The organism is Teichococcus vastitatis (genome assembly GCF_003604215.1).
Lineage (GTDB): Bacteria > Pseudomonadota > Alphaproteobacteria > Acetobacterales > Acetobacteraceae > Pseudoroseomonas > Pseudoroseomonas vastitatis.
In genome coordinates this window covers 1-55,992 of the sequence record NZ_QXGS01000016.1, presented here as the reverse complement: position 1 = coordinate 55,992, position 55,992 = coordinate 1, and the positions used below count along the sequence as shown (strand labels likewise).

Sequence of the window (55,992 nt, the reverse complement as noted above, 5' to 3'; positions counted from 1 at the left end):
GAAGCCGGCGATCCCGGTATGGACGCCGCAGACCAGCTGGCCGCGCGCGCGCACCGCGTCCAGCGTGGCGCCGGCCTCGGCCGGCCGCTGGGAAGCGAACAGCGATGCCAGCAGCGCCGTGGCGGCGAGGATGCCTCGTTTCATCATGGTGCTCAGCCTTCCCGGATGCAGAAGCGAGAGCGTGCGGAGCGCCGGGCGCCACGTCAACAACGGCCACGTCCCCGATGGCCGGGTCACGGGGATTTGGGCCGCGCGGCGGACAGGGTTCGGCCGGATGCCGCGGCGATGGCGCGAAACGCCGATATTTCTCCAGGGCTGGGCAACCCGGAGTGCTTCATGTACTTTCCGTAATCTCTGGCGTGTGCTGCGTGCGCCGGAGGCTCCTGCCTGCGCGGGAGACAGCCAACGGAGGTTATTGAAACCCGAGCGCAGGACGTTTCCATGTCCCTTGCCCATCCCTCCGGCCGGAGCGATTCCTTGTTCCGGCGGTTCCTGCACAGCGGCGCCTCCGGCGGCCTGGTGCTGATGGCCGCCGCGGCGCTGGCCATCGTGACCGCGAACTCCCCGGCCGCACCGGCCTATTTCGCCGTGCTGGGCCACTATCTGGGCCCGCTCAATCTCCAGCACTGGATCAACGACGCGCTGATGGCGGTCTTCTTCCTGATGGTCGGGCTGGAGATCAAGCGGGAGTTTCTCGACGGCCAGCTTTCCACCTGGAGCCGCCGCATCCTGCCCGGCGCGGCCGCGGCCGGCGGCATGGCGGTGCCGGGACTGATCTACGTCGCCTTCACCCTGGACGATCCCTCGGCGCTGCGCGGCTGGGCGATCCCGGCGGCTACCGACATCGCCTTCGCGCTCGGCGTGCTGTCGCTGCTCGGGCCGCGGGTGCCCGCCTCGCTCAAGGTGTTCCTGGCGGCCCTGGCGATCATCGACGACCTGGGCGCCGTGCTGGTTATCGCCCTGTTCTACACCGGCGACCTGTCGCTGATGGATCTGGGCGGGGCGGCGCTGGTGCTGGCGGTGCTGATGGGGCTGAACCGTGCCAGGGTGCAGCACCTGCTGCCCTACCTGTTGCTGGGCGTCGTGCTCTGGGCGCTGGTGCTGCGCTCCGGCATCCATGCCACGCTGGCGGGCGTGCTGCTGGCCTTCTTTATCCCGATCCAGGTGACGCCAGGCCGCCCCGAGGCCGACCCGGCGCATTCCCCGCTGCACCGGCTGGAGCACGCCCTGCACCTGCCGGTGGCGTTTCTGGTGGTGCCCATCTTCGGCTTCGCCAATGCCGGCGTGTCGTTCGAGGGCGTCACCCTGGCCACCTTCGCCGCGCCGCTGACGCTCGGCATCGCGGCAGGGTTGGTGCTCGGCAAGGTGGTTGGGGTGTTCGGGATCACCGTGCTGCTGGTGCGGCTGAACGCCGCCGACCTGCCGGCCGGCGCGAGCTGGGGGCAGGTGTTCGGGGTGTCGCTGCTGTGCGGCATCGGCTTCACCATGAGCCTGTTCATCAGCCTGCTGGCCTTTGACAGCATCGCCCTGCAGGATCAGGCCAAGCTCGGCATCCTGGCCGGGTCGCTGGTGGCGGGGCTCGGCGGCTATGCGGTTCTTCGCCTGAGCCGGCGGGAAGGCAAGGCGCCGGGCACCCACGGCGCCTGAGCCCGGTGCAGGAAACCGGCGCCGCTGCTCAGGCGGCGCCGAGCAGGCCGATCAGCCGCGCCGCCTCGATGGCGGCGCGGCGGGAGGGCGGAATGATCGCCGGCGCGCGCGCCGTCATCAGCACCACGCTGACCACCTCGGCGATCCATTCCACGTAGAGCTCGCGGCTGAACCAGAAGGCCTCGTCCGGCTGCCCGGCGGCGCGGGCGGAATCGGCGCGAACCGCGGCCAGCAGCGCCCGCAGCCGGGCGCCCATGCGTTCCCCGGTCATGGCCTCCCGGCATTCGGACACGGCGCGCTCGGCCCCCGCGAAGGCCAGCGCCGCGCCCGGGGCGCTGGCCTGGGCATGAAGCAGCCGTGCTTCTTCCAGCGTGTCGTCGAGCAGGATGTTCAGGAAGTCACGAATCAGCATCGCCGTTCCCCCGCATCCTCCCCAGGCTGGACCCGGCGCCCGCCGCAAGGCAAGCGCCACGTAGCGCCCCGGCCTTGCCGTGACTCAGCCTTCCAGCTGGGCGTCCAGGGTGATCTCCGCCTTCAGCAGCTTGGACACCGGGCACCCGGCCTTGGCCTTCGCCGCTAGCTCCTGGAACCTGGCGTCATCGGCACCCGGGATGCTGGCGCGCAGCGTCAGGTGGACGGCGGTGATGGCGAAGCCTTCCGCCTGCTTCTCCAGGGTCACGTCCGCGCTGGTGTTCATCTGGCTCGCCGTCAGCCCGGCCTCGCCCAGGATCAACGACAACGCCATGGTGAAGCAGCCCGCATGGGCGGCGCCGATCAGTTCCTCCGGGTTGGTGCCGGGCTTGCCCTCGAAGCGGGACGAGAAGCCGTAGGGGGCGTCCTTCAGCGCGCCGCTCTGAGTGGACATGGTGCCCTTGCCGTCCTTGATGCCGCCTTGCCAAACGGCGCTGCCCTGAGCCTTCATGGTGCTGTCCTTGTTGTGCCGCGCCGAGGTGACGCTGTGGGCACAATGCGCGAGGCGCCCCGGGGTTGGCCGTGCCGCCCTGCCCTGACAGCGCAGGGCGGATCGTCTAGGATGCCGGGTTCCGGCGGCCGTCCGGCGGCGCTTGGGCGTTTCGGGCCGGCCGCGGTGTCGCAACCCTGGGATCGAGGATCCATGGACCCGGCCATTCTCCGCGCCAGCGCGCATCAGATACTTCGCGACGCCACCATCCCGGAACTGCCCAACCATTACAGCGGCAAGGTGCGCGACAATTACGACCTGCCGGATGGGCGCCGCGTCATCATCGCCACCGACCGGCTCTCGGCCTTTGACCGCATCCTCTGCGCCGTGCCGTTCAAGGGCCAGGTGCTGACGCAGACGGCGCGCTTCTGGTTCGAGGCGACGCGCGACATCTGTCCCAACCACGTGCTGGACTATCCCGACCCGAACGTGGTGATCGGCCGGCGGCTCGACATCCTGCCGGTGGAGGTGGTGGTGCGCGGCTACCTCGCGGGCACCACCGGCACCTCCCTGCTGACGCTGTACAAGGCGGGGCAGCGCGACATGTACGGGCTGAAGCTGCCGGACGGGCTGCGCGACAACCAGCGCCTGCCCTCCCCGGTGATCACGCCGACCAGCAAGGCCTTTCATGGCGGGCATGACGAGCCGCTCTCGCCGCGGCAGATCTTGGAACAGGGCCTGCTGACCGAGCCGCAATGGGAGCAGCTCTGCGAGTATGCGCTGGCGCTGTTCGCCCGCGGTCAGGCAATGGCGGCGGCGCGCGGCCTGATCCTGGCGGACACGAAATATGAATTCGGCACCGACGCGGAGGGCCGCATCGTGCTGGCCGACGAGATCCACACCCCCGACAGCAGCCGCTACTGGCTGGCAGGCAGCTATGAGAAGCGGCTCGCCGCCGGCGACAGGCCGGAAAGCTTCGACAAGGATTTCGTGCGCAACTGGGTGGCGGCGCGCTGCGATCCCTACGAGGACGGCATCCCGGACATTCCCGAGACGCTGATCCTCGACACCGCCGCCGTGTATATCCGGGCCTTCGAAACCATCACCGGCGCCCGCTTCGAGCCCGGCCCCGCCGATCGCCCGGTGCTGGAGCGGGTGCGGGAGAACCTCCGGCCGCTGTTCGGCTGAACGCGGCACAGGCCGCGATCGCGGTGAACGGCAGTCGGGATGACAGGCGGATTCATTTCGCTATCATCCCGAGCGCACCCGCGAAGGAAAACCGCCATGGCCCAACCGGACAGCACCGGCGCCGACACCACCGGCGTTTCGGCGCAGCAGAACGAACTCGCACGGCTCGCCGAGCGTCTCGCGGCGCTGGAACGCCAGGTGGCGGCGCTGACCGAGAAGCTGGATCCGAAGTTCGGCGATGATGGCGGCGGCGGTGGCGGTGGCGAAGGGAATGGCGGCAGCGACGGCTCGGGCTGAGCCGGCCTAGTCCGGCAGCCCGGCCAGTGCCAGGCCCCGGTACAGCGCCTGCTGGCGGGCCAGAAAGCCCGGCTCATCCGAAAGCTCCGCCTGCCGCAGCCGCGCGGCGGTCAGTTCGGGCTGGCGCTGCCGCACTTCGCGCACCAGAAGCGCCGCCTCCTCGGTGTCGCCGTTCAGCGCCAGCGCGGCCGCGAGGTAGAGCCGGCGCAGGTCGGGCGACAGAAAGGCCGGCCGCTCCAGCGCGCGGCGGAAGCGGTCCGCGCCGTGATCGCCACGGCCGATCTGCAGCTCGGCGATGCCCAGATAAGTCAGCCAGGTGCCGGTGAAGGGATGGTTCGCCTCCGCCAGCGCCATGGAGCGCAGCACCGGCTCCACCGCCCCGTCCGGCTCGCCCAGCAGGATCAGCATCCAGCCGATATTGGCGCGCGACGGGTGTTGTGACTCGTCCAGTTCCACGGCGCGGCGATAGGCGGCCAGCGCGTCGGAAGGGCGGCGCTGTAGGCGGAACACCGCGGCGCGGGCGGCATGCACCACCGGCAGGTCCGGGGCCAGCGCCACCGCACGCTCGGCCAGGGCCTCCGCCGCGCGCAGCTCCGCCGCAGGATCCGGGCTGAGGCCACTATTGGCCATGTTGGTGTGGGTAAAGGCGGCTTCGGCATAGGCCGGGGCGAAATCCGGCTCGGCGGCGATCGCCTTCTCGAACAAGGCCCGCGCGGCGAGCCAGTTCTCGCCGCGATTGCCGTTCGCGCGGTAGGCGGCGGCGCGGCCCTGCTCCAGCAACAGCCGCGCCGGTGACGCGGCCGAGGGTGGCGGCGCCGGATCGGCCACGGGCAGCACCGCCGAGGGCGACGGTCCGGGCCGCCAGGCCACCGGCGTCGACGGCCGCACCAGGACCACCAGCGCCACCAGCGCCATGCCGCTCCCCAGCAACAGCGCCGCGGCGCGCCAGCGCCGGCTCCGCACCGCCGGCGGGGCCGCGGGATCCGGCGCCGGCTGCAGCAGGTAGCCGCGCTTCGGAACGGTGCGCAGAAGGCTGCCCTCCGGCCCCAGGGCACGGCGGATCTCGCCGATGCACTGGGTGATGCTGTCATCCGTGACGGCCAGGCCGGGCCAGACCGCGTCCAGGATCTGCCGGCGCCCGACCACCGCCCCGGCGTGCCGCGCCAGCAGCTGCAGCAGCATCAGGCTTTTCGGCCGCAGCGGCACCTCGGCGCCATCCGGCCCCAGCAGCAGCCGGCGCCGCGCATCCAGGGTGAAGCGGCCAATGCGCAGCACGGCCTCGGCCGGCCCCATCGGTGCAGCCTCGCCCTGCATGCACAGCCCTCCCGGGACGCGCGGTGCGCCGAGCACAATTTCGGAAAAGTTTCGGTCCGAATCCAGCCAAATCTCGGGACGGAAAGCCGGTCCCGGGCGCTCCCTCCGCGGCCTCGCAGCCCCTCCGGGAGAAGCCCGTGCATCCGATCCCCTTGTTGAGCCTGATGACCCTGCTGCCGGCGCCTCCGGAGCCATTCGCGCGCCCGCTTCCGCCGGCCGAGGGCGCCTCGGCGGACTTGGCCCGCGGTCTGCTGTTCGCCGCCCTGGCGCGGCTGCTGGCGGAGCGCGCGGCCGCGCCGCCGCCCGACGGGTCGCGTTGAGCCATGTCCGGGGCGATGCAGACCCTGGGCGACCTGCCCTGCGCGGGATCGGCCCGGCGGCGCCTGGCCCGCATGGTGCCGGTGCTGCCGCTGCTGGCCATGGCGGCCGGCCTGCTGCTGCCGGATCTGGCGGCGCTGGCCCACCGCGCGTTGCCGGCCCTGCTGGTGGCCACCACGCTGCTCGGCTTGCTGGCGCTGGCGCCTCCCCTGCTGCCGCCGGGGCCGCTGCCCTCGCTGGCCGCCGCGCTGGGGCCGCCGCTGCTGCTGGTGCTGGCACTCGGTCTGGCGGCCCCGTTGCTGGGCTGCGGCGCGGCATGGCTGCTGGGTGCCGGTGCCGAGGCGCGTCTCTGGGTCGCCCTTGCCGCGGCGGCGCCGGTTGGTACCGGCGCCATCGGCCTGGGCGTGGCGCTCGGCCTGGGCGGGGGCCGCAGTCTGGCGGTGGTGGCCGCCAGCACCGCCGCCGCGCCGCTGCTGGTGCCGGCCGTGGCGGCGGTGCTGGGAAGCCCGGGCGGGGTTGAGCCGGCGGTGCTGGCGGAACGGCTGTGGTTGCTCGGCGTGCTGCCGGCCCTGGCGGCCTTGCCGCTGCGGCGCTGGCCGCCGCTGCGCACGGAAGTGGCCCGCCGTCACTGCGCCGGCGGCGCGGTGCTGGCGCTGTCGCTGACAGCCCTGGCCAGGATGGACGGGCTGGGGCCGCTGGTGGCGGCGCAGCCGGTGGCGATGCTGCGGCTCGCCGCGCTGGCCTGCCTGCCGGGACTGGCCGGCATCCTGGCCGCCTGGCTGCTGCTGCGTCGCAGCCTGCCGGAGGCGGTGCTGATCGGGGGCTACCGCAACGTTACCCTGGTCTGGGCCGCCTGCCCGGCCCTGCTTTCGGAGCAGGGCCGGTTGTTCATGGCGCTCACCGCGCTGCCGGTCTTCGCCACGCCGGCCCTGGCGACCCTGGCGCGCCGGGCCATTTCCACCCTGGCGGGAAGACACACGAGAACGTGAAGAGCCACCCGCCACTCCATAGGCACCGGGAGCGGCCTCCAATTGATTCGTCCCGCACTTTGCTTTACCGCGTGGGTGTGATCCAGATTGGTTATTCCCGCCACAGCGATGCACGCCAAGCGGTATTGACCTGTGTCAAGCCGTTGCTGGGCCACCGTCCCGACCTGGTGCTGGCCTTTTGCGGCGGTAAGCTGGACCCCGGAACCGTGCTCGCCGCCCTGCGCGACACGCTGGGCGACGTGCCCGTGGTGGGCGGCGCCTCCGCCGGGGGCATCACCCGGCAGGGCTACGGCTATAGCGGCCTCGAACTGGTGTTGATCGGCTTCAGCGGCGCGGAGGTGACGCCGCGGCTGGTGGTGCAGGACCTGCTGCCCGACGAGATGGCGGGAGGCGCCGCGCTGGGAGCCGCCGTGCGCGGCGTGGCCGAGGATGGCGCCGTGGTGCTCCTGTTGTTCGACAGCGTGGCCAGCCACCTGCCGTTGCGGCTGCATCCAGCCAGCCACATCGTCGAGGGTTTCCACCGCGGCCTCGGCGGCCGCGAGGTGACGCTGTTCGGCGGCGGGCTGCTGACCGACATGAACCTGTCGGACAGCTGGGTGTTCGACGGCGCCGTGCTGCGCCACCACGCCGCCGTGGCCCTGGTGTTTCCGCCCGGCATCGCCGTGGAAACCAGCATCCTGCATGGCTGCCGCCCGATCTCCACCTTCATGGAGATCACCCGGATCGACGGCGCCGAGGTGTATGAGCTGGATGGCCAGCCGGCGCTCGGCGTCATCGAGCGCATGCTCGGGCTGCGGCTGGGAGAGGCGCAGGGCCAGGAATTGTCGCTGGTGGCGACGCTGGGCCAGAAGCAGGGCGACCCCTTCGCCCCCTATGATGAGAATGCCTATGTGAACCGCCTGATCCTGCGGGCCAGCCCGGCCACGGGATCGGTCACCCTGTTCGAGCCGGATTTCTTTCCCGGCGCCAAGGTCCAGATCATGGCCCGCGACAACGCGCTGATGCTGGATTCGGCGCGCAACGGCGTGGCGGCCATGAACCGCGCCATCGAGGGCGGCGACAACCTGCTGGCGCTCTACATTGACTGCGCCGGCCGGGCCAGCGCCCGCAGCGGCGCGCTGACGGAGGAAGCCGAGGTCGTCCGCACCGGCCTGGCCGAGGGGGTGCCGTTTGCCGGCTTCTATTCCGGCGTGGAGATCGCGCCGTTTCGGGGTTATTCCCGCCCGCTGGATTGGACCGGCGTGCTCGCGGTGCTGCGGCGGCGGGGCTGATGAACCATCGTTTTCCCATGTCGGCCGGGCCGGCCGATGCCGGCCAGATGGAGCGCGAGCTCGCTTATTACCGGCGCGAATGCAACACGCTGGGCGCCGGGCTGCTGCGCCTGCAGGAGGAGCAGAGCCAGGCCTTCCGGGAAGCGCGGCGCTCGCGCACCGTGGCCAAGCTGATCCGCGAGGCCTACCGGCTGATCGACCAGAGCGACCTGCCGGAGGAGCTGGGCCCGCCGATGCTGGCCACGGTGCTGGAGAACACGCTGTGCGACCGCGCCGCGCTGCTGCAGGAGCACCCGCGCGGCAGCGGCCAGTTCACCGTGATGCATGCCGTCGGGCTGCCGGCCCCGGCCCTGGTGCCAGTGCTGCTGCCGGTGGTGCCCGCCTTCTTCTTCACCACCTCGCGCTCCCGGATCGAGCCGCCGGCCTATCAGCTCACCGCCATCCTGCGGGTGCCCTACATCCTGTGGTCCTATGACGAGACCACCGGCACCGCGCTGATCCTTGGCAACCAGAGCGAAAGCAATGTCAGCCGCCCGTTCGAGGATGCCGACCAGGAGATCGTGGAAGGCGCGCTGTCGGTCTACATTGACATCACGCTGCGCAAGCGTGCCGAGGTCGAGATGCGCGAGGCGCGCATCATGGCCGAGGAAGCCAGTTCCACCCGGTCGCGTTTCCTGGCGACGCTGACGCATGAGCTGCGCACGCCGCTGAACGCCATCATCGGCTTTTCCGAGATGATGGCCACCGGCTCGCGCTACCAGCTGACGGCGGAGCAGGTCGGCGAGTTCAACACCCACGTGTTCAAGTCGGCGAGCCACCTGCTGTCGCTGATCAACGAGATCCTCGACTACTCGGCCCTGGCGCGCGGGCGCACGCCGCTGACGCTGCGCTGGACCGAGGCGGGGGAGCTGGTGTCGGCCAGCCTGGGGGCCGCCAGCGCCGCCGCGGCCGAGCGCGAGGTGCGGCTGGCCACCGAACTTCCGGCGCAAAAGCTGTGGATCCGGGTCGACCGCACCCGGTTCCGCCAGATCCTCGACAACCTGCTGAGCAACGCCATCCGCTTCACCGGCGCGGGAGGGCTGGTCGGCGTGCAGGTGGTGGTGATGCCGGATGGCGGGCTGCGGCTCGAGGTGCGCGACAGCGGCATCGGCATGCGTGCCGAGGACATCCCGCGCGCGCTGGAGCCGTTCGAGCAGATCGAGAACCCGTTCAGCCGCAGCGTTACCGGCACCGGCCTCGGCCTGCCGATCGCGCGTGGGCTGGCGCAGGCGCATGGCGGCAGCCTGGTGGTGGAGAGCGAGCCCGGCGTCGGCACCACCGTAGCGGTGCTTCTGCCGGCGGAAGCGATGCATCGTGGCGCCGCGCCGCCCGGTGGCCGCAGCGCCGAGGGTTCCGATCCGGCCTCCCCGGCAGGCCGGCCGGCGGAGGAGGCCGGAGCGAAGGACTGACGGTCCGCCGCCCCAAACCGCTTCAGGCCACCACGCCCGGCGGCGTGGCCGCCAGCGTCGCCAGATTGGCATCCACGGCGCGGATCACGCCCCAGTTCTCCGTGTAGTTGACCGGAAAGCCCGGCGATCCGGCATCCTGGTCGTGCTGCCGGGCCCGCGCATAATCGGTCCATTTGCGCGTCGCCGGGCGGCGGTGATGAAAATCGTGGCACGGCGCGTCGCCCACCATCACGAAGACGCGGGCGAACAGCGCCCCGGTCAGCATGGTTGCCCACCAGCCGGTCCAGGCCAGCATGCCGCCGAGGCTGCGCGCCGAGCGGGCGGGCGGCATGGCGCCGGGGAACACGCCGGTGGTGGAGGCGCAGACAAAGGCCTTGCCGCGCGCGCGAATGATCTCGACGTCGGGGAAGCGGTGCTCGCACAGGATGCGGAACACGGTGGCGATCTGCAGCAGCACCGTGAGCGGCAGGAACCAAGCCACCAGCACCGGCAACCAGGCGCCGGTCAACGCCGCCAGCAGCAGCGGCGCGGCCAGCCCGGCGCGCGCCATCCAGTCGTGCTGCCGGTCGCCGCTGAACAGGGATGCCTGGATGCGCCGCAGCAGGAAACGGGCATGAAAGGCGGGCGAGACCAGGTTCAGGATGATGCGCCGCCATAACACGCGCTTCGCCACGCCCGGCTCCAGGCGGCAGACGCCGAACACGAAGCCGGTGAACTCGTCTTCCTCCGTCAGCAGCTTGTTGGCCGAATGGTGCAGCATGTGGTCGTGCTGGTAGTTCTCGAAGCGGGTGAACATCAGAAAGGCCGAGACCATGCGCCCCACCTGCCGGTTCCGCTCCCGCGAGCGGAACACGGTGCCGTGCGAGCAATGGTGAAAGATCACCACCTGGTACAGGCCGAGGCCGGAACTGGTGGCGGTGAGGCCGACCAGCAACAACAGCGCCGCCAGCATCCAGGGCATGGCCAGCAGCAGGGCCGCCGCGCTCATCGCGCTTCCCAGCGCCATGCTGGCAAGGCCGCCGATCACGTAGCGGCGCGCCGGGATCTCCCGCACCGCTTCCTCCGGTCCGGGCTTGGCGGTGAGCCAGGTGAGGAAGGGCTGCACCGCGCGCGGCAGGCGAAGCGCCATCTGGACCCGCGGATCATGCCGCAGGGTCAGCAGGCTTTCATCCTGAAGCGTTTGAATTTTCGAAATTCTCATGGGAAATCTCCTGTGCCGGAAAGTCGCCGCCAGTTGTTGGACGCTGGCGCACACAACGGTTTTATCGTGTTACCGAAACTTTCTATGCGGCTACTCGCGCACGGCCGGAGATTGTTTTAAGTGCGGAATGACTTGGCCTGCGGACACCTCCGAACAGGATCTTGATTCTGCGTTGTTCTTCCATCCGGCCTCGATGGCCGGCAGCAATTCAGTGCAGCGGGGAATTGTTCTTTTCACGACCACCGGCGTGCTGCCGCGTCGGCAGGGCCGGAGGCCGGCTTTCCGGGCGGATCCGCCAGACAGGTGACCGATGCGTTGCCTGGTGCGCGGTGCCGTTTCCCGCCTCCCCACCTGCCGACCGCGCGCAAGCCTCTCGTATCCGGATCGCTGGCGCGGCGAGCGGCGCTCGGCGCCGGCACCCAAGCGGAGCAGCCGGTGTGCATCTTCGCGAAGGTCTGGGCCTCTCGGCGGTGAAACCAGCAGCGGCTCCCGTCTCAGCTCGCGGACCAAGCCGGCGGCATGAGCATCAACAGGAATGGCCGCCATTGCGGGGAACATGACCGGAGTTTGCCGGGACGCTGGCGACCCACAGCCATCGCGCAGGGATGCCGGCTGTCGCGGGGCTGGTGCTGCGGCACGCCTCAGCCGCCGGTGATCGATGATGAGGGCGCCGGATTATTGGTCAGTTGGCGTCGGAAATGATTCGCCATCGGCCTTCGAGCCAAGCGACCTCGCCATGGCCTGGGGCTTCTAGCGAGCGGCGCGACAGTTCTGCCGTGGGGTCGCGATCTCGGTGAGCATCGCCAGGCCGGACGGCCCAAATGACGGCATGTCCTGGAAGCCATGCCCCGGCCTTGGAGATGCTGAGTGATCCTGGCCGCGGATCTGCGCGGTGCCAGCCTCGGCGGGCCAAGGGCGGTGCCGGGGCGAAGGTGCCGAATAGCGGCGCAGCGCGCGGCCGGTTCCGCCGCTCCGCTGCCCCGTTCCGGCACCGGGCCGGAAACGCCCGCTAGTTCAGGTTGAACACCACCTTCACGCAGCCATCCTGCTTGTCGCGGAAGGTTTTGTAGAGCTCCGGCCCCTGCTCCAGCGAGGTGCTGCGGTGCGTGATCAGGAAGGTCGGATCGATCCGCCCTTGCTGGATCAACCCCGTCAGTTCCTCCAGGTAGCGCTTCACATGCGTCTGTCCGCTACGGATGGTCAGGCCCTTCTGCACCACCGCTCCCATGTGAACCGGAATCGGCCCGCCATACACGCCGGGAACGGAGACAATGCCGCCGCCTCGCACGGCCTGCACGGCCTGCTCCAGCGCATAGGGACGCTGGGTGGAGGTCAGGGTTTCCTGGACCTTGCTGAGCATGCCCAGCATGCCGTGCCCGGCCGTCGCCTCCATGCCCACGCAATCGATCACCGCATCGGGGCCTTCCCCGTCCGTGATCTCCTTGATGCGCTCGATCACCTCCTCCTGCTTCAGATCGATGATGTGCGTGGCGCCGGCCTGCCGCGCCAGAGCCATGCGCTCCGGCACCGTTTCGATGACGATGATGCGCTCGGCGCCCATGATCTGCGCCGACTTGATGGTGAACAGCCCAACCGGACCCGCACCCCAGATCGCCACTGTCTCGCCGCCCTTCAGGTCGCAATGCACCGCCGCCTGCCAGCCCGTCGGCAGGATATCAGTGAGAAACAGCGCCTGCTCATCGGACATGCCCTCAGGCACCTTCATCGGCGCCACGTCGGCCATCGGCACGCGCACATATTCGGCCTGTCCGCCCCAATAGCCGCCGGTCAGGTGGGAGTATCCGAACAGCCCGGCGGTCGGATAGCCGAACATTGTCGCAGCTTCCGCCCCGTTGCGGTTGGAGCGCAGGCAGCAGGCCCAGTTGCCGCGCCTGCATTGCGAGCATTCGCCGCAATTGATGTTGAAGGGCACCACGATGCGGTCGCCCTTTTTCAGGCGGTGGTTCGGCGATCCCGTTTCCACCACCTCGCCCATGAATTCATGGCCGAGCACGTCGCCCGATTTCATTGCCGGCATCTGCCCGTCCATCAGGTGCAGGTCGGAACCGCAGATGGCGCAGGATGTGACCTTGATGATGACGTCGCGCGCGTCCTCGATTCCGGGATCCGTGACGTTGTCGCAGCGGATGTCGTTCTTGCCGTGCCAAGCGAGCGCCTTCATGACGGGCTTCCTTCCGTGATGGTCGCGGAGCCGGCGACTTCCGGTTGGAAGATGCCGCCACGGCCTGGAAACACGCTGCCGCGAAGGGTGGTTGCCGCCGGTGCTGCTTTTCTGCGGTTCGCCTGGCCTGCCGGCAGTGCGGCGGGACGGTTCGCGGCTGCGGTGTCGTGGCCCGGCAGGCACAGGCCTGCCGTTCTCCTCCGCAGTCAGGTTTCCCGCATCAGCAGCATCGATCCGGCCGGCGACCGCGGAACTGTTTACGGGATCCAGGCCGCCGGTCGCTGGCCGCTGGCCGCTGGCCGCTGGAGTGACGGGATATGGTGATGATCAGGGACTTGCGCCGCCGGGATGCCGCGTCCAAGCGGCCGCGTGGCGATAGCGCCGATGCCGGCCTGCATGCCGCTGCCGGAAATAGCCAGCCCGCCAGACTTGCGCTGGCCGCGCACCTGCCAGGCACACGGCGCTGGCCGGACGCACCGAGAGGGCGCGGAGAGCGGTAGCGCGGCGCCTCGGTTGCCCGATCCCTCCTGTGGCTTGCCGCCGGTTGAAGGCGCGCGGGATGCAAGGCGCGGGCTTTCCTGAAGCGGCGCGGCGGCGATGCCGGGAAGGGTCTTTCGCGGCCCGTCGGTGGGCCGCGGAACCGGCCGCCCAACCTGCAAGGCCCGTCGAGGCATCCGCCCCGCGGCGGGTTCGATTCGCGGCGGTCGCTAGGCCACGCTGCTGCCGGCGCCGAAGGGAAGCTTGCTGCCGCGGGACGTTCGCCATAATGGCAGCATCAGTTCGCAACGCATGCGGCCGGTTTCCCAGCGCTGCGTCACCGTGCCGCCGAGTTGGCGTTGCGCCGTGGCGGTGATCATCCGGGTGCCGAAACCCTTGCGCCGCGGCGCCACGTCGCGCAGGTGCCCGCCCTGTTCGGTCCACTCCATGAACAGCATGGTGTTGCCCGGCGCATCGGCGGCGCGCAGGAGTTGCCAGCGGACATCCACCTGCCCCCCGAGTTCTTTCAATGCGCCGTGCTTGGCTGCGTTGGCGATCAGCTCGTGCAGGATCATGGCAATCGGCTGCACGGTTTCGGCCGCCAGCGTTACCGGCGGCCCCTCCACGGTGATCTGCACCGCCGAGCCGCTGCTGCCGAGGCGGTACGGCGCCAGCTCGCGCTCCACCACGGCATGCAGCTCCGCGCCGGCCCAGTTCTCATCCGCTAGCAGCGATTGCACGCGGGCCAGGGCCATGACGCGCGCTTCCACCGAACGGGCGAAGGCGTCGGCGCTTTCGCGGGGTGTCAGCCGGATCACCGACTGCACCACCGCCAGCAGGTTCTTGGCGCGGTGATCGACCTCCCTCGCGAGCAGCAGGCGCCGCTCGTCTTCCGCCTTCTTGGTGGAGATGTCGCGCATGATGCCGGTGAAGAAACGTTGTCCCTCGCCGTCCCGCCATTCGGCGATGGCGAGATCCAGTGGCACGGTCGAGCCATCGCGGCGGCGGCCCTCCACCTCCCGGCCGCTGCCGATGATCCTGCGCTCCCCGGCGGCCAGGTAGCGCGCCAGTTGGGCGTCATGCCGGGCGGCGTCGCCGCTGGACATGATCACCGATACGTTGCGGCCGATCACCTCATCGGCGGGGTAGCGGAAGATCGCTTCGGCGGCTCCGTTGAAGGAATGCATGATGCCGGCCTCGTCGATCACCACGATGGCATCCACCGCGGTGTCGACGATGGCGCGCAGCCGCGCCTCGCTCGCCGTCAGGGCGGAGTTGCGCCCGGCCAGAACTTGCGCCGCCCGCGTGATCGCATCGCGCAGCGCCTTGAACTCTGTCACCGTGGCCGGCGGCCTCCCCTCGCCAGCGTCGCCGAGCGCCTGCTGCCGGCCTTCAGCCACGGCGTCCGCCTCGTCCGTCAGCACCTGCAAGGGCCGCACGATGCGCTGCGCCAGGGCGGCGGCGAGCAGCGAGGCGATGGCCAGGGCCGCGCCCCCGCCCAGCACGATGGCCATGAGCGGAGCGTTCCAGCTGGCGGAGTACAGGCTGGCCGGGGCCGCCACCGCCACGGTCCACCCTGAGCCGCTGCTCAGGAAGCTGAAGGCCGCGACCACGTCCTGCCCATCCGCCGTCTTGCCGCTGAGCAGGCCGGGAGCGTTGCTGGCAACGCCCGCCACATACCAGGGGGCCGCAGCCCTGCCCGGCGTCACGGTTTGCGAGGACCGGGCAATGAGCCGGCCATCACCATCAACCAGCGAGGCGAAGCGTCCATCGTAGAAATCCTGCGCCTCCAGCAGGATTTGCAGCCGTTCGGGCGTCACCCTGGATGACAAGGTCGCCAAGATCTGGCCGTCTCGCCGGATCGGCACCAGCACGGCGATGACCGGCTCCTGATCGCTGGCCGCGTTGATCAGGTTGCTGATGACGGGACGGCCCGTACGCAGCACCTCGAGGTTGGCGTCCTCCGCCCCGGTGCGTGGCAGCGGCACGCCGGGCGGCAGGCTGGTGTTCAGCAATTGCTGATTGTTGCGGCCGATGATGACGATGGGCGCGCCGAGAGCGGCGGCGGCACGGCGGGCATGCGTGTGCAGGGCCGAGAGATCGGTCAGGGGCGCATCGAGCAGCGGCGATTCCGCCAGGGTGGTGAGCGCCGCAATCCGGGCCTCGAACTCGCGGTCTGCGGCGGTGGAGAGGGCGCGCGCGGTGTCGCGCAGCTGGTCGTGGAATCCTTCCAGATGCCGCGTCACCGCTTGCCAGGATGCCATCCCACCCACGGCGAGGGCCGGCAGAAAGGCCACCACCACCAGCCCCAGCAGGTGGCTGCGCATTCCAAAGGTCATGTCACCCGGCAGCCAAGCCCTTCGCTTCGCCATTCCGCTTTCCCATTCACCGCCTGAAGCGATAACGAAGCATTCTCGGTTTATTGAGAAAGCGGAGTAGAAGGATCTAATTTTGAGAACCGTCGTGAAGTGCTTTCATTGCAGGAATGAAATTCACGAACTACAGCGTCCAATCCCGTGATGCTCCTCGACTCCGGCAGCAATCAAAAATGGGCCGGTTGACCATGAATCGTCTGGGCAGGCGGGGCCGCAGTCGAACCTATTCAGGAGCATCATCCCTTCCGCCCAGTCTGCTTCCGTGAACTATTTATTCTGGTGAGCTTGGCCGTGTCCAATGCTTCCTGCTCCACGGTTGCACGACGGTGTCCTGCTTCAGCGGGATCGTGACGGCCACGCCGGAACAGCCGCGCGCCGGCCATCCGACGGCCCTGCTGCCCGGTGGCCGGAAGGGCTCGGCGGTTCAGCCGGACGCCTGTTATCGTGCCATGCCCCGTCCGGTGCCGCGAAAGCCATGACTCCGTCAGCTAGGTCAGAGGAACGATCCGGTCCAGCGGAGCCATGGGCCGGCCGCAATTTGTTTGTCCGACTTTACCATGTGGCAAGATCTGATGGCGATACTTCGACCATCATGCATTAGGGGGCTGACATGAGGTCGGCAGAATTCATCCACGGGCCATTCACCATCAAGACCTTTATCGCGGATGGCTGGTATCGCGCCCGCGCTTTCCGGGACGGCGCTTGGTTCCGCGACGTGGCGGACTGGAGCGCTGAAACCCTGGACGAAGCGGTGCTGCGGATGCGCCATTCGCTGGATGAGTGGACCTGCCTCGATGACGAGGCCCAGCTCCTCGTTGATGGCTGAACAGAACGGCGCCGCGATGCCCCGGCGCCCGCTCCTGCCCGGAATGTCCTGGCCGGAACCCTCTGCCCGAGGCCTTCCGGCCGGAACTCAGCCGGCCTGCTGCAACGCCGCGCGCACACGGCTCGCGGATGGGATCGGTGCCACCGCGCCGTACCCTTCTGTGGACAGCGCAGCGGCGCAGGCGGCGTAGCGCGCCGCCACCTCCGGCGCATCACCGGCCAGGATCCGCGCGAGGAAGCTGCCGCAGAAGGTATCGCCGGCCCCGGTTGCATCCACCGGCTTGCAGGGAAAGGGCGGAATCCGCACCCGGCCTTCCGCCGTGGCCAGGTAGGTGCCCTCGCTCCCCATCTTCAACACCACGATCTTCGGCCCCAGCCGCAGGTAGTGATCCAGAATGGCGTCAGGATCCTCGAGCCCGATCAGGGTGCGTGTGTCATCGAGCCCGGGCAGCGCGATATCGGTCTGGGCCACCGCCGCCATGATCATGGCGGCTGCCCGTGGCACCGGCCACAGGCTGGCACGGTAATTGGTGTCGAACGCCACGGTGACGCCGGCCTCCCGCGCCGTACGGATCGCCTCGAACACCGCATCCGCGGCGCTAGTGGAAATCGCCAGGCTGATGCCCGAGGCATAGAACATCCGGGCCGCGCGAAGGGCGTCGCGCGGCAGCAGGTCCGGCGTGTAGCGGCTGGCGGCGGAGCCTGCGCGGTAGAACTGGAATTCGTGCCCTTCCGGGCCGTGGGTCACCAAATAGAGGCCCGTCCTGGCGGCCTTGTCGCGATGGATGTGGGTCGCATCCACACCCTCGCGCCGCCACAGCGCCATGAACTGCTCGCCCGGCCCATCCTGCCCGAGCGCGGTGATGTAGCCGCTGCGCGCGCCCTGCCGCGCCGCGGCAATGGCGGCGTTGGAGGTGTCGCCGCCGAAGCCTTCCAGATAGAGCGGTTCGCCTTCCGCCGTCTCGTGGCGGCGGTTCAGCTCCAGCATCGGCTCGCCCATGCACAGCAGGTCGAGGCTCATGCCACGGCGCGCCCGAGCAGCCGGTGCGCCACCGCCTGGATCGCCGCCTTGTCGCCGGCATTGATCCGCTTCTCGTCCACCAGCGCCCCGCCCATGCCGACAAAGGCGGCGCCGGCATCGAGGTAGTCCTGCATGTTGGACGGGTCGACGCCGCCGGTGGGGCAGAACCTCACGCCCGGAAACACGCTGCGCAGCGCCTTGACGTGGCCGGGGCCGCCGACGGAGGAAGCCGGGAAGACCTTCACCACATCGGCTCCGGCGGCGCGGGCGGCGCGCACCTCGGTGGGCGTGATCGCGCCCAGCATCAGCGCGGCACCCGCCTCGCGGCAGGGCTCGGCCAGTTCAGGCGCCACCCAGGGCGTCACCAGGAAGCGCGCCCCGGCCTGCAGGCAGGCCTCACCCGCCGCGCGGTCGGGCACGGTGCCGGCTCCGACCAACAGTTCCGGATCGGAAGCCAGGCTGCGGATCAGGGCCGGCGCGTCCGGCACGGTCATGGTGATCTCGAAGATGGTGAGGCCGGCCTCCTTCAGCCAGCCGACCACCGTTTCGGCGGCGCGGGCGGTGCCGGTGCGGATCACCGGAATGGCGCGCGCCTCGACGCAGCGGGCCAGGGCGGCCTCGATGGTGGTGTTCGGCATGGCGGGTCGTCTCCTTCCTGGGGGCCCGAAGGCCAGCGCGGCTCCGGCTCCTCGTCCCGGAGGATAACCCGAGTTGTCCGGCTTGCCGACAGAGCAAGCCGGTCCTTCCGCGCATGGGCTGCGCCGGAACGGCAGGCGGGCCGTGCCGGCTGTCCCAGGAGAGGACGCAACCTCGCCACTCAACCACGGCCGGGCCTGGCGGGGGGGGTGGTGGGTTTGCCGGCGCCGCCATATCCAGCGCAATGCCGGATCCGGCCCACCGACACCCGCCTCCCTGCCGGGCGCTTGCGGCGGATCGAGAAGGCGGTGATCGTGGCAGCACAACGGAGCCCACCGCGTGACCGTCTCGCCCCTCGTCTCCGCGCCGCCGCTGCCCGCCAGCAAGTTCCGCGATCCCGATCGCACTGCCCGGGGAGAGCCGCGCGCCCATGTCGCGCTCTCGGCGCTGCGCACGCTGTGGATCAACACCGGCACGCTGTGCAACCTGACCTGCGCGCATTGCTACATCGAGAGCAGCCCGCGCAATGACGCCCTGGCCTACATCTCGGCAGCCGAGGTGATCGCCTATCTGGACGAGATCGCCGCCGACCGGTTGCCGGTCGAGGAGATCGGCTTCACCGGCGGCGAGCCCTTCATGAATCCGGACATGCTGGCGATGCTGGAGGCGGTGCTGGCCCGCGGCCTGCGCGCGCTGGTGCTGACCAACGCCATGCGGCCGATGCAGCGCCATGCGGCGGCGCTGTCGGCGATCAACGCGGCCCATCCCGGACAGCTCACGCTGCGCGTCAGCCTCGACCATTACGGCGCCGCGCTGCATGACCTGGAACGCGGCGCCGGCACCTTCGGCAAGAGCCTGGACGGGCTGCGCTGGCTGGCGCTCGACGGGTTCCGCATCGGCGTCGCCGGCCGGGCGGCCTTCGGGCACGAGCCCGAGGCGGCGCTGCGTGCCGGCTTCGCCCGGCTGTTCAAGGCCGAGGCCCTGCCGGTCGACGCGGCCGACCCGGCAGCGCTGGTGCTGTTCCCGGAAATGGACCCGGAGGCCGACGTGCCGGAGATCACTACCGCCTGCTGGGGCATCCTGGGCAAGTCGCCCGACAGCGTGATGTGCAGTTCGTCGCGCATGGTGGTGAAGCGCAAGGGGGCGGCAAGGCCGGCGGTGCTGGCCTGCACCCTGCTGGCCTACGACCCGCGCTTCGAGCTGGGCGCCACCCTGGCCGAGGCCAGCCGCCCCGTTGCCCTGAACCACCCGCATTGCGCGCGGTTCTGCGTGCTGGGCGGCGCCGCCTGCAGCCGCTGACGCGTCTTCCTCCAGTGAGAACCGCCATGCCGATCACCCGACGCGCCATCCTGCTGGCAGCACCGTCGCTGCTGCCGCTGCCGGGGCTGCTGAGCCGATCCCTGGCCCAGGGCGCGCCGCTGCGCTGCGCCGTAGGGCCGTTCCAGCCGACGGCCGGCGACACCCGCCGCGCCTATGAACCCTTCTTCGCGCGGCTGGCCGCCGCGGTGGGCCGGCCGCTGGACCTGACGGTGACCACCGACTGGGCGGGCATCGCGGTGGCGCTGGCCAATGGGCAGGTGGATTGCGCCTGGATGGGGCCCTGGGGCTATGTTCTGGCCCGCGACCGGGCGGGGGCGGAAGCGCTGGCGGTGGTGGAATACCAGGGCAAGCCGACCTACCACGCCATCATCATCGGCCGGCCGGAACTGCGCATCGCCCGCTTCCCCGAGGATGCGCAGGGCCTGTCGATCTCCTTCGCCGATGCCGGCTCGACCAGCGGCTGGCTGATCCCGCACCACTGGTTCAAGACCCGCGGCATCGATCCGCGCCGCCACTTCCGGTATCGCGACGGCGCGTCCCACGCGGCCAACGTCATCGCCGTGGCCAATGGGCAGGTGGACCTCGCCACCGATTACGACCGCAACCTGGCGGCCATGGTCGCGGCCGGGCGCGTTCGGCAGGAGCAGGTGAAGGTGGTGTGGACCTCCGATCCGCTGCCCAACGACGCCCTGGCGGTGCGGCGGGACCTCGACCCGGAGGTGAAGCAGGCGCTGCTGGCCGCCGCCCTCGGCATCGACGCGGACGCCGCCAAGGCCGCGATGCCCGCCAACTACACCGGCTGGCAGCGCGCCGCGCCCGACAGCTACGCCATCATCGAGGCCGCCGGCCGGGCCCTGGGGCGGCTGAACGGCGCCTGATGCGGCGGCTCGCGATCCTCGCCGCGCTGGCGGCGCTGTACGCGCTCAGCATCTGGGTGGTGGCGCCCGATCCCGGGCGGCTCTGGACCGGTCTGCCCCGCCTTGCCGGCTGGCTGGCGGGCGGCTTTCCGCCGGATTTCTCCGGCCCGGCCGACCTCGCCCGCCGCGCCGCGGAGACGGTGGGCATCGCCACGCTGGGCACCACGGCGGCGGCGCTGCTGGCGCTGCCGCTGGCGATTCTGGCGGCCCGACCGGTGGCTCCCCTGCCCTGGCTGTACCAGCCGGCACGGGCGCTGCTGGACCTGCTGCGCGGGGTGGACGGCTTCGTGTTCGCGCTGATCTTCGTGGCCGCCGTCGGGCTCGGCCCGTTCGCCGGCATGCTGGGCATCGCGCTGCATTCGGCCGGCTCGGTCGCCAAGCTGTGGTCGGAGGCGCTGGAGGCCGCCGACCTCGCCCCGGTCGAGGCGGCGTTGTCCGCCGGCGCGTCCCGTGCCCAGGCGGCAACCGTGGTGCTGCTGCCGGAAACCCTGCCGCAAACCGCCTCGGCGCTGTTGTATGTCTGGGAGTTCAACATCCGTGCCTCCACCGTGCTGGGGTTGGTGGGCGCTGGCGGGCTGGGCCAGGAGCTGAAGAACGCGGTGGACCTGCTGGACTTCGCCCGCGTGCTGGCGATCCTGCTGATCATCACGGCGCTGGTGCTGACCGCCGACCGGCTCTCGGCCGCGCTGCGCCGGGCGCTGCTGTGAACCTCGTCGCGCCTCCTGCCGCGCGCATCGGCGCCGGCGGCCTCGTTGTCGACGGGCTGGAGGTTCGGCGTGGTGGCCAGGCGGTGCTACGCGGCGTCTCCCTTGCGGTGGCGCCCGGCGAGGTGCTGGCGATCGAGGGCGAGTCCGGCGCCGGCAAGACCACGCTGCTGCGTGCCGTCGCCGGGCTGCTGCCGCATAGCGGGCAGGTTTCCGCCGCCGCCCGCCCGGCCCTGGTGTTCCAGCAGCACGCCCTGGCCAACCGGCTCTCGGCCCGCGGCAATGTTCTGGTGGGCACGCTCGGGCGGGTCGGCTTTCTGCGCGCCACGCTGCGGCTGTGGCCGGCGGCGGAACGCGCCCTGGCCGATGACTGCCTGGAGCGCGTCGGGCTGGCAGGCCTGGGCGCGCGGCGCGCCGACCGCCTGTCGGGCGGACAGCGGCAGCGCGTCGCCATCGCCCGCGCCCTGGCGCAGCGCGCCCCGGTGCTGCTGGCGGATGAGCCGGTGGCCAGCCTGGATCCCGGCAATGCGGAGGCAGTGCTGGCGTTGATCCGGGATCTGGCGCGGCACGAGGGCCTGGCCGTGCTGCTCTGCCTGCACCAGCCCGCCCTGGCACAGCGCTTCGCCGACCGCCGCCTGCGGCTGCACGAGGGAAGGCTCCACCCACCATGATCCGCGACCAGTTCGACGCCGCGCCCGTGCTGCGGGCGGATGGGCCGGTGCTCTGCTTCGGCGGGCCCTATTCCAACCTGCAGGCCACGCGGGCGGTACTGGCCGAGGCACGGCGCCTGGGCATCCCCCCTGCCCATATCTTCTGCACAGGGGACGTGGCCGCGTATTGCGCGGACGCCGCGGCGACGCTGGATCTGGTGATGGCGAGCGGCATCGCGGTGATCGCCGGCAATTGCGAGGAAAGCCTGGCCGCCGATAACACGGATTGCGGCTGAGGCTTCGAGGGCGGCACCGCCTGCGACCTGTTGTCCCGCGCCTGGTACGCGCATGCGGCGCGGCAGGTGACGCCGGAACAGCGCGCCTGGATGGCGGCCTTGCCCTCGCGACGGGTGCTGGAAATCGCCGGAAGGCGGCTGGCGGTGCTGCATGGCGGCGCGAACAGCACCAGCCGCTTCCTGTTCGCCTCCGCCGCGGAGCAGACGCTGCGGGACGAGCTGACCGCCACCGGCTGCGACGGCATCGTGGCCGGCCATTGCGGGCTGCCGTTCACCCGCCGGCTCGGTGCCGCGCTCTGGCACAACCCCGGCGCCATCGGCATGCCCGCCGATGATGGCACGCCGCGCGGCTGGTTCTCGCTGCTCCGGCCGGACCCGGATGGGCTGCGGGTGGAGCACCGGGCGCTGCGCTACGACCACATCGGCGCCATGGCCGCAATGCGGCAGGCCGGACTGCCGCCGGATTACCGGCTGGCCCTGGCCAGCGGCCTGTGGCCCTCGCGCGACGTGCTGCCGCCGGCCGAGCGGGCACTGGCTGGCCGGCCCCGCTCCGAGACCAGTCTGCTCTGGCCCGCCGCCGGCTAGGGCAAGGCGCCGAGCAGGCCGGCCAGGCGCCGGCTCCAGGGGCCGAACAGGCGCTCGGAATAGAAGGCGCCGGCGACCCGCTTGCCGGCCTCGGCGCGGGTCGGATAGGGCAGGATCATGCCGGCCACCGCCGAGAGCGGCACGCCACGGCCGATCGCCTGGGTCCAGAGCCCGATCATCTCCCCCGCATGCGGCGCCAGGATGCCGGCACCGAGCAGCTTGCCCCCCGGCGTCACCACCAGCTTCACCAGGCCTTCGGTGCGCCCCTCGGCGATCGCGCGGTCGTTCTCCGCCATGGGAAAGCGCAGCACCCGGTGCGGCCGGCCCGTTCCGGCCGCCTCGGCCTCCGTCAGGCCGACCTGCGCCAGCTCCGGGTCGGTATAGGTGACGCGCGGCAGGGCTGCGTAGTCGAGCCGCGCCGGCAGGCGGAACAAGGCGCGCCGGATGATGATGCCGGCATGGTAGCCGGCGACATGGGTCAGCCGGCGCGGGCCGATGCCGTCCGGGTCGGCGATGTCGCCGGCGGCGAAGACATGGCGCTGCGTCAGGCTGCACAGGCCGCGATCGGTGGCGATGCCCTGCGCCGTGGCGCGGATGCCGGCGGCGTCGAGCCCCAGATCCTCCAGGTTGGCGCGCCGGCCGGTGGCGACCAGCAGGTGGCTGCCGGCGATCCGCCGGCCATCCTCCAGCACCAAAACCGGGCCCGGCTCGGCGGCGGTGACGCGGGTGTTCTCCAGCAGGGCGACGCCCTCGGCCTGCAGCACGTCGCGCAGCCCGTCGGCCAGCTCGGCATCCTCCTGCGCAGCGATGCGGCCCTGCTCCACCACGGTGACGCGGCAGCCCAGCGCGGCATGCGCCTGCGCCATCTCCAGCCCGATGGCGCCACCGCCGAGGATCAGCAGGTGGTCCGGCCGCTCCGCCAAGTCGAACAGCGTGTCGTTGGTCAGGAAGGGCAGCGCGGCGAGGCCGGGGATGGGCGGCACCGCGGCGCGGCTGCCGGCGGCGACCACGATGCGGCGCGCGGTCAGGCGGCGGCCCTCCGCCATCAGCGTCCCGGGCTCGACGAAGCGCGCCTCGGCGCGTAGCACGGTGGCGCCGAGGCCGCTGTAGCGCTCGGCGGAATCCACGGGCGCGATGGTGTCGATGGCGCGGCGCACATGGGCGCGGACACCGGCCCAGTCGATCTCCGGCTCGGCCACGCGTACGCCGTAGCGCGCCGCGCCGCGGGCCGAGCGCGCCGCATGGGCCGCGCTCAGCAGGGCCTTGCTCGGCACGCAGCCGACATTCAGGCAATCACCGCCCATGCGGTCGCGCTCGATCAGCACCACCTTCCGGCCGAGCCGCGCCGCGGCATAGGTGACCGACAGACCGGCCGAGCCGGCGCCGATCACCGCGAGGTCGAACTCAGCCATGCGAAGCCTTCCAGCGGCGCCAGGCCACGGGTAACAGGGCGAGCAGCGCCAGGCCGATCAGCGGCAACAGCACGGCGGGCCGCAGAATGATCGACAGGTCGGGCTGCCGCCCCTCGTCCAGCACGCTGCCGATGCCGGCGCCGACCGAGGCGAACACCAGCGTGCCGGGAATGATGCCGATCAGCGTGGCCAGGGCGAAGGTGCCGAGCCGCATGCGCACCAGCGCCGGCGCCAGGTTGACCAGCCAGAAGGGAAACAGTGGCAGCAGCCGCAGCGCCAGAAGGTAGCTGAAGCCATCCCGCTCCAGCCCCGGGCGGATGCGGTTCATCATCGGTCCGGCGCGCGCCGCCAGCCAGTCGCCCACCGCGTGGCGGGCGGCCAGGAACAGCAGCACCGCACCCAGCGTGGCGCCCAGCACCGCGACCGCGGCCCCCGCCAGCGTGCCGAACAGCAGCCCGCCGGCCATGGTCAGCACGGTGGCGCCCGGCAGCGACAGCGCGACGGCCAAGGCGTAGAGCAGGCCATAGCCCAGCGCCGCCGCCGCCGGCCGGGCCGCCACCAGCGCCTGCAGGAACTGCCGCTGCTCGCCCAGATAGGCGAAGGACAGGGTGCGCTGCAGACCGAGGCCATAAGCCGCCGCCAGTGCCAGGATGACGAGCAGGACCGGCCACAAGCGCTGCCACCTCATGCCGGTCCGACTCCAGCGTCGCAGGCCATGTTCGCGCGGGCTCCGGGTTCGCTGCCTTTCATACGCGATATTGCTCCGGCTTGCTTCAGCTGCGGCGCATCGCCGCGGCGATTTATTGTCGCTTTCCAGCTTCCGCCGGGGATGCCTAGACTCGCCGGGAATCGACAAGGTTGGAAAGCAATGCTGGTGCAGCGCGCGGTGCTCGGCTTCGTGGCGGCGGCCATGTCTGTTCTGACCTTCCACCAGGCCATGTGGGGGTTGCTTTACCTGCTGGGGATGATGCCGGTGGCGCCCTACCCGACCGCCGCGGTTCCCCCCCTCGGCATCCCGCAGATCCTGAACCTCGCCTTCTGGGGCGGGCTGTACGGCGTGCTGTTCGGCGCGGCGATGCCGCGGCTGCGCGGCCGGCTCTGGCTGTGGGGCATCGGGCTCGGCCTGCTGGCCACGGTGGTGGGGGTGCTGGTGGTCGGGCCGTTGAAGGGCCGGCCCGTCAACCTGTCCGGCCTGTCGCTGCTGCGCCCGGTGCTGATCAACGGCTTTTGGGGGCTCGGCGTCGGGCTCATCGCCCCGCTGCTGATCCGTCGCCGGACAACGCTCACCCGCGGATGACGCTGCGGTGCCGCCGCATGAAACGCTGGTCGATCCAGTCCTTCAGCAGCAGGGCCGGGCGGCCGCGCCAATGCAGCGCGCCGTAATTCGCCAATCCGGTGCCATCGCCGAGGTTCATGATCCACAGCGCGCCGGGTCGCGGCCGGAAGGCTCGTGGCGCCCCGGTTCCCAACGCCGCCAGCAGGTTGTGCAGCAGGACCGGCGCCTGCCGCACCGCCTGCACCCCGGCGCGGGGCAGCGGGTGGCCGGCGATCGCGACGCAGTCCCCGGCGCCATGCACCCGCGGATCGCCAAGGCTGCGCAGCTGCCGGTCGACCAGCAGGGCGCCCCCGGCATCCAGGGGCAGACCGAAGCCGCGCAGAACAGCGGGAGGCACCAGGCCGCTGGCGTTCACCAGAAGGTCGAATGGCAGCTGCCGGCCTTCCGGAAGGTGCAGCAGGCCGGGCCGCACGGCCCGCACCGGCCCATCCTGCCGCAGCATGATATCCTGATCCTGCAGCGCCCGGATGACGCCGGCCGCGGCCGAAGGCCGCAGGCTCCGCAGCAATTCCCCGGGCGGGCACACCAGCGACACCGAGGCGGCGGCGCCCTGCCGGCGGACCAGGGCCGCCAGATTGGCCGCCAGTTCGCAGCCGGTGACGCCGCCACCGGCCACCACGATCCGCGCCGGTCCGGTGCCGGCACGGAAGCCGCGCTCCAGCGCCTCGCGCAGCGCCCACAGCCCGGCGATCGGCTTGGCGCCGGTGATCATCGGCAGTGCCTCGGGCGCGGTGTCGGGCAAGGGAGCCACGCTGCTGCCCAGCGCCACGGACAGGGCGTCGTAGGCCAGCGGCGCACCAGCGGCCAGCCGCACCAGCCGCGCCGCGCGGTTGAGGCCCGTGGCGCTGTCCCGGACGAAGCGGACACCGCCCTGGGCGGCCAGCGCCGCCACGTCGATCTGGTCGGCTGCCGCGTCGTGCCGGCCGCCGAGCATGCCGGTGGCGAGGCCGGAATACCAGAACGGCCCGGGCGCCACGAGGGTCACGGCGTGGCCGGCCCGGCGGAAGCGTGCGGCATGGCGCAGCAGGTGGAGATGGGCGTGCCCGGCCCCCAGCAGAACCAGGTGGCGGCCCTGCGGGCGGCATGATGCGGCGGGCTGGCTCATGATCCGGGATCTGTGGACGGATGGCAGCCATACGGCCGGCGGCACCACGCCGCCAGGAGAAAGGCCGCGCCTGAGCGTGATCATCCCGCTGGCGCAGGGGGAAACCGAAGCGCCCGGGCTGCTTGGCCAGCTCTGCGCCCTGCCAGCCGCGAGCGAGGTGCTGCTGGTGCAGGCCGGCGGCGAAACGATGGAGTTGCCCAAGGCATGGCCCGCCGCCCTGCCCCTGCGCCTTTTGTCCACGCCGGCGGGGCGGGCACGCCAGATGAACGCCGGCGCGGCGACGGCGCGTGGCGAATGGCTCTGGTTCCTGCATGCCGACACCCGGCTGGACGCGGCCGCCCTGGGCGCCCTGCAGGCCGTGATGAGCGGATCCCAACCGGTGCTGGGATGGTTCAGCCTGGCCTTTGGCCAGGATGGGCCGGCGCTGGCGCGTTGGAATGCGCGCGGCGCGAACTGGCGATCACGCCGGCTCGGGTTGCCCTTCGGCGACCAGGGCTTCGTGCTGCCGGCCCTGTGGTTCCACAGGCTGGGCGGCTTCGACGAGACCGCGCCTTATGGCGAGGACCACCTGCTGGTCTGGGCCGCCCGTGGCGCCGGGCTGCCGCTGCGGGAGATCAACGCGACCCTGACCACCAGCGCCCGCAAATACGCCAGGCATGGCTGGCTCCGCACGACCTGGCTGCATTGGCGGCTGACCGCCCGGCAGGCGCTCGGTGCCTGGTGGCGCCTGAAACGGAAAACCCCGACATGACCGCGGCGATCGCCATCTTCGTCAAGACGCCGGGTCTCTCGCCGCTGAAGACGCGGCTGGCCGCCGGAATGGGGAACGCGGCCGCCAGCCGCTTCCACGTCCTGGCGGCGGCGGCGGTCGCGGCGGCGGCCCGGGGCGCGGACGACGTGGTGCAGGGCTACTGGGCGGTGGCCGAGGAAGCCGGCTGCGACGCCGGGATCTGGCGCGGCTTCCCGGCGCTCTGGCAGGGTGAAGGCGGACTCGGCCAGCGGCTCGACCGGATCTACGCATCCTTGATGAAGCGGCATGACCGGGTCCTGCTGGTGGGCGCCGACATGCCGGCGCTGACGCCCGCCCTGATCCGGCAGGCCGTTGCGCGGCTGGATGATCCGGACTGCCCCTATACGCTGGGTCCCGCAGAGGATGGCGGCTTCTGGCTGTTCGGCGGACGCGCGCCGGTGCCGGCCGAAACCTGGGCTGCGGTGCCCTACTCCACCAGCGGCACCGCCGACGCGCTGCGATACGCCCTGCGGAATCGTGGCGGCCTGTCGCTGTTGCCGACGCGGCGGGACATCGACACGGCCGACGATCTTCCGCCTCTGCGCGATGCCCTGCGCGGCCTCGCGGAACCATCACCGGAACAACAGCGCCTGGCAGCCTGGCTGGAGGAAGTCCGGTTGCCCGGCTAGGCAGCGGAACGCGCGTGCAGCCGGCGCCGCAACAACCGCGGCGCGCCGTCGTTCCCGCATCGCATCCGGATCGCGCATGATCGCGGCATCGCACGTCGGCGTCGTGTTCCAATGCTGACTACAGAGATCGCCTCCACGCACGTTGATCGGGCGCAGCCCGGCGATGGATCGGGCCGGACCAGGCATTCCAACGCATACCGGACTGCCGTGCTTCCACTTCAACGTCGCGTTGAGACGGCCATGGCTGTTCCGCCTCATCCACACGAAACTGAAACAAACAGGCTTGACTGTATTCTTGTCGGCAGCGCACGCTTCGTTGCAACAACCGCGACGGAGCCCATGGTGCGGAGATCCCAGCACGAGCGAAGCGCGGACACCACGGCGCGGCTGCTCGATGCCACCATCGACTTGCTGCACGACCGTGGCTTCTATCGCATGTCAACGCCGGAGATCGCTGAGCACGCCGGCATGTCGCGCGGCGCGCTGACGCATCATTTCGCTTCCAAGGAGGAGATCATCGTCGCGGCGATCGCACGCCAGTTGCGAGGCTGCACTGCGGCTCTGCACCAGATGGCCGGGGAGATCCGGCGATCCGGCGGCTCGGCGGACGAGATCGTCGATCACCTGTGGCGCATGATGACCGACCGGTTGTTCTACGTCACCATGGAGTACCTGCCGGAAGCCCGCCACAATCCCGAGTTCCGTCGCAGCATCCTGGTCGTGGTCAAGGAATTCCACGCCGGGCTCAACGCGGTATGGGCCGAGCTGGCGAAGCAGGCCGGCGTCGACACCGCGCACGCGCTGGTTCTGATGAACGCCACCATGTGCCTGATGCGCGGCATGATCGCGCAGACCACAGTGAAGGACGATCCGGATTACTTCGCCGCGCTGCTCGATTTCTGGAAGCAGCAGCTGCGGCGCGAATTCCGCGCAACCGGGGCTCGTGCCGGCGATGCGGGCGTGGCATGAGAACCGCCGCGGCATCCCTGCCGGGCGCGGAACCGCCGCTGGTGGCGGAGAACATCCGGCTGTCCTTCGGAGGGCTGAAGGCGCTCGATGGCGCGGGCTTCCAGGTCCGCCCCGGCATCGTCACGGGATTGATCGGTCCCAACGGCGCCGGCAAGACAACCATGTTCAACGTGTTGTCCGGATTGCTGCGGCCGGATGCCGGCAGCGTGCGCTTCCTGGGGCGGCGCATCGATGGCGAGCGGCCGCACCGCATCGCCCGGCAAGGGCTGGTGCGCACCTTCCAGATCGCCCGCGGCTTTCCCCGGCTCTCGGTGTTCGAACACCTGATGGTCTACGGCGCGCGCCAGCCCGGCGAGGCGCTGATCGCGACGCTGTTCGGCTCCGCCGCCGCGCGCCGCAGGGAGGCGGAGTTGGCGGAGCGCGCGCTGGCCGTGGCGGCGCGGTTGCGCCTGTCGCCGCTGCTCGACCATCCAGTTACGGCCCTGTCCGGCGGCCAGAAGAAGCTGCTGGAAATCGGCCGCGCCCTGATGACGGAACCGCGCATGATCCTGTTCGACGAGCCGGCGGCGGGCGTCAACCCGACGCTGGCCGAGGAGATCGGCGACCACCTGCTGCGCCTGGCGGAGGACGGCCTCACCGTGCTGATCGTGGAGCACGACATGGCGCTGATCGAGCGCATCTGCCAGCGCGTGGTGGTGATGGCGCAGGGCCGCACGCTGATGGAAGGCGGCTTCGACGAGGCGCGCGCCGATCGTGCCGTGCAGGACGCTTATCTCGGTGGGCGCGCGTGACCGGCGCGGCGCCGCTGCTGCAGGCGGAAGGAATCGTCGGCGGCTATGCCTCGGCCGAGCAGGTGGTGAAGGGTGTCGCCCTGTCGGCCGCTGCGGGGGAGCTGGTGTCGGTGATCGGGCCGAACGGTGCCGGCAAGTCCACCGCGCTGAAGCTGGTGGCCGGGCTGCTGCGGCCTTCCGCCGGCCGGGTGCGGCTCGGCGGCGAGGATGTGGCCGGCCGCTCGCCGCAGGCCATCGCGCGGGCCGGCCTCGGCTTCGTGCCGCAGGAGCGCAACATCTTCGGCGCGCTGAGCGTCGCCGAGAACCTGGAGATGGGCTGCCTGTTCGAGCGCGGCGCCATGCGCGCCCGCGCCGCCGAGGCCTATGCGCGCTTTCCCATGCTGGTCGAGAAGCGCCGCGCCGCGGCCCGCAGCCTGTCGGGCGGGCAGCGCCAGGTGCTGGCCGTGGCCATGGCGCTGATGGCGCGGCCCCGCGCCCTGCTGCTGGACGAGCCCACCGCCGGCCTCAGCCCGCGTGCCGCCAGCGAGCTGTTCGCCCTGGTGCGCGGCATCGCCGATGCCGGCATCGCGGTGCTGATGGTGGAGCAGAACGCCCTCGAATCCCTGGCCGTGTCCGACCGCGCCTATGTGCTGGTGGATGGCCGCAACCACCTCGATGGCCCGGCCGCCGCGGTGGCCGACGACCCGGATATCCGCCGCCTGTTCCTGGGCGGCCGCACCCATCCGGCGCCCGCCGCGGCGCCGGTTCCGTTTCAGCAGCCCGGAGGCTTCCCATGACCGATGTTTCGCGCCGGCATCTCCTTGGCGGCACGGTTCTCGCCGCCGGCGTCCTGGCGCTGCCGGGCCTCGTCCGCGCCCAGCAGGACGGCCCCATCAAGCTCGGCACGCTGACACCGCTGACCGGCTCGGGGGGGTCCTACGGGCCCGGCATGGCCGAGGTGGTGAAAAAGGCGGCCGCCGAGATCAACCAGGCCGGCGGCGTGCTGGGCCGGCCGCTCAGCATCATCTCCGAGGACGACCAGACCAACCCGGAAGCGGGGCTGCGCGCCGCGCGCAAGCTGATCGATATCGACGGGGTCTCGGCCATCATCGGCACCTGGGCCTCCTCGGTCACCACCGCGGTGGCGCCGGTATGCTGGCAAGCCGGAGTGCTGCTGGCAACGGTGTCCGGCGCGGATTCCATCACGCGGCTGCCGCATAACGGCTTCATCATCCGCACCCAGCCCAACACCTCGCTGCAGGGGCGCAAATTCGGCGAATTCGCGCTGGAGGTGGGCGCCAAAACCGTGGCCTTCATGTCGCCGCAGACCCCTTTCACCGACGCCCAGTTCGCCGAGCTGACCAAGGTGGTGACGGCGGCCGGCGGCAAGACCACCTCGCTGATCTACGACGACAAGAAGACCACCTTCCGCACCGAGGTCGACCAGGTGCTGCGCGGCCGGCCCGATGCCATCGTCATGGGCGGCTACACCACCGACACGGCGGTGCTGATCCGCGACCTGTATCGCGCGAATTACCGCGGCAAGCTGCTCGGCTTCGCCTATGCCGTGAACCGCCAGCTGGTGGAAGCGCTGCCGGCCGATGTGAGCGAAGGCATCTACACCCTTTCCCCGTCCGCCGCCGAGGGATCGGGCGGCTATGGCCGGGTCGCGAAGCTGCTGGGCGTTGATGCGCCGGACACCTATGCCTGCCAGGTGTACGACCACCTGAACCTGATCGCATTGGCGATGGCGGCAGGCGGCGGCGCCACCGGGGCCATCGTCAGGGACCATCTGCGCAAGGTGGCGCAGGGCGGCGGCCAGCCGGTCAACAACGCGGCCGAGGGTCTGCGCATGCTCGCCGCCGGCGGCAAGGTGGATTACGACGGCGCTTCCGGCCCGTGCGATTTCACCGAGATCGGCGACATCACCGATGCGCGCTTCCGCTACGAGCAGGTCCAGGGCGGCAAGATCACCCTGCTGAAGATCGCCTGATGCCGGAGGACGTGCTGCAGGGATGGCTGCAGGCGCTGCTCAACGGGGTGGTGTCGGGATCGCTGCTGGCGCTGCCGGCGCTCGGCTTCAGCGCCATCTTCGCGGTGCTGCGGTTCCCGAATTTCGCCGTCGGCGCGCTGGCCACCGCCGGCGCCTATGCCGCCTGGGTGGTGAATGCACGGCTCGGCCTGCCGGTCGGCGCCGGCGTCGCCGCGGCCTTCCTGGTGGCCGCGCTGGTCGGCGTGCTGCTGGAAGCGGCAGCGCTGGAGCGCCTCGGCCGCGGCGGCGCGCTGATGAAGGCGATCGGATCGCTGGCCATGGCCATGGTGCTGGAGAACGCGCTGCGCTTCGCCTTCGGCAACGACCTGCAGGCCTTCGACCTGCCGCTGGCGCGCGACATGCTGCTGGGCCCAGTGCGCATCGGCCCGCAGCAGATCAACAATTTCCTGGTGGCCATCGCGGTGATGGCGGCGTTGTGGGCCTTCCTGGCGCTGACGCCGCTCGGCCGCTCCATGCGCGCGGTGGCGGACAACCCCGACCTGGCGCGGCTGAAGGGCGTCAACCCGCGCCGCATCGCGCTGATCACCGTGGCGGCGGGGGCCGGGCTGTGCGGCGTCGGCGGCACGCTGATCGGGCTGGACACCGCGATCGACCCGCTGCTCGGCGGCCGGGTGCTGCTGTCGGTGTTCGCCGCCGCCGTGCTGGGCGGCCTCGGCAGCATCCCCGGCGCGGTGGCCGGCGCCTTCGTGATCGGCATCGCCGAGGAGTTCACGGTGCTGGCCCTGTCCCCGTCCTACCGCATGGCGGTGGGCTTCGTGGTGATCCTGGCCGTGCTGACGGTGCGGCCGGCGGGGCTGCTCGGCAGCCGGGCGGCGTGAGCGCATGCTGACCTATCTTCTCTTTGCCCTGGTGGTGGGCTCGGTCTACGCGCTGCTGGCGCAGAGCCTGATGCTGTCCTGGGGCCTGGCCGGGCTGGTCAATCTGGGACTGGCTGGCTTCTTCGCGGTGGGCGCCTACGCCTCGGCGATGCTGGTGGCCTGGGGGCACGCGCCGGTGCTGCTGGGGCCGCTGGCGGCGATGGCCGCGGCGGGGGTCGCGGGGCTGGTGGTGTGCTTCTCCACGCTGCGGCTGCGCGACGATTACCTGGCCATCGTGACGCTGGGCTTCGCCGAGGTGGTGCGGCTGGTCGCCTCCAACGAGGTCTGGCTCACCGGCGGCACCGACGGCATCTCGGGCATCCCGGGCTTCCTGCGGCGCGAAAGCGGCATGGCCTTCCATCTGGGCACGCTGGCGCTGGCGCTGCTGGCGGTGGCGGCGGTCTACCTGCTGCAGCGGCGGCTGCTGCGCTCGCCCTGGGGCCGCGCCCTGCGCTCCGTGCGGGAGGACGAGACGGTGGCCGCGGTCGCCGGCAAGAACGTGGTGCGCTTCAAGGCCCAGGCCTTCGCCCTGGCCGCCGCCATCGCCGGCCTCGCCGGGGCGCTGTATGGCCACTACACCAGCTACGTCGCCCCGGACCAGTTCCAGCCTTTGATCACCATCTACATCTTCCTGGCCGTCACCGCGGGCGGCAATGCGCGCCCGGCCGGCGCGGTGGTCGGCGCCTACCTGCTGGTCGGCTTTCTGGAAGCCACCCGCTTCGCCGCCGAATGGCTGCCCGAGCTGTCGGCCCTGCAGCGCGCTTCCCTGCGCGAGATGCTGGTGGGCCTCGGCCTCGTGGTGGTGCTCAGCCTGCGGCCCGATGGCCTGCTTCCCGAACGTTCCCAGAAGGCACCCAGCCGATGAGCGATCCCCTGCTTCCCGCCCTGCTCTCCGTCACCGACGCCATCGCCCGCGACGCCTCGCCCGAGGCCGCCTTCCGCGCGGTGGAGCAGGCCACCGCCGCCCTGATCGGCCACCGCCTGTTCACCGTGCTGGTGCGCTGCGCCGGCGGGGAGGAGGTGGAGCGGGTGTATTCCTCCGATCCCGTGGCCTATCCGGTGCAGGGCCGCAAGCGCATGGGGCCGACGCCCTGGGACGCGCTGGTGCTGGACCGGAAGCAGACCTTCCTGGGCCGTGACGTGGCGGCGATCCGCTGGGCGTTTCCCGACCATGCGCTGATCGAGAGCCTCGGCCTCGGCGCGGTGATCAACGTCACGGCGCAGCTCGGTGGCGAGGTGCTCGGCACGCTGAACCTCCTGGACCGCGAGGGCGCCTACACCAGCGAAGCCCAGGTAGAACTGGCCCGCGCCTTCACGCCCTTCCTCATCCCCGCGCTGCTGCACAAGCGCGCCTGATCCCGTCGCGGAGCGCATCATGACCGCCATCCTGTTCCGGAACGCCAGCATCCTCGACGGCCGCGCCGAGGCGGCGCTGCCCGATCACCACCTGCTGGTCGAGAACGGCACCATCCGCGAAGTGTCGGACCGCCCGATCAGCGCCGCCGGCGCGGAGGTGGTGGATCTTGGCGGCCGCACCCTGATGCCCGGGCTGATAGACTGCCATGTGCACGTGATCGCCACCATGGCCGACCTCGGCGCCAATGCGGAGTTGCCGAACACGCTGGTGGCGCTGCGCGCGGCGAAGATCATGCGGGAGATGCTGCTGCGCGGCTTCACCACCGTGCGCGACCTCGGCGGCGCCGACCACGGGCTGGTAATGGCGATCGAGGAAGGGCTGATCGAGGCGCCGCGGCTGGTGATCTGCGGCAAGGCCCTGTCGCAGACCGGCGGGCACACCGATTACCGCGGCCGCTACCACCACCGCGACGTGGAGCATTACGGCGACAAGGCCGGCGCCATGGGCCGCGTGGTGGATGGCGTGGACAATGTGCGCCGCGTGGCGCGCGAGGAGATCAAGGGCGGCGCGCAATTCATCAAGATCATGGCGAATGGCGGCGTCTCCTCGCCTACGGACCCGATCGCCTTTCTCGGCTTCTCCGATGACGAGGTTCGCGCGGCGGTGGAAGAAGCGCGCAACGCGCAGACCTATGTCGCCGCCCATCTCTACACGGACGAGGCCATCCGCCGCGCCGTGGAATGTGGCGTGATCTCGGTCGAGCACGGCAACCTCATCACGCCGGAAACGGCGCGGCTGGTGCGCGAGAAGGGCGCCTATGTGGTGCCCACCAACGTCACCTTCGACTACCTCGCCAAGGAAGGCGCCGCTCTCGGCCTGCCGCCGGCCTCCATCGCCAAGATCGAGGATGTGCGCGAACAGGGCCTGGCGGCGCTGCGCATCCTGCACGAGGCCGGGGTGATGATGGCCTATGGCTCCGATCTGCTGGGCGAGATGCACCGCCACCAATCCGACGAGTTCATCCTGCGCGGCCAGGTCCTGCCGGCCATCGAGGTCATCCGCTCCGCCACGGTCAACGCCGCGCGCGTGCTGGGCGCGGAAGGCCGCCTCGGCGTCGTGGCCCCCGGCGCCCATGCCGACCTGATCGTGGTGCAGGGCGATCCGCTCGCCGACCTGTCGCTGCTGACCGGCCAGGGCCGCCACATGCCGGCCATCATGAAGGCTGGGCGCTTCATCAAGAACACGCTGGCGGCCTGAGCCGCAACACCTGCAGGAAGGACCCTCCGCATGCGACTGAGCGACTTCAAGGTGCTCACCTTCGATTGCTACGGCACGCTGATCGACTGGGAAAGCGGCATGGTGGCGGGGCTGCACCCCCTCACCTCCCGCGTCGGCCGGCCCTTGTCGCGCAACGAGATCCTGCAGGCGCATGCGCGTCATGAATCCGGCCAGCAGGCGCAAACGCCGGGCAAGCCGTACCGCGACCTGCTGGCCGTGGTGTACAAGCGGCTGGCCGAGGAATGGGGCGTGCCGGTGAGCCACGAGGAATGCGTCGCCTATGGCCGCTCGGTGCGCGCCTGGCCGGCCTTTCCGGATACGGTGGAGGCGCTGCGCTATCTGAAGCGCTTCTACAGGCTCGTGATCCTGTCCAATGTCGACAATGAAAGCTTCGCCTTCAGCAACGCCCGGCTCGGCGTCGATTTCGATGCCGTGATCACCGCCGAAGATGCCGGCTCCTACAAGCCGAGCCTGACGAATTTCCACTACATGCTCGACCGGCTCGGCGGCATGGGCATCGGCAAGGCCGACATCCTGCACACCGCCGAGAGCCTGTTCCACGACCACAAGCCGGCCAACGAGATGGGCCTCGCCTCCTGCTGGATCTATCGCCGCCACGCCGATCAGGGCTTCGGCGCCACCATGGATCCCGGCGGCCAGCCGCGCTACGATTTCCGCTTCACCAGCATGGGCGAGATGGCCAAGGCCCATGCGGAGCAACCCGGCGGCTGAGCTGCGCCCGCGCGTCCGGCCAGGTCGGCCGACGCGCATCACCCTGCAAGGAGGCCGCCGCGTGGCCCTGCCCTCTCCGAGCCGCCTGGTGTTCGGCGGCCTTGTCGCCACAGCCTTCACCCTGATGCTGGCGCCCGTGGTCACGGTGATGGTGATCAGCGTGTTCCGGCAGGAGATCGTGTCGTTTCCGCCGTCGGGCTTCACCCTGCGCTGGTACCTCAACGCATGGGACCGGCAGGAATTCGCCCGCGGCTTCATCTCCAGCCTGCAGGTCGCGAGCCTGGCCACGCTGATCGGCGTGCCGCTCGGCACCGCGGCGGCCCTGGCGCTGGTGCGCAGCGGGATGCGCGGCGGCGCCGCGATCAGCACGCTGCTGCTGGGGCCGCTGGCGGTGCCGGGGGTGGTGGCCGGCACGGCGCTGTACATGTTCTACCTGCGCGCGGAGTTCTGGCTGGACCGCGACATCACCTCGACGCTGCAAGGGCTGGTGGCGGCGCATGTGCTGCTGACCATTCCCTGGACGGTGCGGCTGGTCACCGCCAGCCTGCAGGGCATGGACCGCGCGGCCGAGGAAGCCGCCGCCAATCTCGGCGCGCGCCCCTTCACCGTGTTCCGCCGCGTCACCCTGCCGGCGATGCGGCCCGGCATCATCGCCGCCTGCCTGTTCTCCTTTATCCAGAGCTTCGAGAATCTGGAACTCAGCCTGCTACTGGTCGGGCCCGGGCGCACCACCCTGCCGGTGGCGATGCTGAACTACCTGGAATTCCGCGTCGATCCGACGCTGGCCGCCGTGGCCACGGTGCAGATCCTGCTGGTGGCGGTGCTGCTGCTGGTCACCGACCGCTTCGTGTCCATCGCGAGGACCGTATGATCCCGCGCCGCCGCAAAGGAGAACCTTGATGGGCAGCCTCGTGCTCGACGCCCTGGGCAAGCGCTACGGCAGCTCCGTGGCGGTGGAGCGCGTCGACCTCGATGTGCGGCAGGGCGAGATGGTGGCGCTGCTCGGGCCCTCGGGCTGCGGCAAGACCACCACCCTGCGCATGGTGGCCGGCTTCGTGGAGCCCACGGCCGGGCGCGTGCTGATCGGCGGTGGCGACGTCACCCGTGCGCCGCCGCATGCGCGCGACACCGGCATGGTGTTCCAGTCCTACGCGCTGTTTCCGCACATGAGCGTCGGCGCCAACGTCGCCTTCGGGCTGGAGATGCGCCGGATCGGGCGCGCCGAGCGCGAGCAGCGGGTGCGGGAGGTTCTGCGGCTGGTCCGCCTCGAAGGACTGGAGGACCGCCTGCCGCGCCAGCTCTCCGGCGGGCAGCAGCAGCGCGTGGCGCTGGCCCGCGCCCTGGTGGTGAACCCGGCGGTGTTTCTGCTGGACGAGCCGTTGTCCAATCTCGACGCCAAGCTGCGCGGCGAGGTGCGCATGGAGATCCGCGCACTGCAGCAGCGCCTCGGCCTGACCACCCTGATCGTCACCCATGACCAGGAGGAGGCGCTGACCATGGCCGACCGGCTGGTGGTGATGGAGCGCGGCCGCGTGCGCCAGGTCGGCAGCGCCGAGGACCTGTATGAACGCCCGGCCGATCCCTTCGTGGCCGGCTTTGTCGGCCGCTGCAACCTGCTGGACGGGCGGCTGGAAACGCCGGGCCGCTTCCGCACGGCCTCCGGCGCCCTGCTGCCCTGCGGCGCGCCGGAGGGCGCGGGCGGCGACGCCGTGCTGGCGCTGCGGCCCGAGCATGTCCGGGTGGCACCCGCGGCAGATGGGCCCGGACGGCTCGTGGCGGTGACCTATCTTGGGCCGCAGACCGAATACCATCTGGATCTGGCCGGCACGCGGCTGCTGGCCGTGCAACCGACGCCGGGGGCGGCCGACCCGATGCGGCGGCTTTCCCCTGGCGACGCCGTTTCGATTTCATGGGACGCTGCCGCCGCCCGGCTGCTGCCGGCGGCACAACCCGACAAGGAGCCTGACGCATGATCATCTCCCGACGCGCGACCCTGGCCGGCGCCGCCTTCGCGGCTGCGGCCGGACTGCCCGGCATCGCCCGCGCCCAGGCGAAGCAGGTGGTGGTAGGAACCTGGGGCGGCGACTACGGCGAATTGCTGCGGCAGAACATCGATGCCCCGCTGATGGCGCCGCAGGGCATCGAGGTGCTGCAGGACGTCGCCAACGCCGATCCGCGCAAGACCAAGATGCTGGCGGAGCGGCAGGCGCGGCGCGGCACCTTCGACGTGTCCTGCCTGTCCGACACCGACATGCACATGATGGCGCAGCAGAACACGCTGGAAACCCTCGACATGGGGCGGCTCAGCCGGGCCGGCAGCATCGTGCCGGGGCTGCGCAAGCCCTATGCCGTGCCGCACATCTATTCGGCGCTGGTGCTGCTGTACAACCCGGACAAGGTGCCGGTGCCGCCGACCTCCTTCGCCGACATGTGGGACCCGAAATACCGCGGCCGGGTCGGCTTCTCCGATATCCTGTACTCCACCAACACCTTCGCCGCGGCGATGGCGGGTGGTGGCGGCTTCGGCGACTACAAGCCGGCCGAGGCGAAGCTGATGGAGCTGCGCTCGCTCGACGCCAAGGTGTACCCGTCCAACGAGGCGCTGGCCGCCGCGCTGAAGGGCGAGGAGGTGTGGATCACCCCGATGTGGCTGGCGCGCGGCTACATGTGGCAGAAGGCCGGCATTCCGTTGCGCCACGTGGTGCCGAGCGAAGGCGCCTATGCCATCGTGTTCGAGGCGGCGATCCCGCGCAACAGCCGCAACAAGGACAATGGCTACGCCTATCTGGACGCGATGCTGAAGCCGGAAGCGCAGACCGCCTTCGCCGATCGCATGGGCTACCTGCCGACCGTCACCGACGCTTCCCTGCCGCCGGAAATCGCCCGGCAGATCAGCCTCAGCGAGGCCGAGCAGGCGCGGCTGCGGTCGCCTGACTACGACTACCTGCTGCGCGCCCATACCGATATCCTCGATTTCTGGAACAAGCAGTTCAAGGGCTGACCGGTGGCCGCGCTCGTTCTTCCCGCCAGCCTGCTGGTGCTGCTGCTGCTGGTGGCGCCGATGCTGCTGCTGTTCCGCATCTCGCTGAACGAGTTCAGCCCGACCCAGATGATGGTGGAGGCGACGAGCGCGGCGAACTACCTGCGCGCGGTGCAGGACCCGTATTACCGGCAGGTGCTGCTCACCACGCTTGCGGTGGCCACCGGCAGCACGCTTCTAGCGCTCGGCCTCGGCTTTCCCACCGCCTACTGGCTGGCCCGCATGCAGGGCCGGTGGAAGAGCCTGGCTACCATCACCGTGTTGTTTCCGCTGCTGGTGGGCAATGTGGTGCGGGCTGCGGGATGGCTGGCGCTGCTCGGCAATGGCGGCGCCATCAACGCCACGCTGCTCGGCCTCGGGCTGATCGCCGCGCCGCTGCCGCTGCTCTACAACACTGGCGCGGTGGTGGCCGGCATCGTCGCCGTGGTGCTGCCCTACATGGTGCTGACGCTGTCGGCGGTGATCGAGGGCATTCCGCGCCAGACCGAGGAAGCGGCGGCCAATCTGGGTGCGCGGCCGATGACGGTGTTCCGCCGCGTGGTGCTGCCGCAGGCGCTGCCGGGCGTGGCGGCGGGCAGTGTGCTGGTGTTCGTGCTGTGCATGAACACCTATGCCAGCGCGGTGCTGCTCGGCGGTCCGCAATTCAAGATGATGGCGCCCGCCGTGTATGACCAGTTCGTGCGCGGCAACAATTGGCCGTTCGGCGCGGCGCTCGCCTTCATCCTGCTCGGCATCACGCTGGTGCTGACCGTGGCGGGCAGTGCCGCGCTCGGCCGCCGCTACCGCTGCTGACACGAAACGGGGAAACATCATGACCGACCAGCACGAGGCGCCGGCGCCGCCCGCAATGGACATCACGGCGGACCCCGCCGTCGGCAACGAGATCACCGCCAAGAACGCCAAGCTCGGCATGCCGCCGGTGCCGGCCGCCACCGGCCGTGACCGCGGCGACGGTCCGTTCAGGCGGCTGGTGCTGCGCGGCGCCACCGTGATCGACGGCACCGGCGCCCCGCCCTGGGGCCCGGCCGACATCGTGGTCGAGGGCGACCGCATCACCGCCATCACCCCGGTCGGCACGCCGCACAAGCCGATCAACCCGTCCCGCCGCCCACCGGGTGGCGACCACGAGATCGATTGCCACGGCAAGTTCGTCACGCCCGGCCTGATCGACTGCCACACCCATATCGGCGTGCCCTATCACGCGCTGCACGGCGCGGTGGCGCCGGCCGACTATGTGTACAAGCTGTGGCTGGCGCATGGCGTCACCACCGTGCGCGAGATGGGCTGCTTCAGCGGCCTTGATTGGGTGGCGGAACAGCGGGACGCCTCGGCGGCCAATCGCATCGCGGCGCCGCGCATCCGCGCGCATCCTTATTTTCCTGCCGTCAACGATATGCTGAAGACCATCCACACGCCGGACCAGGCGCGGAACTGGCTGCGCCAGGCCAAGGATGCCGGCGCCGATGGCGTGAAGTTCTTCGGCGCCCCGCCGGCCATCATGCGCGCCGCGCTGGAGGAATGCGGCCGGCTCGGCCTGCGCTCCGGCTGCCACCATGCGCAGCAGGCGGTGACGCGCATGAACGCGCTGACCACCGCGCAATGGGGCCTGACCAGCGCCGAGCATTATTACGGCCTGCCGGAAGCGCTCTATGACGAGCGCGTCGTGCAGTCCTACCCGGCCGGCTACAACTACAATGACGAGTATTTCCGCTTCTCCGCCGCCGGCCAGACCTTTCTGCAGGCGGCCGAGCCGGGCAGCGCGAAATGGCAGGAGGTGCTGGAGCGATTCCTGGAGATCGACTTCACCTTCGTGCCGACCATGACGATCTACGACGCCAACCGCGACCTGATGCGCTTTCGCCGCACCGACTGGCACGACGCCTACACCTGGCCCAGCATGTGGCGCTACTTCCAGCCGGCGCGCGGCGGCCACGGCGCCTACTGGTACCGCTGGTCGGTCACCAACGAGATCGAGTGGAAGGGCCATTACCGCCGCTGGATGCAGTTCCTCAACGACTACAAGAACCGCGGCGGGCGGGTCTGCACCGGCAGCGATTCCGGCTTCATCTTTCAGACCTTCGGCTTCGGCTACGTGCGCGAACTGGAATTGCTTCAGGAAGCCGGCTTCAATGCGCTGGAGGTGCTGCGCTCCGCCACCATCCAGGGCGCGGAGCTGCTGGGCCTCGACGGCGAGACCGGCAGCATCGAGGTCGGCAAGCTGGCCGACCTGCTGGTGCTGGACGAGAACCCGCTGGAAGACTGGAAGCTGCTCTACGGCACCGGCGCGCTGCGCCTCAATGACGACACCGGCCAGGCCGAGTGGCGCCAGGCGCTGCGCCACACCATCCGCGCCGGGCTGGTGTTCGACGTGGCCGGGCTGCTGACCGACATCCGCTCCATGGTGGCGGCACAGAAGAATGCGGAGGCGGCAGCCTGATGGCGGCGCCCACCGAATTCATCCTGCTGGCCGGCTTCCTGGGCAGCGGCAAGACCTCCCTGCTGGTGGACTGGCTGGCCTTGCCGGAGGCCGCCGACACCGCCGTCATCGTCAACGAGGCCGGCGCCATCGACGTCGATGGCGCCATCCTGGCCGATGCCGGCGGCGTGCCGATGGCCATGCTGGCCAATGGCTGCGTCTGCTGCTCGCTGACCAGCGACCTGGTGTTCACCATCCGCGCCCTGGTGGAGGAGCGCGAGCGCAGCGGCCGCCCCCCCTTCCGCCGCATCGTGCTGGAATGCTCCGGCCTGTCGCGGCCCGGCCCGATCCTGCGCTCCCTGATGCCGCTGGCGCCGCTCGGGCTGGCGATCCGGGTGGTGGCGACCTGCGATGCCTCCCAGGCCGCCGAGCGCGCGCGGCATTTCGAGGAAGTGGCGGCGCAGCTGGCGGCGGCCGGCACCATCGTGCTCACCAAGCTCGACCTCTGCGAGGCTGGGCCGGCCGAGGCCCTGGCGGCGGGCTTCAATCCCCTGGCCGGCCGCGTCGTGGAAGCGGACCGGGCGGCGCGGGCGCGCGCCGCCTTCGCAGCGGCCCCGCCGCCGCTGCCCGAACAACCGGAACCGCCGCCCGCCATCCTGGCCCACCCGCGCATCGCGGTGCTGCGCGTGCGGTTCCGGGACGGCGCGTCGTGGGAAGACCGCCTCGACTTCCTGGAGGATCTCGCGGCGAGCTGCGGCGAGAAGCTGCTGCGGGTCAAGGGCTTCATCCGCCCACCGGGCCCCGGGGTACCCTGGCTGGTGCAGGCGGTGGGCACCCTGTTCAGCCCGCCGGTGCCGATGCCCGGGGCATTTGCGGTGCCCGAGGGGCTGGTGGTGATCACCCGCGACCTCGACGCCGCCGCGCTCGGCTCCGCCATGCCGGAAGCGCCCGTGTGGTTCGCCAGCGACCGCCCGGTGGCGCTGAACTGCCAGGCGGTGCCCGCCGCCTGAACGCCGGGCGGCGGCGCCGGCGCGCATGGGCGCCGCGGATCTGCGCGACTCCGGATGATCATGGGCTTTGCAGCGCGGCGCCGTCTGGCTAGTGCTGGGGGGCGGCTCCCGCCATCCGGGCAAGAAGGGCCGGAACAGGGTGGAGCATCGTCGTGTCCGCATTCCTGCGCCTGGGCGTCGTGCCGGCGGGCGCCACCGGCGGCATCGCCATGATGCTGGTGGGCGTGCTGCTGTTCGCCGTCAACGACACGCTCGGCAAATGGCTGGTGGGGGCCTACACCGTCGGGCAGTTGCTGCTGGTGCGCAGCATTGCCGGGCTCTGCCTGATGGCGCCGTTCATCCGGCAGGCGGGCCCGCATGCTTTCCTGCGGCCCGCGCGCCCGCGATTGCAGCTGCTGCGGGTGGTCTTCTCGACGCTGGAAACCTCGCTGTTCTTCTGGGCGCTGACCGAATTGCCGCTGGCGGAGGTGATGACCTACTACATGGCCGGTCCGATCTACGTCACCGCTCTTTCGCCGTTCCTGCTGGGCGAGCGCGTCGGCTGGCGCCGCTGGTCGGCCGTGGCAGTGGGCTTCTGCGGCGTGGTGCTGGCCCTGCACCCCTCGCCGGGATCACTGTCCTTCGGTGCGATCTGCGCCCTCACGGGCAGCTTCAGCTATGCCTGCTTCCTGATCGCGACCCGCAAGCTGGCGGGCACGCCGGGAACGGTGCTGATGACGGTGCAGCTCCTGGCGGCGCTGGCGTTCGGCGCCGCGCTGGTGCTGGCGCAGGGCTGGACGCCGCCGGGCGCGCTGGATCTGGTGCTGATGCTGATGCTGGGTGCCGGCTCGCTCGCCGGCAATCTTTGCGTGAACCAGGCGCTGCGGATCGCGCCGGCGTCGGTGGTGGTGCCCTACCAGTATACGCTGATCCTCTGGGGCATGCTGTTCGGCTATGTGTTCTTCGGTGAGGTGATCGGACCCCTCACCCTGGCCGGAGCCGCGATCATCATCGGCGCCGGCCTCTTCATCTTCCTGCGCGAGCAGCAATTGCGCGGAAGGCCGGACTGAGCCACCAGGGCGCGGCAGGGCTTTCCCCGATCCCGCCCCTGCATGACGACCGCGTCTCCCATCCGGCACCGTCCCGCCGCCCACGGCGCTGCGCCATTGCGGGCCGGAGGTGCGGGCCCATCTCCGGACCATGGAGAATGTCTGGGACTATCCGAGGCCACCCGCCGTGGAGCCGGTCTCCCAACAGCTTCGCATCGTGTTCGCGGGCCGCGTGATCGCGGCCACCGGGGCCGCCTTCCGGGTGCTGGAGACATCGCACCCGCCGACCTACTACCTGCCGCGGGATGCTTTCACCGGCTGCCGTCTGGAACCCGCCGCCGGCCGCAGCCTGTGCGAATGGAAGGGAGTGGCGGCGTACTGGACGATCCGCGCCGGCGATCGGGTCGCCGAACGCGCCGCCTAGAGCTACCCCGATCCTCCTTCGGCGTATGCGGCGATCCGCGACCATCTGGCCGTGTATGCCCAGGCGATGGAGCAGTGCTTCGTGGGCGACGAGCCCGTCATCCCGCAGCCGGGCCATTTCTATGGCGGCTGGATCACCCGGAATACGCGGGGTCCTTTCAAGGGCGGGCCGGAAAGCCTGGGCTGGTGACGGATGGGCCGCCGGGTTCACGGCCACGGCGCGTGGACCGAGATCCGGCATGGCCTGGCGGAAGCTGCCTGCCACGGTTTTCAGCCTTCCACGCCGGTTCAGAATGAAAATTGTGATGATCAAGAAAGTGTGCGTTGGGATTGACTCATTGAGTACAGACATTGGCAGGTTACTGTCTGTCCCAGAGACAAAGATCGGCGATCGGGTAGCCAAATACTTATAGTTCTCGGCAATAAATCAACCCTGATTTGAAGTTTCGACATATTCCATTGGCATTGCCAAGCCCTGGGATTATTATGCAGCCAAGCTCAAGGTCTCGATTTTGACCTTCATCAATTAATCTCGACCAACTTGTGAATTCTTGTCGCGCCGCGGCGGCGGAATTTCTATGTCCGAAACTTACTTCCGTTGCTCGGATTTCAAAGTACCCCGAGTGGTCAATCGTCTGGTTCTGCGCAGGCCTCATGCTTCCGCAAATCACGAGCATACGGAACCATATGTTGATGACAGTAAAACCTGCCTTCCCAGGGTCGCAGCGTCCCAAAGTTCTGATCTGCTTCTCGCATCTCAGGTGGAATTTCGTTCGCCAACGACCCCAGCATCTGATTGGCAGGGCTGCAACCGACTACTTGGTGTATTTCCTGGAAGAGCCGATCCAGGATGGCGGACATCTCGAAGCCAGGCTGGACATCCACGAGGAACCGGAAGGTGTCCGCATCTGCGTTCCCCTGCTGCCCCCCGGGTGCAGCGAGAAGCAGTCAGCCGAGATCCAGCGCGGCTTCCTCGACGAGATCCTGGACAATCATGCCGGCAGCGACATCGTCTTCTGGTACTACACGCCGATGGCCTTGCGCTTCTCGGCGCATCGCGAGCCCGATCTTTGTGTGTATGACTGCATGGACGAGCTGTCCGCCTTCCGCGGCGCGCCGCCTGAGCTGATCGACCTGGAGCGGCAGCTGTTCGATCTGGCCGACCTCGTCTTCACCGGTGGCCAGAGCCTCTACGAAGCGAAGCGCGCGCGCCATCCCAGCGTGCATGCCTTGCCCAGCAGCATCGACAAGGCGCATTTCGGCCAGGCCAGAAAGGTCGGCCTTCCGGAGCCGCCGGATCAGCAGGCCCTCCCCCGTCCCCGCATCGGTTTCTTCGGCGTGGTTGATGAACGGATGGACACGGGGCTGGTGGACCGCATCGCCGAGCTGCGTCCGGACTGGCAGATCGTGATGCTGGGCCCGGTGGTGAAGATCGACCCGGCCACCCTGCCGCGGAAGGCGAACCTGCACTGGCTCGGCAGCAAGTCCTATGGCGAGCTGCCGGGCTACCTGGCCGGCTGGAACGCGGGGTTCATGCCCTTCGCGCTGAACGAGGCCACGCGCTTCATCAGCCCCACCAAGACGCCGGAGTTCCTCGCCGCCGGCGTGCCGGTCGTCTCCACCGCCATCCGGGACGTCCAGAAGCCCTACGGCACCCTCGGCCTGGTGGAGATCGCCCGGACCGGGGAGGAGTTCGTGCAGGCCCTGGAGAGGGTGATGCACCGCGCCCCGCAGGAGTGGCGCAAGGCCGTGGACCGCCACCTGGCCGACATGTCCTGGGACCAGAGCTGGGCTGCCATGGCGCTGCTGATGCGAACCCGCCTCCTCGCCGGCGCGCCCGCCAGCCTGGCCACCACCACTCCCACCACTGACCGGAAAGGCGCGGCCCATGTTTGACTGGCTCATCGTCGGCGCCGGCTTCGCCGGCAGCGTCCTGGCCGAACGCCTCGCCACGCAGCGCGGCGAGCGGGTGCTGGTGATCGACAAGCGGAACCACATCGGCGGCAACGCCTATGACCGCTACGATGCCGCCGGGGTGCTGATGCACCAGTACGGGCCGCACATCTTCCACACCAACTCGCAGGCCATCGTCGATTACCTTTCTGCCTTCACGGAATGGCGCCCGTACGAGCACCGCGTGCTGGCCCAGGTGGACGGCCAGTTGCTGCCGATCCCGATCAACCGCACGACCCTCAACAAGCTGTACGGACTGTCGCTGTCGACCGACGAGGAGGCCGAGGCTTTCCTGCAGACGCTGGCCGAGCCGGTCGATGAGATCCGCACCTCCGAGGATGTGGTGGTCAGCCGCGTCGGGCGGGAACTCTACGAGAAGTTCTTCCGCGGCTATACCCGCAAGCAATGGGGCGTCGATCCGTCGGAGCTCGACAAATCGGTCACCGCGCGCGTACCGACCCGCGTCAACGAGGATGACCGCTACTTCGCCGACCAGTTCCAGTGCATGCCGGCCGGCGGCTACACCCGCATGTTCGAGAAGATGCTGGATCACCCGGGCATCAAAGTGATGCTGAACGCGCGCTTCGAGGAGATCCGTAACATCATCCCCTTTCGGCGGATGATCTTCACCGGGCCGGTGGACGAGTATTACGGCTTCCGCTTCGGACGGCTTCCCTACCGCTCGCTGCAGTTCGAGCACGTGACCCTGGACAAGCCATGGCACCAGCCGGTCGGGGTGGTGAACTATCCCCAGACGGAGGACTACACGCGCATCACGGAATACAAGCACCTGACCGGCCAGGAGCATTCCAGAACAAGCCTGACCTATGAGCGCTCCGCGGCCGAGGGCGAGCCCTACTACCCGGTGCCGCGGCCGGAGAACGCCGCACTCTACAAGCAATACGAGGCCCTGGCGGAACAGGAAAAGGATGTCTGGTTCGTGGGTCGCCTGGCGACCTACCGATACTACAACATGGACCAGGTGGTCGGGCAGGCCCTGGCGACGTTCCGCCGCATCCACACGGCCTTGAGCGAGGTGGAGTCTGCCGGCCCGGCCGCCCTTGCCGCGGCGAACTGAGCAGCGACATGAAGTATGTTGCGCGGCCGCTCGAGATCTGGGGCGGTATCGAGCCCACCATTGTTCGCATCGGCGACACGTGGCGGGATCAGGTTCAGGAAACCGGCCACGCCGATCGTCCGGAGGATCTGGACCGCATCGCGGCGCTTGGCATCCGGACGCTGCGCTACCCCGTGCTGTGGGAGAGCGTGGCCCCCCGCAGTCTGGAGGAACGCGACTGGGGCTGGCACGATGCCCGCCTGCGGCAGTTGCGGGATCTCGGCGTCGATGTCATCGCTGGGCTGGTGCATCACGGCAGCGGCCCGCACTACACGGACCTGCTGGACCCGCTTTTTCCGGAAAAGCTCGCCGTCTATGCCGAGAGCGTTGCGGCGCGCTATCCGTGGCTGCGCCATTTCACGCCGGTCAATGAGCCCCTGACCACGGCGCGCTTCAGCGCCCTCTACGGCCACTGGTATCCGCACCGGGACGATTATCCGTCCTGCCTGCGGGCGGTGATCCATCAGTGCCGCGCGGTGGTGCTGGCGATGCGGGCGATCCGCCGCGTCACGCCCGAGGCGAAGCTGGTGCAGACCGATGACCTCGGGCGCACCTTCAGCACCCCGGGGCTCCGCTACCAGGCGGATTTCGAGAATGAACGGCGCTGGCTGTCCTTTGACCTGCTGTGCGGCCGCGTGGACCGCCACCACCCGCTGCACGGTTTCCTGCTCGGGAACGGCGTCACCGATGCCGATCTGGCCTTTTTCCAGGAGAACGCCTGCCCGCCCGATATCCTGGGCATGAACCATTACCTGACCAGCGAGCGGTACCTGGACGAGCGGCTCGACCTTTACCCGAGCGCCCACCATGGCGGCAATCATCTGCAGCGCTACGCCGATGTCGAGGCGGTGCGGATCGAGATGCCGCCGAACATGCTGGGACCGGCCGCGCGGCTGCGCGAGATGTGGGAGCGCTACCATCTGCCCGTGGCCGTGACCGAGATCCACCACGGTGCCACACGCGACGAGCAGCTTCGCTGGCTGGTGGAATCCTGGCAAGGCGTGTCGGCGCTGAAGCAGGAGGGGGTTGATGTCCGCGGCTTCACCGTCTGGGCGTTGCTCGGCCTCGTGGACTGGCGCTCGCTGCTGCTGCGGCACGACAATTTCTACGAGCCCGGCGCCTTCGACGTCCGGAGCGATCCGCCGCAGCCCACGGTGCTGGCGGACGCCGTGCGCACCCTGGCGCGCGGCGAGGCTTTCCAGCACCCGGTCCTCGACACGCCCGGCTGGTGGCGGCGGCCGGGCCGGCACTACGTGCCGCCGGCCCAGGCCACCACGTCGCCATCCTCCCACGAGGCCCGCATGCTGCTGATTACCGGCGGCACGGGGCGGTTGGGCCGCGCCCTGGCCCGCTTTTGCGAGCTCCGGGGATTGCGGGCCTGGGCCCCCGGCCGCGACGAACTGGATATCGCCGACCCCGCCGCCGTGCGGCAGGCGCTGGCGGGGCGTGATCCCTGGGCGGTGCTCAACGCCGCTGGCCGCCGGCCCGAGGAGGTGCTGAAGGATCCGGAAGGGTCCTGGCGCGACGATGTCGATGGCGCTGCCGTGCTGGCCCGCGCCTGCGCCGACATGGGCATTCCGCTCGTCAGTTTCTCCACCGCCCACGTCTTCGATGGCCGTCTCGGAAGGCCGTACACGGAGCAGGACCCGCCCGCTCCCGTTCAGCCTTTCGGCCGCAACAAGGCGGAGGCGGAGAACAGGATCCTCGCCGTCCACCCGGAACCTCTGATCATCCGCATGGGCTACCCGGTGGAGCCCGAGGCCGCCATGGCGCCGCCCTGCCTGTCGCCGGCGGCGCTGAGCCACGTGCATGATCTGGCGCAGGTGGTGCTCGACCTGCTGATCGACGGCCGGAACGGCATCTGGCACCTGACCCATCCGGAAGACGAGTCTGAGGAGATCACCACTGCGGTGAAGCTCAGCTCCCGGCAGGGCCGTGTCATGCCTCCGGCGGGACCATGGCTCGATCGCTTCGTCGCGGCGGAAGCGGAGGTCGGCAGGACCGCCTGATCCGGACAGAAAGTTGCCGGCCTGTGGGCTGGCGGGTCCTGGATGGAACGGATCCGGACCGGGGGCGTCATGGGTGTCGCTCAGGGCATGCGGATCCGGCCGCGGCACGCCGGGCGACCGGCAGGGAAAGGGGCCGGCCGGCCTCCACGAGGCGCCTGTCCGGAGGCTTGTGGAACGTCATCCGTCAGGCGGGCAGGCGTATCGAAAGGCAGGCGCCTCCCGGGAATTCGCGGCTCTGCAACCGTCCGCCCTGCAGGCGCAGAACCCGTTCCGCGACGGCCATGCCGAGGCCCGCGCCGTGCAAGCCCCGGCTGTGCAGCCCAGCCGCCTGGAGCGGGTCCTGCGGCGGGCCGAGCGAGCTCTGCAGCGCTCCGCAATGCATGTCGATGAACGCATAGCCGGATTCATGCCTCGACCTGATCTGCGTGGTGGAGCCGGAGGAGGCGCGTCGGGCGAGTTCGCGCAGGACGCAGGCGATGGCCTCCGCCACCGAGCCGGGATCCTTGACCAGGGCGGCATGGTCGGGTTCGGCCGCGACCACGGTGTTCATGCCGGCCTTCTTCAGGGACGGTCCGGCAAGACGCAAGCCTGCCTTCAGTAGGGCATGCAGGCCGGAACGGCGCCGGCCCTGCCCGTGCACGGCCGCGTCCAGCTTCGAATAGCGCGTCGCATCTTCCAGCAATTCCAGAAGATGGTCCGCGGCCGCACGAATGTCCGCCAGGTAGCTCTGCCGGGCATCCTCCGTCACACCGCGGCCGGGCCGCTCCAGCAACAGTTCCGAGAAGCCGCTGATGATGCTGATCGGCGTCCGGAACTCATGGTTCATGGCGGCCAGGAAGCGTGTCTTGCCGGCATCGGCAGCTTCGGCCGCCGCCTGCGCCTGGCGTGCCGCGGCTTCCGCCCGTTCTGCACGGTTCCTCGCCCGCACCAGCTCTTCCGCCTGGCGCCGGTATGCCGTGGCATCGAGCGCCGTGACGCGGACTAGGCTGGGGCGGCCGGAGGCATCCGCCTTCACGGCCGCGCTCACCAGAAGCGGCATGCCGCGCCCGTCGGCACGGGTGATCTCCATCGCGGCCGCGTCGGTCCTTCCCTGGATCCTCAGCAGCGGAACCATGCGGGTTTCATAGACGATGCGGCTTGCGGTGGTCAGAAGGTCCTGGAACCGCCAACTGCCGACGACGCCGGAGGCCGGCCCGCCGATCCATTGCGCGAAGGTCGCGTTGATCCGCACGACCGTGCCGCCATCGATGAGAAACGACAGGTAGCCGCAGGGCGCCTGCTCGTAGATTTCGTCGGCGCTGTCCTGCGACACCCGCAACGGCCCCCGCACCACCGACCCCGCCCCCGCTCCCGCTCCCGCCCCGGCGGTGGCGGGGTGCAGATCGGCCAGAAAGGCCCTGATGGCCACGACCACCTCATCAGGCGCGCTGAGATGCGGGCAGTGGCCGGTCGTCGCGAGCCTGACCCACTCGCTCCGAGGAAGATGGCGGTGCACATACTCGCCAGCGGACTCGGGGACGATGGCGTCTTGACTGCACTGAAGCACCAGCGTCCGGGTCTGCATCTGCGGCAGGTCGGCCCGGTTGTCCGAAGTGAACGTCACCCTGGCGAAATGCCGCGCCACCGCCGGATCCATCCTGCAGAAGCTGGCGGCCAGTTCCCGGGCCAAATCGGGGCGCTCGGGATGGCCCATGATGGTTGCCGCCATGGTGGCGGCCCAGCCCTGGCGATCCGTGTCGAGCAGGTCGAGTAGGGCGTCGATGTCGTCCTCCGTGAAGCCGCCGACGTAATGCGCGTCATTGAGGTAGCAGGCCGATGGCGCCACCAGGATCAACCGGAGGAACCGCTCAGGCTCGCGCTTCGCCGCCAGAACGCCGATCATGGCACTGACGGAGTGGCCGATAAACACAACCGGCCCGGGTCCGCAGGCGCGGCAGACCTCCAGGAGATCCTCGGCATACCCCTCCAGCTCGCCATATCGCCCGGCATTGAACGAGCATCGCGAGCCGCCGGCGCCCACGTAATCGAAAACGGCGGTCCGGAAGCCAGCCTCGAAAGCCGGAGAAACGAAGCGCCAGACCGATTGGTCACAGCCATAACCGTGGCCGAAAACAAGCGTGACGCTTCCGGCGCCTGCGAAGCGCACGTTGTGCCTGGCCAGCGCATCGAGCTGGGACATGTGTTTCAGATCCGCGGCAAGCGGCGGAGGTTCCCGCGCTCTCGATGAGCGAGGATGAACAAAGATGCCGCGGCTTTTTCAATTCACCGTTTCGAGATCGGAAGAACAAGGCCAGGCCTGCCAGCCGCGAGGGAGGTTGCCCCCGGCCATAGACGGAGCCCGGTGGCTCGCTTGGCACGTCCTCTGTTCAGGCCCCCCGGGTCCTGCCACGGGCATCGGTGCCGCGGTGCGCGGGGGCTGCCTGACCCGGCGCGCCCCGCCCGGAACCGGCTGGCGGACCGGATTCAGCCGGGCAGGACAGGCCCGTTCAGCGGGCTTCGCCCGCGAAGCCGGCGCTCAATTCGGCGAAGCGGTGCAGGGCCTCCGTCGGCAAGGCACCCTTCAGTACGGCCGCCAGGGCGCCCTCGAATTCTTCCACGCTGGCCATGCCGACCAGGATCGTTCCCATCGCCGGATGGGCCATGGCGAAGCGGATCGCGGCCTCCGGCAGGGACGCCGCGAAGCCCTCCGTCACCAGCGGCATCAGCCGCGACGCCCGCCGCAGGTCGGCCTCGTAGGATTGCCCCGAGCCCATCGGCTCCGGGGCCGGGCTGGCGACGGGATGGCGATGCGCGGAGCCGCTCAGGGCCCCGCCCGCCAGGACGCGGATGCCGACGGCACCCATGCGGGCCGACTGCATGCGCTGAAGCAGCTGCCCGTAATCCTGTGCCGGATAGCCGGCCGGCAGAACAGCGCCGGCCGAAGGGTTGAGCATGTTATAGATCACCTGGGCACCGCCGAAGAAGCCGGCCTCGGTGACCTGGTGCAGGGCGGCGGTTTCGCCCACCGCGGTGAAGGCGGGCAGGCGCAGCTTGCCGGCGGCCTGCAACGACCGGAAGGCGGGCACGACCTCCTCCAGCACCTGGCGCACGCTCAGGTTCTCGCCACCGCCATCCAGCGTGACCTCGTTGTGCAGGTAGAAGATATCGGCATGCTCCCGCTGCAGGCGCTTCAGGCTGCCGTCGAGGGACGCCGTGATCGCGGCCGCGATGTTGCCGAACTCGTCAGAGCGCAGGCGGACCTTTGTGCCGACCAGTGCGTCCCGTGCCCCGAGCTTGCGCAGGACGTTGCCGAGGTTCTGCTCCGACGCGCCATTGCCATACTGTACCGCGGTGTCGAAGTAGTTGATGCCGACCTCCAGCGCCCGGGCCACGGCGCGTTCCTGATCCGTGGTCGCGCCGCGCACCATCAGGCCGCCGACACCGCCGCATCCGAAGCCGAGAAGGGATACGGGAAGGCTGTTCGGGCCGAAGGGTCGTGTTGTAACAGGCATCGTTTGCTCCGCTGGGCCTGAAGGGCGGTGTCGTTGCGCGGCATTGTGCGGCCGGCAGGCCGGATGCACCAGGGCCCCGGGGAGCCGGGCAACGGCCGGAGCGCGCATAGGGGTCGCCGGCAGGCCAGTTGGTCCTGCCCGTCCCGCTTACAGCCTCGGGGAGCATAAAGCGCCATTCACCAGCCAGGGTTTGTCCGCGCACGATTTCCTGAAACGTTAATATCTATTAAGTTATGCTACCATAAGTGAAACCCTGTTCTGAGTAACCCGAAGAACATTGGGTGGGTGTGATCATGGGCAAAATGCCGCTTCCTTGCTGCGTGCCGGGCTGCGTGCTGGTTCGGCGACCCCCGAATGACGCACCCGCGCATCCTGGTCTGGGTGTTCGTCCTGAACACCTCCCCGCGCGCCGCCATCGCTGCTCCGCCTCGTCGTGGCCCGCATCCCCGGGACGCTGACCGCCCACCGCATCCTCCTTCCGGCACAACGTCGGCGCCGGTGAGAAGCCGGGCGCGCTGAGGCACCGCGTCCCTGCCCGTCCGATCTCGCCCGAGATCCAGGAAAATCCCCGTGGCTTATCCCGACATCGACTTCCAGGTGAGCAGCGCCGTCAACACGCCCGGCGTCATCACCTACAACTTCACCGTCAGGAACAATGCCGGCACCGGCTCCGCCACGGCCTTTGACCTGAACTTCAACGAGGCGTTCGCGGCCTACGCCCCCAACGCCGCCCTTGTGGCCGGCAGCGTGCGCGCCAGTGGCTCCGCGACCGCGGCCCGCGTGACGTCCGGGCCAGACACGGGCAGCGCGCAATACGTGGCCGACAACCTGGACCTGCGGCCCGGCGAAACGGCGACGGTGGGATTCGTCATCACCGTGCCAGAGGGCGACAACACCGCCTTTTCCGTGGTGGACCGGCTGGCCGACGCCGTGGCCGCCGGGTCAGGCGGGCGCCTGAACTACGTGACGGGCTCCGCGCAGGTTGTCTCGGTCGGAGCCAACCTGTCGTCGCTCTCCGGCCGCAACCTCCTCGCGCCCACCATCACCACGGCGGACAGCGAGGCGAACGGCACGCAGGATCAGGTCACGCTGAATTTCGGCGGGATCCGCAACGTGTCGGATAAGGCGGTCACGGCCGCCGACCAGATCGTGGTGCGGCTGCAGGTGCAGGCCACGGACGTGGCGGCGAACGAGCCTGGTGACGTGCTGACCAACACCGTCACCGTCAACAACACCAGTGCGGTGACGGGAGCTTCCACCAGCTATTCCGCCACCCCCGCCACCGTGTCCTTCGACATGGTGGAGCCGCTGCTCACCCTGTCGAAAGTGGCCAGCGCGGCCGCCGGGCAACGGCTCGATGCGGGCAGCGAGGCCACCTACACCGTCACCCTCCGGCATGCGGAGGCCTCCTCCGCCAACGCCTACGATCTGGTGCTGGCCGACGCGCTGCCGGCTGGCATGACGCTGGTGGCCGGCAGCCTCAGCAGCTCGGCCGGCACGGCGACGGCGAGCGGCGGCACCGTGGACCTCGCGCTGCCCACCTATGGCCTGGCGGCCGGGCCCGTGACGCTGACCTACCGCGCCGGATCGGCAACGCCGCCGCGCCCGGACAGGCGCTGAGCAGCACCGCCACGCTGATCTACGATTCCCAGGCCGGAACGGGCGGACGCGCGGGCACGGCGGTGACCAGCACTGCATCGGTCACCACTTCCGACTTCGCGGCCGGTCTGGTGCAGAGCATCGCCTCCACCTCGCTCGCCGAGTCCGGCACCGACCGTTTCGACGCCGCCCTGCCCGACCTTTCGGTGGGCGAGGCGGTGACCTACCGGCTGACCGCGACGCTGGCCGAGGGTTCGCAGCGGCTGGTGCTGACGGACACGCTGCCGAACGGGCTGCAACTGGTCTCGGCGCAGGTGGAAAGCATCGGCGCCAACATCACCGGCTTCTCGCTCCGCGCCGGCGCGGCGCCGGCCATCTCCGGCAGCACGCTGACCTTCGACTTCGGCAACGTCGTCAACAATCTCACCGACGCGCGCGACCAGGTCACCGTGCCGGTCACCGCGCGCGGAGTCAGCGGCGCGGCGGCCGGCACCCCGCTCACCAACAACGCCGTGGCGCAGGTCTTCGCGCCGGGCGGCACCGCGGCCGTGGCCCAGCCCACGGCGACGCAGGCGATGGAGGTGGTGCGGCCAGAGGTGGCCATCACCAAGGTATCCTCCATCGCCTCGGGTGATGCGGGCGACCTCGTGACCTTCACGGTCACGCTTAGTCAGGCGGCGGGTTCCACGGCGGCAGCCTACAACCTGGCCGTCTCGGACCTCATGCCGGACGGCCTGACGCTGGTCGGCGGCAGCGCCAGGGCCTCCGCCGGCACGGTGTCGGAAACGGCGGCGGGCGGCATCGCCTTCTCGCTCGACGCCCTGGTCCTTGGCAGCGCGCCGGTGACGATCACCTACCAGGCGCGGCTGTCGGATGGCGTCAGCAACGGGCAGAGCCTCGCCGGCCCGGCGCAGCTGAGCTACGCCACGGCGCCCACCGGCGGCACCACGGCCAGCGGCGCCGCCGCGCCGGCACCGGTGCTGGTCGCGATCACGAACGGGGCGGATTCGCAGCTCTCGGCCACCTCCCTCGACGCCACCTCCGGCAGCAATGTCGGCCCGGGCGAGCTGGTGACGCTGCGCCTGATCGGAACGCTGGGCGAAGGCGCCCAGCGGGTGAGGCTGGCGGAAACCCTGCCGGCGGGCCTCGAATACGTTTCCTCCCGCGTGGTGTCGCTCGGCGCCACGGGATCATCCCTGGCGGTGGGAGCGGCCGGCACGGTCGACGCCGCCGCCGGCCGAGTCAATTTCAACTTCGGCACCCTCACCAATCCGGGCGACAACAGGGTCGATGCCGGGGATCAGCTGGTGGTCGAGGGGGTCGCCCGCGTGGCCGCTGGCACGGCGGCCGGCACCCAGATCAACCCTTCGGGCATCCTGACCGCGGCCACTCCCACGGGCACCACGACCACCAGCCTGCTTGACGGCGATGTCACGCTGACGGTGGTGAGCGGGACCTTGGGGGGGCAGCGCCTTCCTGGACAACAACGGCAACGGCGTCCAGGACACCGGCGAGGCCACGATCGCGGGCGTGGCCGTGCAGCTGCTGGACGGAACAGGCGCCGCGACCGGCCGGGCGACCACCACCGACGCTTCCGGCAATTACGCCTTCACCGGCCTTGCCCCGGAAGCTATGCGGCGCAATTCACCGCCCCGGCCGGCCGCGCCTTCACAGCGGCCGATCGTGGCCCCGATGACGCGCGCGACAGCGATGCCAACCCGGTGACGGGGCGCTCGGGCACCGTTTCGCTGACAGCGGGCCAGAACAACCGCACGGTGGATGCCGGCTTCTACGTGCCCGCCTCGGTGTTCGGCACGGGCAATCTGGTTTATTCCGACAGCAATGGCGTGCGCGACGCGGGCGAGAGTGGCCTCGGCGGCATCACGGTGCGGCTGCTCGATGCGACGGGCGCCATCTCGGCCACCACTGTCACCGCGTCGGACGGCACCTATGGCTTCGCAGGCGTGGTCCCGGGCACCTACTAGTGTCCTGATCGCGAAATTCCCAAGATCATGGGAATGGTGGTAGGAGGCAGCGATGGGCAAACCTGCGGTGT

53 protein-coding genes (1 of these 53 only partly in view) are annotated in these 55,992 nt (G+C 70.2%); 39 read left to right on the top strand and 14 right to left on the bottom strand.

Going from position 1 to position 55,992, the window contains the following annotated elements:
- Nucleotides 1-147, bottom strand: the 5' end (the start) of a protein-coding gene (locus D2K64_RS16280; protein ID WP_238384234.1) for an amino acid ABC transporter substrate-binding protein. 882 nt of this gene lie to the left of the window's left edge; 147 of the gene's 1,029 nt are visible here — the first part of the coding sequence; its start codon is at nt 145-147; the stop codon falls past the left edge of the window.
- A gap of 294 nt (nt 148-441) precedes the next feature.
- Here D2K64_RS16280 and nhaA point away from each other — a divergent pair, with 294 nt between their 5' ends.
- Nucleotides 442-1,647, top strand: coding sequence for a Na+/H+ antiporter NhaA (nhaA, locus tag D2K64_RS16275; RefSeq protein ID WP_120009436.1), 1,206 nt, complete (start codon nt 442-444; stop codon nt 1,645-1,647).
- 28 nt (nt 1,648-1,675) lie between these two features.
- Here the strand turns inward: nhaA and D2K64_RS16270 are convergent, their stop codons facing one another.
- Both D2K64_RS16270 and D2K64_RS16265 read right to left on the bottom strand, forming a co-directional pair.
- A complete protein-coding gene (locus D2K64_RS16270; protein ID WP_120009435.1) occupies nt 1,676-2,059 on the bottom strand; it encodes a hypothetical protein in 384 nt (127 codons plus the stop codon).
- 84 nt (nt 2,060-2,143) lie between these two features.
- Nucleotides 2,144-2,569, bottom strand: coding sequence for an OsmC family protein (locus D2K64_RS16265; RefSeq protein ID WP_120009434.1), 426 nt, complete (start codon nt 2,567-2,569; stop codon nt 2,144-2,146).
- 192 nt (nt 2,570-2,761) lie between these two features.
- On the opposite strand from D2K64_RS16265, the gene D2K64_RS16260 reads away from it, so the two are divergent.
- Together D2K64_RS16260 and D2K64_RS16255 are read left to right on the top strand one after the other, a co-directional pair.
- Nucleotides 2,762-3,736 (top strand): phosphoribosylaminoimidazolesuccinocarboxamide synthase, encoded by a 975-nt coding sequence (locus D2K64_RS16260; RefSeq protein WP_120009433.1) that lies wholly within the window; start codon nt 2,762-2,764, stop codon nt 3,734-3,736.
- A gap of 96 nt (nt 3,737-3,832) precedes the next feature.
- A complete protein-coding gene (locus D2K64_RS16255; protein ID WP_120009432.1) occupies nt 3,833-4,033 on the top strand; it encodes a hypothetical protein in 201 nt (66 codons plus the stop codon).
- 6 nt (nt 4,034-4,039) lie between these two features.
- Here D2K64_RS16255 and D2K64_RS16250 read toward each other — a convergent pair whose 3' ends face one another.
- Entirely contained in the window at nt 4,040-5,347 is a 1,308-nt protein-coding gene (locus D2K64_RS16250; RefSeq protein WP_162306206.1) for a winged helix-turn-helix domain-containing protein, read from the bottom strand.
- A gap of 137 nt (nt 5,348-5,484) precedes the next feature.
- Between D2K64_RS16250 and D2K64_RS24940 the strand changes: the two genes are divergently transcribed.
- The 4 genes from D2K64_RS24940 to D2K64_RS16240 all read left to right on the top strand — a co-directional run bounded on the left by D2K64_RS24940 (nt 5,485) and on the right by D2K64_RS16240 (nt 9,373).
- On the top strand, nt 5,485-5,667 hold the full coding sequence (locus D2K64_RS24940) for a hypothetical protein (RefSeq protein WP_162306205.1): 183 nt from the start codon (nt 5,485-5,487) through the stop codon (nt 5,665-5,667).
- A 3-nt stretch (nt 5,668-5,670) separates the two neighbouring features.
- A complete protein-coding gene (locus D2K64_RS24935) occupies nt 5,671-6,654 on the top strand; it encodes a hypothetical protein (protein ID WP_162306204.1) in 984 nt (327 codons plus the stop codon).
- A 125-nt stretch (nt 6,655-6,779) separates the two neighbouring features.
- Nucleotides 6,780-7,925, top strand: coding sequence for an FIST signal transduction protein (locus D2K64_RS16245; protein WP_162306203.1), 1,146 nt, complete (start codon nt 6,780-6,782; stop codon nt 7,923-7,925).
- Entirely contained in the window at nt 7,925-9,373 is a 1,449-nt protein-coding gene (locus tag D2K64_RS16240) for a sensor histidine kinase (RefSeq protein WP_157985891.1), read from the top strand. The genes D2K64_RS16245 and D2K64_RS16240 overlap by 1 nt, the downstream gene beginning before the upstream one ends.
- A 22-nt stretch (nt 9,374-9,395) precedes the next feature.
- On the opposite strand, the gene D2K64_RS16235 is transcribed toward D2K64_RS16240, so the two are convergent.
- The 3 genes from D2K64_RS16235 to D2K64_RS16225 all read right to left on the bottom strand — a co-directional run bounded on the left by D2K64_RS16235 (nt 9,396) and on the right by D2K64_RS16225 (nt 15,605).
- Nucleotides 9,396-10,574, bottom strand: a complete 1,179-nt coding sequence (locus D2K64_RS16235) for a fatty acid desaturase (RefSeq protein WP_120009428.1) — start codon at nt 10,572-10,574, stop codon at nt 9,396-9,398.
- Between the two features lie 1,009 nt (nt 10,575-11,583).
- On the bottom strand, nt 11,584-12,756 hold the full coding sequence (locus D2K64_RS16230) for a zinc-dependent alcohol dehydrogenase (RefSeq protein WP_120009427.1): 1,173 nt from the start codon (nt 12,754-12,756) through the stop codon (nt 11,584-11,586).
- 707 nt (nt 12,757-13,463) lie between these two features.
- Entirely contained in the window at nt 13,464-15,605 is a 2,142-nt protein-coding gene (locus D2K64_RS16225) for a sensor histidine kinase (protein WP_120009426.1), read from the bottom strand.
- Between the two features lie 613 nt (nt 15,606-16,218).
- On the opposite strand from D2K64_RS16225, the gene D2K64_RS16220 reads away from it, so the two are divergent.
- A complete protein-coding gene (locus D2K64_RS16220) occupies nt 16,219-16,434 on the top strand; it encodes a hypothetical protein (protein ID WP_120009425.1) in 216 nt (71 codons plus the stop codon).
- An 87-nt stretch (nt 16,435-16,521) separates the two neighbouring features.
- Here the strand turns inward: D2K64_RS16220 and D2K64_RS16215 are convergent, their stop codons facing one another.
- Nucleotides 16,522-17,454 carry a sugar kinase gene (locus D2K64_RS16215; protein WP_120009424.1) on the bottom strand — a complete coding sequence of 311 codons (933 nt, stop codon included), beginning with the start codon at nt 17,452-17,454 and terminating at the stop codon, nt 16,522-16,524.
- A complete protein-coding gene (locus tag D2K64_RS16210) occupies nt 17,451-18,092 on the bottom strand; it encodes a bifunctional 4-hydroxy-2-oxoglutarate aldolase/2-dehydro-3-deoxy-phosphogluconate aldolase (RefSeq protein ID WP_120009423.1) in 642 nt (213 codons plus the stop codon). Before D2K64_RS16210 ends, D2K64_RS16215 begins: the two co-directional genes overlap by 4 nt.
- A gap of 337 nt (nt 18,093-18,429) precedes the next feature.
- Between D2K64_RS16210 and D2K64_RS16205 the strand changes: the two genes are divergently transcribed.
- From D2K64_RS16205 to D2K64_RS25125, 6 genes are read left to right on the top strand one after another with little or no spacing between them, the layout of a single operon-like run.
- Nucleotides 18,430-19,389, top strand: coding sequence for a radical SAM protein (locus D2K64_RS16205; protein WP_202910707.1), 960 nt, complete (start codon nt 18,430-18,432; stop codon nt 19,387-19,389).
- A gap of 26 nt (nt 19,390-19,415) precedes the next feature.
- On the top strand, nt 19,416-20,288 hold the full coding sequence (locus D2K64_RS16200) for a phosphate/phosphite/phosphonate ABC transporter substrate-binding protein (protein WP_120009422.1): 873 nt from the start codon (nt 19,416-19,418) through the stop codon (nt 20,286-20,288).
- Entirely contained in the window at nt 20,288-21,034 is a 747-nt protein-coding gene (phnE, locus tag D2K64_RS16195) for a phosphonate ABC transporter, permease protein PhnE (protein WP_120009421.1), read from the top strand. Before D2K64_RS16200 ends, phnE begins: the two co-directional genes overlap by 1 nt.
- Entirely contained in the window at nt 21,031-21,702 is a 672-nt protein-coding gene (locus D2K64_RS16190) for a phosphonate ABC transporter ATP-binding protein (RefSeq protein ID WP_120009420.1), read from the top strand. The genes phnE and D2K64_RS16190 overlap by 4 nt, the downstream gene beginning before the upstream one ends.
- Nucleotides 21,699-21,977, top strand: coding sequence for a hypothetical protein (locus tag D2K64_RS25130; protein WP_202910706.1), 279 nt, complete (start codon nt 21,699-21,701; stop codon nt 21,975-21,977). The genes D2K64_RS16190 and D2K64_RS25130 overlap by 4 nt, the downstream gene beginning before the upstream one ends.
- A 30-nt stretch (nt 21,978-22,007) precedes the next feature.
- A complete protein-coding gene (locus D2K64_RS25125) occupies nt 22,008-22,562 on the top strand; it encodes a metallophosphoesterase family protein (protein ID WP_202910705.1) in 555 nt (184 codons plus the stop codon).
- Here D2K64_RS25125 and D2K64_RS16180 read toward each other — a convergent pair.
- Together D2K64_RS16180 and D2K64_RS16175 are read right to left on the bottom strand one after the other, a co-directional pair.
- Nucleotides 22,559-23,974, bottom strand: coding sequence for a dihydrolipoyl dehydrogenase family protein (locus tag D2K64_RS16180; RefSeq protein WP_120009419.1), 1,416 nt, complete (start codon nt 23,972-23,974; stop codon nt 22,559-22,561). The two genes, D2K64_RS25125 and D2K64_RS16180, sit on opposite strands and share 4 nt — an antisense overlap.
- Nucleotides 23,967-24,662, bottom strand: coding sequence for a TVP38/TMEM64 family protein (locus D2K64_RS16175; RefSeq protein ID WP_120009418.1), 696 nt, complete (start codon nt 24,660-24,662; stop codon nt 23,967-23,969). The genes D2K64_RS16180 and D2K64_RS16175 overlap by 8 nt, the downstream gene beginning before the upstream one ends.
- 180 nt (nt 24,663-24,842) lie before the next feature.
- Between D2K64_RS16175 and D2K64_RS16170 the strand changes: the two genes are divergently transcribed.
- Entirely contained in the window at nt 24,843-25,271 is a 429-nt protein-coding gene (locus D2K64_RS16170) for a hypothetical protein (RefSeq protein WP_120009417.1), read from the top strand.
- Here the strand turns inward: D2K64_RS16170 and D2K64_RS16165 are convergent.
- Complete coding sequence (locus D2K64_RS16165; protein WP_157985890.1) at nt 25,258-26,415, bottom strand: NAD(P)/FAD-dependent oxidoreductase; 1,158 nt, start codon at nt 26,413-26,415, stop codon at nt 25,258-25,260. The genes D2K64_RS16170 and D2K64_RS16165 overlap by 14 nt on opposite strands.
- Between D2K64_RS16165 and D2K64_RS16160 the strand changes: the two genes are divergently transcribed.
- The 22 genes from D2K64_RS16160 to D2K64_RS16055 all read left to right on the top strand — a co-directional run bounded on the left by D2K64_RS16160 (nt 26,414) and on the right by D2K64_RS16055 (nt 48,846).
- Entirely contained in the window at nt 26,414-27,166 is a 753-nt protein-coding gene (locus D2K64_RS16160) for a TIGR04283 family arsenosugar biosynthesis glycosyltransferase (protein WP_120009447.1), read from the top strand. The two genes, D2K64_RS16165 and D2K64_RS16160, sit on opposite strands and share 2 nt — an antisense overlap.
- Nucleotides 27,163-27,834 carry a TIGR04282 family arsenosugar biosynthesis glycosyltransferase gene (locus D2K64_RS16155; protein ID WP_120009415.1) on the top strand — a complete coding sequence of 224 codons (672 nt, stop codon included), beginning with the start codon at nt 27,163-27,165 and terminating at the stop codon, nt 27,832-27,834. Before D2K64_RS16160 ends, D2K64_RS16155 begins: the two co-directional genes overlap by 4 nt.
- Before the next feature lie 339 nt (nt 27,835-28,173).
- Nucleotides 28,174-28,803: a TetR/AcrR family transcriptional regulator gene (locus D2K64_RS16150; RefSeq protein ID WP_120009414.1), complete on the top strand. Its 630-nt coding sequence runs from the start codon at nt 28,174-28,176 to the stop codon at nt 28,801-28,803.
- Complete coding sequence (locus tag D2K64_RS16145; protein ID WP_120009413.1) at nt 28,800-29,594, top strand: ABC transporter ATP-binding protein; 795 nt, start codon at nt 28,800-28,802, stop codon at nt 29,592-29,594. The genes D2K64_RS16150 and D2K64_RS16145 overlap by 4 nt, the downstream gene beginning before the upstream one ends.
- Complete coding sequence (locus D2K64_RS16140; protein ID WP_202910704.1) at nt 29,591-30,370, top strand: ABC transporter ATP-binding protein; 780 nt, start codon at nt 29,591-29,593, stop codon at nt 30,368-30,370. The genes D2K64_RS16145 and D2K64_RS16140 overlap by 4 nt, the downstream gene beginning before the upstream one ends.
- A complete protein-coding gene (locus D2K64_RS16135; RefSeq protein ID WP_120009412.1) occupies nt 30,367-31,566 on the top strand; it encodes an ABC transporter substrate-binding protein in 1,200 nt (399 codons plus the stop codon). The genes D2K64_RS16140 and D2K64_RS16135 overlap by 4 nt, the downstream gene beginning before the upstream one ends.
- Nucleotides 31,566-32,444, top strand: coding sequence for a branched-chain amino acid ABC transporter permease (locus D2K64_RS16130; protein ID WP_120009411.1), 879 nt, complete (start codon nt 31,566-31,568; stop codon nt 32,442-32,444). Before D2K64_RS16135 ends, D2K64_RS16130 begins: the two co-directional genes overlap by 1 nt.
- Nucleotides 32,445-32,448: 4 nt before the next feature.
- Entirely contained in the window at nt 32,449-33,348 is a 900-nt protein-coding gene (locus D2K64_RS16125; protein ID WP_120009410.1) for a branched-chain amino acid ABC transporter permease, read from the top strand.
- Nucleotides 33,345-33,839, top strand: coding sequence for a GAF domain-containing protein (locus tag D2K64_RS16120; protein ID WP_202910703.1), 495 nt, complete (start codon nt 33,345-33,347; stop codon nt 33,837-33,839). Before D2K64_RS16125 ends, D2K64_RS16120 begins: the two co-directional genes overlap by 4 nt.
- A gap of 19 nt (nt 33,840-33,858) precedes the next feature.
- A complete protein-coding gene (locus D2K64_RS16115) occupies nt 33,859-35,097 on the top strand; it encodes a metal-dependent hydrolase family protein (RefSeq protein ID WP_120009409.1) in 1,239 nt (412 codons plus the stop codon).
- A gap of 30 nt (nt 35,098-35,127) precedes the next feature.
- Nucleotides 35,128-35,850, top strand: coding sequence for a haloacid dehalogenase type II (locus D2K64_RS16110; RefSeq protein WP_120009408.1), 723 nt, complete (start codon nt 35,128-35,130; stop codon nt 35,848-35,850).
- Between the two features lie 61 nt (nt 35,851-35,911).
- Nucleotides 35,912-36,721, top strand: coding sequence for an ABC transporter permease (locus D2K64_RS16105; RefSeq protein WP_202910702.1), 810 nt, complete (start codon nt 35,912-35,914; stop codon nt 36,719-36,721).
- A 28-nt stretch (nt 36,722-36,749) separates the two neighbouring features.
- Nucleotides 36,750-37,823 carry an ABC transporter ATP-binding protein gene (locus D2K64_RS16100; RefSeq protein ID WP_120009406.1) on the top strand — a complete coding sequence of 358 codons (1,074 nt, stop codon included), beginning with the start codon at nt 36,750-36,752 and terminating at the stop codon, nt 37,821-37,823.
- On the top strand, nt 37,820-38,851 hold the full coding sequence (locus D2K64_RS16095; protein WP_202910701.1) for an ABC transporter substrate-binding protein: 1,032 nt from the start codon (nt 37,820-37,822) through the stop codon (nt 38,849-38,851). The genes D2K64_RS16100 and D2K64_RS16095 overlap by 4 nt, the downstream gene beginning before the upstream one ends.
- Nucleotides 38,852-38,854: 3 nt before the next feature.
- Nucleotides 38,855-39,682 (top strand): ABC transporter permease, encoded by an 828-nt coding sequence (locus D2K64_RS16090; RefSeq protein ID WP_120009405.1) that lies wholly within the window; start codon nt 38,855-38,857, stop codon nt 39,680-39,682.
- A 19-nt stretch (nt 39,683-39,701) separates the two neighbouring features.
- Nucleotides 39,702-41,327: an amidohydrolase family protein gene (locus tag D2K64_RS16085; RefSeq protein ID WP_238384233.1), complete on the top strand. Its 1,626-nt coding sequence runs from the start codon at nt 39,702-39,704 to the stop codon at nt 41,325-41,327.
- Nucleotides 41,327-42,316 (top strand): CobW family GTP-binding protein, encoded by a 990-nt coding sequence (locus D2K64_RS16080; protein WP_120009404.1) that lies wholly within the window; start codon nt 41,327-41,329, stop codon nt 42,314-42,316. Before D2K64_RS16085 ends, D2K64_RS16080 begins: the two co-directional genes overlap by 1 nt.
- 152 nt (nt 42,317-42,468) lie before the next feature.
- A complete protein-coding gene (locus D2K64_RS16075) occupies nt 42,469-43,365 on the top strand; it encodes a DMT family transporter (RefSeq protein WP_238384232.1) in 897 nt (298 codons plus the stop codon).
- Between the two features lie 166 nt (nt 43,366-43,531).
- Entirely contained in the window at nt 43,532-43,768 is a 237-nt protein-coding gene (locus D2K64_RS25120; protein WP_202910700.1) for a DUF427 domain-containing protein, read from the top strand.
- An 818-nt stretch (nt 43,769-44,586) separates the two neighbouring features.
- The gene (locus tag D2K64_RS16065; RefSeq protein ID WP_202910699.1) at nt 44,587-45,663 is read left to right on the top strand and encodes a glycosyltransferase family protein; all 1,077 of its coding nucleotides are present in this window, start codon (nt 44,587-44,589) and stop codon (nt 45,661-45,663) included.
- Nucleotides 45,656-46,798, top strand: coding sequence for a UDP-galactopyranose mutase (gene glf / locus D2K64_RS16060; RefSeq protein WP_120009403.1), 1,143 nt, complete (start codon nt 45,656-45,658; stop codon nt 46,796-46,798). The genes D2K64_RS16065 and glf overlap by 8 nt, the downstream gene beginning before the upstream one ends.
- A gap of 8 nt (nt 46,799-46,806) precedes the next feature.
- Nucleotides 46,807-48,846, top strand: coding sequence for a family 1 glycosylhydrolase (locus D2K64_RS16055; protein WP_120009402.1), 2,040 nt, complete (start codon nt 46,807-46,809; stop codon nt 48,844-48,846).
- A gap of 184 nt (nt 48,847-49,030) precedes the next feature.
- On the opposite strand, the gene D2K64_RS16050 is transcribed toward D2K64_RS16055, so the two are convergent.
- Together D2K64_RS16050 and D2K64_RS16045 are read right to left on the bottom strand one after the other, a co-directional pair.
- Nucleotides 49,031-51,025 carry an alpha/beta fold hydrolase gene (locus D2K64_RS16050; protein WP_120009401.1) on the bottom strand — a complete coding sequence of 665 codons (1,995 nt, stop codon included), beginning with the start codon at nt 51,023-51,025 and terminating at the stop codon, nt 49,031-49,033.
- Between the two features lie 307 nt (nt 51,026-51,332).
- The gene (locus tag D2K64_RS16045; protein ID WP_157985889.1) at nt 51,333-52,337 is read right to left on the bottom strand and encodes an aldo/keto reductase; all 1,005 of its coding nucleotides are present in this window, start codon (nt 52,335-52,337) and stop codon (nt 51,333-51,335) included.
- 570 nt (nt 52,338-52,907) lie between these two features.
- Between D2K64_RS16045 and D2K64_RS16040 the strand changes: the two genes are divergently transcribed.
- Complete coding sequence (locus D2K64_RS16040; protein WP_120009399.1) at nt 52,908-53,957, top strand: DUF11 domain-containing protein; 1,050 nt, start codon at nt 52,908-52,910, stop codon at nt 53,955-53,957.
- A gap of 62 nt (nt 53,958-54,019) precedes the next feature.
- A complete protein-coding gene (locus D2K64_RS26450) occupies nt 54,020-55,921 on the top strand; it encodes an SdrD B-like domain-containing protein (protein WP_120009398.1) in 1,902 nt (633 codons plus the stop codon).
- Nucleotides 55,922-55,992: the final 71 nt, after the last annotated feature.

Bases quoted from the DNA above. Each gene is read 5' to 3' on its own strand.
- D2K64_RS16260 (WP_120009433.1), top strand. From the start codon at position 2,762: ATGGACCCGGCCATTCTCCGCGCCAGCGCGCATCAGATACTTCGCGAC.
- phnE (WP_120009421.1), top strand. From the start codon at position 20,288: ATGCGGCGGCTCGCGATCCTCGCCGCGCTGGCGGCGCTGTACGCGCTC.
- D2K64_RS16050 (WP_120009401.1), bottom strand. From the start codon at position 51,025: ATGTCCCAGCTCGATGCGCTGGCCAGGCACAACGTGCGCTTCGCAGGC.
- D2K64_RS16210 (WP_120009423.1), bottom strand. From the start codon at position 18,092: ATGCCGAACACCACCATCGAGGCCGCCCTGGCCCGCTGCGTCGAGGCG.
- D2K64_RS16125 (WP_120009410.1), top strand. From the start codon at position 32,449: ATGCTGACCTATCTTCTCTTTGCCCTGGTGGTGGGCTCGGTCTACGCG.
- D2K64_RS16080 (WP_120009404.1), top strand. From the start codon at position 41,327: ATGGCGGCGCCCACCGAATTCATCCTGCTGGCCGGCTTCCTGGGCAGC.
- D2K64_RS16085 (WP_238384233.1), top strand. From the start codon at position 39,702: ATGACCGACCAGCACGAGGCGCCGGCGCCGCCCGCAATGGACATCACG.
- D2K64_RS16235 (WP_120009428.1), bottom strand. From the start codon at position 10,574: ATGAGAATTTCGAAAATTCAAACGCTTCAGGATGAAAGCCTGCTGACC.
- D2K64_RS16250 (WP_162306206.1), bottom strand. From the start codon at position 5,347: ATGCAGGGCGAGGCTGCACCGATGGGGCCGGCCGAGGCCGTGCTGCGC.
- D2K64_RS16165 (WP_157985890.1), bottom strand. From the start codon at position 26,415: ATGAGCCAGCCCGCCGCATCATGCCGCCCGCAGGGCCGCCACCTGGTT.
- D2K64_RS16215 (WP_120009424.1), bottom strand. From the start codon at position 17,454: ATGAGCCTCGACCTGCTGTGCATGGGCGAGCCGATGCTGGAGCTGAAC.
- D2K64_RS16045 (WP_157985889.1), bottom strand. From the start codon at position 52,337: ATGCCTGTTACAACACGACCCTTCGGCCCGAACAGCCTTCCCGTATCC.
- glf (WP_120009403.1), top strand. From the start codon at position 45,656: ATGTTTGACTGGCTCATCGTCGGCGCCGGCTTCGCCGGCAGCGTCCTG.
- D2K64_RS16170 (WP_120009417.1), top strand. From the start codon at position 24,843: ATGCTGGTGCAGCGCGCGGTGCTCGGCTTCGTGGCGGCGGCCATGTCT.
- D2K64_RS16145 (WP_120009413.1), top strand. From the start codon at position 28,800: ATGAGAACCGCCGCGGCATCCCTGCCGGGCGCGGAACCGCCGCTGGTG.
- D2K64_RS16155 (WP_120009415.1), top strand. From the start codon at position 27,163: ATGACCGCGGCGATCGCCATCTTCGTCAAGACGCCGGGTCTCTCGCCG.
- D2K64_RS16230 (WP_120009427.1), bottom strand. From the start codon at position 12,756: ATGAAGGCGCTCGCTTGGCACGGCAAGAACGACATCCGCTGCGACAAC.
- D2K64_RS16270 (WP_120009435.1), bottom strand. From the start codon at position 2,059: ATGCTGATTCGTGACTTCCTGAACATCCTGCTCGACGACACGCTGGAA.
- D2K64_RS16240 (WP_157985891.1), top strand. From the start codon at position 7,925: ATGAACCATCGTTTTCCCATGTCGGCCGGGCCGGCCGATGCCGGCCAG.
- D2K64_RS16180 (WP_120009419.1), bottom strand. From the start codon at position 23,974: ATGGCTGAGTTCGACCTCGCGGTGATCGGCGCCGGCTCGGCCGGTCTG.
- D2K64_RS16265 (WP_120009434.1), bottom strand. From the start codon at position 2,569: ATGAAGGCTCAGGGCAGCGCCGTTTGGCAAGGCGGCATCAAGGACGGC.
- D2K64_RS16150 (WP_120009414.1), top strand. From the start codon at position 28,174: ATGGTGCGGAGATCCCAGCACGAGCGAAGCGCGGACACCACGGCGCGG.
- D2K64_RS16160 (WP_120009447.1), top strand. From the start codon at position 26,414: ATGATCCGGGATCTGTGGACGGATGGCAGCCATACGGCCGGCGGCACC.
- D2K64_RS16225 (WP_120009426.1), bottom strand. From the start codon at position 15,605: ATGGCGAAGCGAAGGGCTTGGCTGCCGGGTGACATGACCTTTGGAATG.
- D2K64_RS16130 (WP_120009411.1), top strand. From the start codon at position 31,566: ATGCCGGAGGACGTGCTGCAGGGATGGCTGCAGGCGCTGCTCAACGGG.
- D2K64_RS16135 (WP_120009412.1), top strand. From the start codon at position 30,367: ATGACCGATGTTTCGCGCCGGCATCTCCTTGGCGGCACGGTTCTCGCC.
- D2K64_RS16100 (WP_120009406.1), top strand. From the start codon at position 36,750: ATGGGCAGCCTCGTGCTCGACGCCCTGGGCAAGCGCTACGGCAGCTCC.
- D2K64_RS16095 (WP_202910701.1), top strand. From the start codon at position 37,820: ATGATCATCTCCCGACGCGCGACCCTGGCCGGCGCCGCCTTCGCGGCT.
- D2K64_RS16255 (WP_120009432.1), top strand. From the start codon at position 3,833: ATGGCCCAACCGGACAGCACCGGCGCCGACACCACCGGCGTTTCGGCG.
- D2K64_RS16200 (WP_120009422.1), top strand. From the start codon at position 19,416: ATGCCGATCACCCGACGCGCCATCCTGCTGGCAGCACCGTCGCTGCTG.
- D2K64_RS16055 (WP_120009402.1), top strand. From the start codon at position 46,807: ATGAAGTATGTTGCGCGGCCGCTCGAGATCTGGGGCGGTATCGAGCCC.
- nhaA (WP_120009436.1), top strand. From the start codon at position 442: ATGTCCCTTGCCCATCCCTCCGGCCGGAGCGATTCCTTGTTCCGGCGG.
- D2K64_RS24935 (WP_162306204.1), top strand. From the start codon at position 5,671: ATGTCCGGGGCGATGCAGACCCTGGGCGACCTGCCCTGCGCGGGATCG.
- D2K64_RS16175 (WP_120009418.1), bottom strand. From the start codon at position 24,662: ATGAGGTGGCAGCGCTTGTGGCCGGTCCTGCTCGTCATCCTGGCACTG.
- D2K64_RS16110 (WP_120009408.1), top strand. From the start codon at position 35,128: ATGCGACTGAGCGACTTCAAGGTGCTCACCTTCGATTGCTACGGCACG.
- D2K64_RS16115 (WP_120009409.1), top strand. From the start codon at position 33,859: ATGACCGCCATCCTGTTCCGGAACGCCAGCATCCTCGACGGCCGCGCC.
- D2K64_RS25130 (WP_202910706.1), top strand. From the start codon at position 21,699: ATGATCCGCGACCAGTTCGACGCCGCGCCCGTGCTGCGGGCGGATGGG.
- D2K64_RS16120 (WP_202910703.1), top strand. From the start codon at position 33,345: ATGAGCGATCCCCTGCTTCCCGCCCTGCTCTCCGTCACCGACGCCATC.
- D2K64_RS16220 (WP_120009425.1), top strand. From the start codon at position 16,219: ATGAGGTCGGCAGAATTCATCCACGGGCCATTCACCATCAAGACCTTT.